At 61.7% G+C, this 57,671-nt stretch carries 41 protein-coding genes, 1 tRNA gene and 2 rRNA genes (1 of these 44 cut by a window edge); 23 read left to right on the forward strand and 21 right to left on the reverse strand.

The window, feature by feature from the left end; all coding sequences use genetic code 11:
* From JVX98_RS07175 to JVX98_RS07185, 3 genes are all read left to right on the forward strand, one after another.
* Positions 1-1,130, forward strand: a 23S ribosomal RNA gene (locus JVX98_RS07175); it begins 1,666 nt to the left of the window's first position.
* A gap of 148 nt (positions 1,131-1,278) precedes the next feature.
* A 5S ribosomal RNA gene (gene rrf, locus JVX98_RS07180) occupies positions 1,279-1,393 on the forward strand.
* A gap of 216 nt (positions 1,394-1,609) precedes the next feature.
* A tRNA-Met gene (locus JVX98_RS07185) sits at positions 1,610-1,686 on the forward strand.
* Between the two features lie 228 nt (positions 1,687-1,914).
* Here JVX98_RS07185 and JVX98_RS07190 read toward each other — a convergent pair.
* The 3 genes from JVX98_RS07190 to JVX98_RS07200 all read right to left on the reverse strand — a co-directional run bounded on the left by JVX98_RS07190 (position 1,915) and on the right by JVX98_RS07200 (position 9,279).
* The gene (locus JVX98_RS07190) at positions 1,915-3,960 is read right to left on the reverse strand and encodes a PAS domain S-box protein (RefSeq protein WP_205236309.1); all 2,046 of its coding nucleotides are present in this window, start codon (positions 3,958-3,960) and stop codon (positions 1,915-1,917) included.
* A gap of 158 nt (positions 3,961-4,118) precedes the next feature.
* Positions 4,119-7,844, reverse strand: a complete 3,726-nt coding sequence (locus JVX98_RS07195; protein WP_205236310.1) for a response regulator — start codon at positions 7,842-7,844, stop codon at positions 4,119-4,121.
* Between the two features lie 169 nt (positions 7,845-8,013).
* Entirely contained in the window at positions 8,014-9,279 is a 1,266-nt protein-coding gene (locus JVX98_RS07200) for an MFS transporter (RefSeq protein ID WP_205236311.1), read from the reverse strand.
* A 95-nt stretch (positions 9,280-9,374) separates the two neighbouring features.
* On the opposite strand from JVX98_RS07200, the gene JVX98_RS07205 reads away from it, so the two are divergent.
* On the forward strand, positions 9,375-9,824 hold the full coding sequence (locus JVX98_RS07205; RefSeq protein WP_205236312.1) for a helix-turn-helix domain-containing protein: 450 nt from the start codon (positions 9,375-9,377) through the stop codon (positions 9,822-9,824).
* Positions 9,825-9,939: 115 nt separating this feature from the next.
* Complete coding sequence (locus JVX98_RS07210; protein WP_205236313.1) at positions 9,940-11,124, forward strand: GGDEF domain-containing protein; 1,185 nt, start codon at positions 9,940-9,942, stop codon at positions 11,122-11,124.
* A 68-nt stretch (positions 11,125-11,192) separates the two neighbouring features.
* Here JVX98_RS07210 and JVX98_RS32240 read toward each other — a convergent pair whose 3' ends face one another.
* Positions 11,193-11,582, reverse strand: a complete 390-nt coding sequence (locus JVX98_RS32240; protein WP_246764823.1) for a hypothetical protein — start codon at positions 11,580-11,582, stop codon at positions 11,193-11,195.
* A 699-nt stretch (positions 11,583-12,281) separates the two neighbouring features.
* Between JVX98_RS32240 and JVX98_RS07220 the strand changes: the two genes are divergently transcribed.
* Complete coding sequence (locus JVX98_RS07220; RefSeq protein ID WP_205237021.1) at positions 12,282-13,466, forward strand: TCR/Tet family MFS transporter; 1,185 nt, start codon at positions 12,282-12,284, stop codon at positions 13,464-13,466.
* Positions 13,467-13,473: 7 nt separating this feature from the next.
* Here JVX98_RS07220 and JVX98_RS07225 read toward each other — a convergent pair whose 3' ends face one another.
* Together JVX98_RS07225 and JVX98_RS07230 are read right to left on the reverse strand one after the other, a co-directional pair.
* Positions 13,474-14,319 (reverse strand): sulfotransferase, encoded by an 846-nt coding sequence (locus JVX98_RS07225; RefSeq protein WP_205236314.1) that lies wholly within the window; start codon positions 14,317-14,319, stop codon positions 13,474-13,476.
* Positions 14,320-14,350: 31 nt separating this feature from the next.
* On the reverse strand, positions 14,351-15,556 hold the full coding sequence (locus JVX98_RS07230) for a glycosyltransferase family 4 protein (protein ID WP_205236315.1): 1,206 nt from the start codon (positions 15,554-15,556) through the stop codon (positions 14,351-14,353).
* Between the two features lie 271 nt (positions 15,557-15,827).
* Here JVX98_RS07230 and JVX98_RS07235 point away from each other — a divergent pair, with 271 nt between their 5' ends.
* Together JVX98_RS07235 and JVX98_RS07240 are read left to right on the forward strand one after the other, a co-directional pair.
* Positions 15,828-17,288, forward strand: coding sequence for a polysaccharide lyase family 1 protein (locus tag JVX98_RS07235; RefSeq protein WP_205236316.1), 1,461 nt, complete (start codon positions 15,828-15,830; stop codon positions 17,286-17,288).
* Between the two features lie 324 nt (positions 17,289-17,612).
* Positions 17,613-19,745 carry an exopolysaccharide transport family protein gene (locus JVX98_RS07240; protein ID WP_205236317.1) on the forward strand — a complete coding sequence of 711 codons (2,133 nt, stop codon included), beginning with the start codon at positions 17,613-17,615 and terminating at the stop codon, positions 19,743-19,745.
* A gap of 349 nt (positions 19,746-20,094) precedes the next feature.
* Here JVX98_RS07240 and JVX98_RS07245 read toward each other — a convergent pair whose 3' ends face one another.
* On the reverse strand, positions 20,095-21,444 hold the full coding sequence (locus tag JVX98_RS07245; protein WP_371826500.1) for a lipopolysaccharide biosynthesis protein: 1,350 nt from the start codon (positions 21,442-21,444) through the stop codon (positions 20,095-20,097).
* A gap of 300 nt (positions 21,445-21,744) precedes the next feature.
* On the opposite strand from JVX98_RS07245, the gene JVX98_RS07250 reads away from it, so the two are divergent.
* From JVX98_RS07250 to JVX98_RS07265, 4 genes are all read left to right on the forward strand, one after another.
* On the forward strand, positions 21,745-23,064 hold the full coding sequence (locus JVX98_RS07250) for a polysaccharide biosynthesis/export family protein (RefSeq protein ID WP_205236319.1): 1,320 nt from the start codon (positions 21,745-21,747) through the stop codon (positions 23,062-23,064).
* Positions 23,065-23,222: 158 nt separating this feature from the next.
* Positions 23,223-23,906 (forward strand): PIG-L deacetylase family protein, encoded by a 684-nt coding sequence (locus JVX98_RS07255; RefSeq protein ID WP_205236320.1) that lies wholly within the window; start codon positions 23,223-23,225, stop codon positions 23,904-23,906.
* Between the two features lie 36 nt (positions 23,907-23,942).
* The gene (locus JVX98_RS07260; RefSeq protein WP_205236321.1) at positions 23,943-25,151 is read left to right on the forward strand and encodes a DegT/DnrJ/EryC1/StrS aminotransferase family protein; all 1,209 of its coding nucleotides are present in this window, start codon (positions 23,943-23,945) and stop codon (positions 25,149-25,151) included.
* A 78-nt stretch (positions 25,152-25,229) separates the two neighbouring features.
* Positions 25,230-25,820: a sugar transferase gene (locus tag JVX98_RS07265; RefSeq protein WP_205236322.1), complete on the forward strand. Its 591-nt coding sequence runs from the start codon at positions 25,230-25,232 to the stop codon at positions 25,818-25,820.
* Here JVX98_RS07265 and JVX98_RS07270 read toward each other — a convergent pair.
* From JVX98_RS07270 to rfbF, 10 genes are all read right to left on the reverse strand, one after another.
* Positions 25,786-27,159: an O-antigen ligase gene (locus tag JVX98_RS07270; RefSeq protein WP_205236323.1), complete on the reverse strand. Its 1,374-nt coding sequence runs from the start codon at positions 27,157-27,159 to the stop codon at positions 25,786-25,788. The two genes, JVX98_RS07265 and JVX98_RS07270, sit on opposite strands and share 35 nt — an antisense overlap.
* A gap of 75 nt (positions 27,160-27,234) precedes the next feature.
* Positions 27,235-28,044, reverse strand: a complete 810-nt coding sequence (gene cysQ / locus JVX98_RS07275) for a 3'(2'),5'-bisphosphate nucleotidase CysQ (RefSeq protein WP_205236324.1) — start codon at positions 28,042-28,044, stop codon at positions 27,235-27,237.
* A gap of 55 nt (positions 28,045-28,099) precedes the next feature.
* Positions 28,100-29,989 carry a sulfate adenylyltransferase subunit CysN gene (gene cysN / locus JVX98_RS07280; RefSeq protein ID WP_205236325.1) on the reverse strand — a complete coding sequence of 630 codons (1,890 nt, stop codon included), beginning with the start codon at positions 29,987-29,989 and terminating at the stop codon, positions 28,100-28,102.
* On the reverse strand, positions 29,989-30,891 hold the full coding sequence (gene cysD / locus JVX98_RS07285) for a sulfate adenylyltransferase subunit CysD (protein ID WP_205236326.1): 903 nt from the start codon (positions 30,889-30,891) through the stop codon (positions 29,989-29,991). The genes cysN and cysD overlap by 1 nt, the downstream gene beginning before the upstream one ends.
* A gap of 157 nt (positions 30,892-31,048) precedes the next feature.
* On the reverse strand, positions 31,049-31,459 hold the full coding sequence (locus JVX98_RS07290) for a GtrA family protein (RefSeq protein ID WP_205236327.1): 411 nt from the start codon (positions 31,457-31,459) through the stop codon (positions 31,049-31,051).
* The gene (locus JVX98_RS07295) at positions 31,431-32,444 is read right to left on the reverse strand and encodes a glycosyltransferase family 2 protein (protein WP_205236328.1); all 1,014 of its coding nucleotides are present in this window, start codon (positions 32,442-32,444) and stop codon (positions 31,431-31,433) included. Before JVX98_RS07295 ends, JVX98_RS07290 begins: the two co-directional genes overlap by 29 nt.
* 16 nt (positions 32,445-32,460) lie before the next feature.
* Positions 32,461-33,438: an NAD(P)-dependent oxidoreductase gene (locus JVX98_RS07300; protein ID WP_205236329.1), complete on the reverse strand. Its 978-nt coding sequence runs from the start codon at positions 33,436-33,438 to the stop codon at positions 32,461-32,463.
* Between the two features lie 90 nt (positions 33,439-33,528).
* Positions 33,529-34,767, reverse strand: coding sequence for a DegT/DnrJ/EryC1/StrS aminotransferase family protein (locus JVX98_RS07305; RefSeq protein WP_205236330.1), 1,239 nt, complete (start codon positions 34,765-34,767; stop codon positions 33,529-33,531).
* Positions 34,757-35,914 carry a CDP-glucose 4,6-dehydratase gene (gene rfbG, locus JVX98_RS07310; RefSeq protein WP_205236331.1) on the reverse strand — a complete coding sequence of 386 codons (1,158 nt, stop codon included), beginning with the start codon at positions 35,912-35,914 and terminating at the stop codon, positions 34,757-34,759. Before rfbG ends, JVX98_RS07305 begins: the two co-directional genes overlap by 11 nt.
* A 3-nt stretch (positions 35,915-35,917) precedes the next feature.
* Positions 35,918-36,742 carry a glucose-1-phosphate cytidylyltransferase gene (gene rfbF, locus JVX98_RS07315; RefSeq protein WP_052201503.1) on the reverse strand — a complete coding sequence of 275 codons (825 nt, stop codon included), beginning with the start codon at positions 36,740-36,742 and terminating at the stop codon, positions 35,918-35,920.
* Positions 36,743-37,076: 334 nt separating this feature from the next.
* Here rfbF and JVX98_RS07320 point away from each other — a divergent pair, with 334 nt between their 5' ends.
* Complete coding sequence (locus JVX98_RS07320) at positions 37,077-38,783, forward strand: glycosyltransferase family 39 protein (RefSeq protein ID WP_205236332.1); 1,707 nt, start codon at positions 37,077-37,079, stop codon at positions 38,781-38,783.
* A 39-nt stretch (positions 38,784-38,822) separates the two neighbouring features.
* Here the strand turns inward: JVX98_RS07320 and JVX98_RS07325 are convergent, their stop codons facing one another.
* The 3 genes from JVX98_RS07325 to JVX98_RS07335 form a co-directional block, all read right to left on the reverse strand.
* Positions 38,823-39,926: a glycosyltransferase family 4 protein gene (locus JVX98_RS07325; RefSeq protein WP_246764876.1), complete on the reverse strand. Its 1,104-nt coding sequence runs from the start codon at positions 39,924-39,926 to the stop codon at positions 38,823-38,825.
* A 72-nt stretch (positions 39,927-39,998) separates the two neighbouring features.
* Entirely contained in the window at positions 39,999-40,658 is a 660-nt protein-coding gene (locus JVX98_RS07330) for a response regulator transcription factor (RefSeq protein ID WP_205236334.1), read from the reverse strand.
* A gap of 129 nt (positions 40,659-40,787) precedes the next feature.
* Positions 40,788-41,873: a glycosyltransferase gene (locus JVX98_RS07335; protein ID WP_043610801.1), complete on the reverse strand. Its 1,086-nt coding sequence runs from the start codon at positions 41,871-41,873 to the stop codon at positions 40,788-40,790.
* A 428-nt stretch (positions 41,874-42,301) separates the two neighbouring features.
* Between JVX98_RS07335 and JVX98_RS07340 the strand changes: the two genes are divergently transcribed.
* From JVX98_RS07340 to JVX98_RS07350, 3 genes are all read left to right on the forward strand, one after another.
* Positions 42,302-43,207 carry a methionyl-tRNA formyltransferase gene (locus JVX98_RS07340; protein ID WP_205236335.1) on the forward strand — a complete coding sequence of 302 codons (906 nt, stop codon included), beginning with the start codon at positions 42,302-42,304 and terminating at the stop codon, positions 43,205-43,207.
* 87 nt (positions 43,208-43,294) lie between these two features.
* Positions 43,295-44,266 (forward strand): ATP-grasp domain-containing protein, encoded by a 972-nt coding sequence (locus JVX98_RS07345; protein WP_205236336.1) that lies wholly within the window; start codon positions 43,295-43,297, stop codon positions 44,264-44,266.
* Positions 44,267-44,270: 4 nt separating this feature from the next.
* Complete coding sequence (locus tag JVX98_RS07350; RefSeq protein ID WP_205236337.1) at positions 44,271-44,969, forward strand: HAD family hydrolase; 699 nt, start codon at positions 44,271-44,273, stop codon at positions 44,967-44,969.
* A 90-nt stretch (positions 44,970-45,059) separates the two neighbouring features.
* On the opposite strand, the gene JVX98_RS07355 is transcribed toward JVX98_RS07350, so the two are convergent.
* Entirely contained in the window at positions 45,060-46,250 is a 1,191-nt protein-coding gene (locus tag JVX98_RS07355) for a calcium-binding protein (RefSeq protein WP_192451393.1), read from the reverse strand.
* Positions 46,251-46,501: 251 nt separating this feature from the next.
* Between JVX98_RS07355 and JVX98_RS07360 the strand changes: the two genes are divergently transcribed.
* The 7 genes from JVX98_RS07360 to JVX98_RS07390 all read left to right on the forward strand — a co-directional run bounded on the left by JVX98_RS07360 (position 46,502) and on the right by JVX98_RS07390 (position 57,471).
* Positions 46,502-48,283, forward strand: coding sequence for a type I secretion system permease/ATPase (locus tag JVX98_RS07360; RefSeq protein ID WP_205236338.1), 1,782 nt, complete (start codon positions 46,502-46,504; stop codon positions 48,281-48,283).
* A gap of 38 nt (positions 48,284-48,321) precedes the next feature.
* Positions 48,322-49,602 (forward strand): HlyD family type I secretion periplasmic adaptor subunit, encoded by a 1,281-nt coding sequence (locus tag JVX98_RS07365; RefSeq protein ID WP_246764824.1) that lies wholly within the window; start codon positions 48,322-48,324, stop codon positions 49,600-49,602.
* A gap of 266 nt (positions 49,603-49,868) precedes the next feature.
* Positions 49,869-50,929, forward strand: a protein-coding gene (locus JVX98_RS07370; RefSeq protein WP_205236340.1) for an IS630 family transposase whose coding sequence is annotated in 2 segments (ribosomal slippage) — positions 49,869-50,361 and positions 50,361-50,929 — 1,062 coding nt in all. Because the reading frame shifts where the segments join, the coding sequence is not laid out codon by codon here.
* A 585-nt stretch (positions 50,930-51,514) separates the two neighbouring features.
* Entirely contained in the window at positions 51,515-53,668 is a 2,154-nt protein-coding gene (locus tag JVX98_RS07375) for a nucleoside-diphosphate sugar epimerase/dehydratase (RefSeq protein ID WP_205237022.1), read from the forward strand.
* A gap of 40 nt (positions 53,669-53,708) precedes the next feature.
* Complete coding sequence (locus tag JVX98_RS07380; protein WP_205236341.1) at positions 53,709-54,932, forward strand: glycosyltransferase family 4 protein; 1,224 nt, start codon at positions 53,709-53,711, stop codon at positions 54,930-54,932.
* Between the two features lie 214 nt (positions 54,933-55,146).
* Complete coding sequence (locus tag JVX98_RS07385) at positions 55,147-56,277, forward strand: glycosyltransferase (RefSeq protein ID WP_205236342.1); 1,131 nt, start codon at positions 55,147-55,149, stop codon at positions 56,275-56,277.
* Positions 56,278-56,619: 342 nt separating this feature from the next.
* Positions 56,620-57,471 carry an ATP-binding protein gene (locus tag JVX98_RS07390; protein ID WP_205236343.1) on the forward strand — a complete coding sequence of 284 codons (852 nt, stop codon included), beginning with the start codon at positions 56,620-56,622 and terminating at the stop codon, positions 57,469-57,471.
* The last annotated feature ends 200 nt before the right edge of the window (positions 57,472-57,671 follow it).

A 57,671-nucleotide genomic window follows, 5' to 3' on the forward strand; every position in this document is an offset into this window, starting at 1 on the left:
GGTGGCACAGACCAGGGGGTAGCGACTGTTTATCAAAAACACAGGGCTCTGCGAAGTCGCAAGACGACGTATAGGGTCTGACGCCTGCCCGGTGCTGGAAGGTTAAGAGGAGGGGTGCAAGCTCTGAATCGAAGCCCCAGTAAACGGCGGCCGTAACTATAACGGTCCTAAGGTAGCGAAATTCCTTGTCGGGTAAGTTCCGACCTGCACGAATGGCGTAACGACTTCCCCGCTGTCTCCAGCATAGACTCAGTGAAATTGAATTCCCCGTGAAGATGCGGGGTTCCTGCGGTCAGACGGAAAGACCCCGTGCACCTTTACTATAGCTTTACACTGGCATTCGTGTCGGCATGTGTAGGATAGGTGGTAGGCTTTGAAGCAGGGACGCCAGTTCTTGTGGAGCCATCCTTGAAATACCACCCTTATCGTCATGGATGTCTAACCGCGGTCCGTTATCCGGATCCGGGACAGTGTATGGTGGGTAGTTTGACTGGGGCGGTCGCCTCCGAAAGAGTAACGGAGGCGCGCGATGGTGGGCTCAGACCGGTCGGAAATCGGTCGTCGAGTGCAATGGCATAAGCCCGCCTGACTGCGAGACTGACAAGTCGAGCAGAGACGAAAGTCGGTCATAGTGATCCGGTGGTCCCGCGTGGAAGGGCCATCGCTCAACGGATAAAAGGTACGCCGGGGATAACAGGCTGATGACCCCCAAGAGTCCATATCGACGGGGTTGTTTGGCACCTCGATGTCGGCTCATCGCATCCTGGGGCTGGAGCAGGTCCCAAGGGTTTGGCTGTTCGCCAATTAAAGCGGTACGTGAGCTGGGTTCAGAACGTCGTGAGACAGTTCGGTCCCTATCTGCCGTGGGTGTAGGAATATTGACAGGATCTGTCCCTAGTACGAGAGGACCGGGATGGACATATCTCTGGTGGACCTGTTGTCCTGCCAAGGGCATAGCAGGGTAGCTATATATGGAATGGATAACCGCTGAAGGCATCTAAGCGGGAAACCAACCTGAAAACGAGTATTCCCTTGAGAACCGTGGAAGACGACCACGTTGATAGGCTGGGTGTGGAAGTGCGGCAACGCATGAAGCTTACCAGTACTAATCGTTCGATTGGCTTGATCGTTCCCATTGCTTGTGTTCATCACAAGGCGATTGCAAAGCATTCGCCGAGATGAACGACGTGTTCAAAACAAAACGAGTTCGCTTAAACCCGAACTCACCAGCTTCTCATCCGGTTTGAGCCCGCAAGCTCAAATCTTGCGCTTTGCCGACCTGGTGGTTCTGGCGGGGTGGCTGCACCCGTTCCCATTCCGAACACGGCCGTGAAACGCCCCAGCGCCGATGGTACTTCGTCTTAAGACGCGGGAGAGTAGGTCGCTGCCAGGTCTGCAAAACGCAAGATAAAACGCCGGAAATCTTCTCGACACACTCTTCGGCCCTGCCGAAACACAAGGGCCGCCAACAAGCGGCCTTTTTGCGTAAGTAAGATCAGACAAACCAACGGGATTTTGCGCACGCAAAACCCGGACCGGTTAAACGGGATTTTGCCTTCGGCAAAACCCGCAATGAGCGGATAAATCCCAAAGGGATTTACCGCGATGGCGCGGGGTGGAGCAGCCCGGTAGCTCGTCAGGCTCATAACCTGAAGGCCGCAGGTTCAAATCCTGCCCCCGCAACCAAATCACACAAAAGCCCCCTGCAGAAATGCCAGGGGGCTTTTTGCGTTTAAACCGCAGGGAAAAGACCCAGACGGGCGCAAGCGGACAGATCAGGCAACGACCAAAGAGCCGATCACACCCGCCAGGATCGCATTCAGCCCAAACGCACGCTCAAGTGGGACATAATGGCCGCAAGCCAAGAGGACGTGCAAAGGGCCATCGATCGCGGCGGCGGCCTGCAAAAGGCCCTCACTCCGGCGGCTGCAGGCGATCCTTGGGGACGATCAGGCGTATGATCAGGCCTTGCGAGTGCCACTGGCGGAGAATTTCGCCGCCGAACTGCCTTTCGATCGTCAGCTTGGCGAGCTTGGTGCCGAAGCCCTCGGTCTCGGTCTGGGTTACCGGAGGCCCGCCCTGTTCGGTCCATTTGAGTTCCAGGGTTTCCCCGCGATCGATGCATTCGATGTCGAGGGAACCGGTGGCGGTCGAGAGGGCGCCGTACTTGGCGGCGTTGGTGGCGAACTCGTGGACGACCAGGGAAAAGCCGGTGATCGCGGCGCGCGGGATGCCAAGATCGCAGCCTCGCGTCGTGACCCGGCGAAGGCCTTGGGGCGTATCGCCGTCATAGGGTGAGAGCAATGTCGAAAGCAGCGCCTGCAGATTGGCTCGGCCTTCGCCTGCACCGTCACGGTCCGGCGTCGGCAGAGTGAGCACGTGCGCGCGCGCCAGCGACCCCAACCGCGCGACGACAGCAGACGCCAGTTCTTCGGCGGATGCGGCGGCCTTGGCGCTCAGCGACACGACGCTGCTCGAGACCATGAACAGGTTCTTCACCCGGTGCGCCATCTCCTGGATCAGCAGATCCTTCTGCTGTTCGGCCTGCCGGCGCTCGCTGATGTCACGGGCGATCTTGGAAGCGCCGACGACCACGCCGGTACTGTCGCGGATCGGTGAAATCCGCAGCGAGATCGGGATCAGCCCGCCATCCTTGCGCTGTCTGACGGTCTCGAAGTGGTCGACGCGCTGACCGGCGCGAACCTTTGCCAGGATCTCCAGTTCTTCGCCGAGGCGATCCTCCGGGATCAGCAGCGTGACCGGGCTGCCGAACGCTTCCTCGACCGTATAGCCATAGAGGCGCTCGGCGCCGACGTTCCAACTGGTGATAATGCCGTCCAGATCCATCGACAGGATCGCATCTTCCGAGGATTCGACGATCGCCGCCAGTTGCTGGGCCGCGCGTTCCGCCTGGCGGCGGATCGCAAGCTCATTTTCGGCTGCCTTGAGCAGATGGGCGTTGTCGATGGCGATCGCGGCATGCGCGGCGATCGAGGTCACCGTCGCCTCGGTCTCGGCCGTAAAGACACCTGGCAGATCATGGCCGAAGAAAAGCCCGCCGTGGACATCACCGGACCGTGAGAGCACCGGAACAGCGAGGTAGCTTACCACCGGCAGGTGACCCTTCGGCATGCCGAAATGCGGCGCGGATTTTCCATAACGCGGGTCGGTTCGGATGTCGTCGGAGCGTACGAGGCCGCTACCGCGAAAGGTCGGATCGAACACGGCGGTGTTGCGCGGCAACTGGAAATTCTCGAACGCCGCGCGCGGTGCGCCCGAGAGGGTGTAGAGCGTGTAGCGCTCGCCGTCCGGGTCGGTGAGATTGTAGAAGAAGGCGCCGAACTTTGCGCCTGTCAGCTCCGTGGCGGCATCGGTCACGGTCTGCACGATGTGATCGAGATCGAGATTGCCGGCGATTGCCTTGGCTATTCGGTCGACCGCCTGCAGCCGGCGCTCGGCGGCCTTGCGCTGGGAAATGTCGAGGATGCTGACATAGGTGCGCTCGCAGCGCGCGCCTTCGAACGTGACGGTGAAGACCACATGCAGCCGCCGGCCGCGCAACGTCTGCACGACGGCCTCGCTGCCGAAGCGCCTCTGACCCTGCCACAGCGTCACCAGTTCTTCGAGAAAGATCGGCGCCGTCTCCGGCAGAAAGACGTTGGAGAGCGACCGCAGCAGCTCGTCCTTCTCGGTGGCCTCGAACAGTTCCACAGTGAAAGGATTGACGTCGACGATACGCACCTGCGCGATCGCTTCAGTCAGCCGCTCGGGGTGCGCCTTCAGATGGGCGCGTAGATCCTCGACACCGTCCGAGCGAAGCCGATCCAAGAGGTCGCAGACCCCGGAAAAGTCCTGCTCCCAGACTGCGACTCCGGCGTTCTCGAAAATCTCGCGAAACCGCGCCTCGCTCTCGCGATAGGGCTGTTCGGGGGCGTTTGCGCCGCTATTGTCGACCAGCATATTGACCGCTCCCACGAACTCGAAGTGGAACCGCATCGGTGATGGCCACACGTTGCGAAAGGCCGCCGCTGCTTGGCGGGGCGTTCTGAAAAACTACCGCAAGCGCGCCGAAATGCAACGGTGTCCGAGGGGAAGAAGGCTCTATCAAGCGTCCTCCCTCAGTGCCGGAAACGCAAGATGGACTTGGGCTCGGCGACGAGCAGCGCCGCGGCCTCGAGCAGTTGTCGAGGGTTGAACGGCTTTGCCAGCAGAGCGGTGTCGGCAAAGCCGGGCGGCAGAGCCTCGCGACCGTAGCCGGATACGAAGACGAAGGGGACCTTCTTGTCGGTCAAGGCTGCGGCGATCGCATCAACCGGCTGGCCGCGCAGATTGGCATCGAGCAGCGCGGCATCCAGCGCCATCTCGTCGATCAGCCGCAACGCATCACCGGGTGTCGCCGCAGGCCCGGCGACCTCAGCATCCTCTTCCTCCAGGATAGCGGCGATTTCGAAGGCGATCAGCGCCTCATCCTCAACCACCAATATGCGCTTTCCCTTGAGCTTCGTCGGCGCAGCCTCGGCACCGGCGGCCGGTCCTTCCGGCAAAGGTTCCTCCGCGTCGGGCTTGGCACTCAGTGGAACATCGGCCTCGAGCGGGAGCCGCACCTCCCATCGCATGCCATCGGCCTCGGTCGTCAGGCGGGCACTTCCCCCGCCGCCCGTCGCAACCTTTTCGATCAGCCGCGTGCCGAAGCCTCGACCAAGCGGGGCTTTGAGCGGCGGTCCGCCCCGTTCGGTCCAGTTGAGACACAGCGCACCGCCGGTCACGCTCCAATCGATCGAGACCGTTCCCTTGTTCAAGGAAAGCGCGCCGTGTTTTGCCGCGTTGGTCCCGAGTTCATGGAGGACCATCGCCATATGCGTTGCCGTCTGCGCATCGAACCGCACGGGCGGCCCTGAGATCGTGACGCGGCGCTCGTCGGCGGTTCCCCACAAGAGCTGATCACGAATGATGTCGTCGAGATCAGCGCCTTCCCAGGCCGTACGGGTCAGCAGCGAGTGCATGCGTGACATCGACTGCAGGCGTCCACTGAAGCTGGCTGCAAAATCCGCGGGGTCCTTGGCTGAACGCAACGTATGCTGGGCGATCGCCTGAACCGAAGCGAGCATGTTCTTGACCCGGTGGCTGAGCTCGCTGAGCAGGCGTTGCTGGGTCTCTTCCGCCCGCTTGCGGTCGGTGATGTCACGCGCCGCGCCGAACCATTCGGCGATGTCCCCTTTGCCATCGAGCATGGGTATCGCACGCGAATGGGTCCAGCCAAGACTGCCGTCGCGGCGGATGACCCGGTGCTCCATTTCGAAGACGGCCTTGCTGTCGATGGCATCGCTGATGCGAGCGAGCATCAGCGTCTGGTCTTCGGCCGGTATGTAGGCTTCGAGCCAGCTGTCGCTCGGCTCGTCGGTGTCGGCGACGAAGTCCTTGCCCTGCAGAAACCGCATCTCGCGCCAGTCAGGACCCATGCGGTAGACGACATCCGAACTCGCGGTGACCAGAGCGCGGAAACGCTCTTCGCTCGCGCGCAGGGTTTCGGCGACCTCGGTGCGATATTGAGAGATCTTCAGGTGCGCCTCGATCCGGGCCAAGAGTTCGCGCGCGCTGAAGGGCTTGATCAAGTAGTCGTCAGCACCCGCCTGCATGCCCTCGATCCGGCTTTCCTCGCCGGCGCGCGCGGAAAGAAGAATGATCGGCACGGAGTTTGTGCGCGTATCCGCGCGCAGGCGCCTGAGCAGTTCGATCCCGTCGAAGCCTGGCACCATGATGTCCGTGACGATCAGGTTCGGTTTTTGCGACGCGACGGCGGCGAGTGCGTCTTCGCCGTTGCCAACGATCTTGAGGTCGTATTGCGCGCCGAGAAGCCGGCGCAGGTAGTCGCGCATGTCGGCATTGTCATCGACGACCAGCAGGGTTCGGCGGCCGCCGTTTCGTGTTTGCGCCGGATGTGGCGCCGGTTCGACCTCGGGGAGCCCCGCATCCGAGGACGGATGATCCGGCAGCCATTGCAGCGCCTCCTCCACGAATGGCACGGCGCCGATCGTGGTCGACGAGCGATCTTCGCCGTTGCCATGGCCATTGCCCTCGCCATTTCGGTGTATTGCGGGCGCGCGGCTGCCTTTGGGGATCGTCACGCGTATGGTCGTGCCTTCGTCGAGGTGACTTTCGGCCGAGACCGTTCCGCCGTGTAGCTTCACCAATTCCTGGACGAGGGCGAGCCCGATGCCTGAGCCCTCCTGGCTGCGACCCCTTGCGCCTTCGACACGATGGAAGCGCTCGAACAGCCGGGGCATCTCGTTGGCCGGAATGCCGATGCCGGTATCACGGACCGTCAGCACGAAATTGTCGTCCCCGGCCGCGAGTTTGACGGCGACGTCGCCCTTGAGAGTGAATTTGAAGGCGTTCGAGAGCAGATTGAGAACAATCTTTTCCCACATCTGCCGATCGACATAGGCCGGTTCCGGCAACGGCGGCGTGTCGACGGTCAGGTTCAGCCCGGCCATTTCCATCGCCGATCGAAAAGCGCTGGCAAGCTCCGCCGTTGCCGTCGCAAGGTTCGTCGGCTCGAAGCGCGCCTGCAGCCGCCCGGCTTCGATTCGCGAGAATTCAAGCAGCGTGTTGACCAGCTTGAGCAGGCGCAGCGAGTTGCGATGGGCAATGAGCAGACGGTCGCGATCGTCGGGGCGCTCGCCGCTGCGGGCCAGCAGGTCCTCAATGTGGCCGAGCATCAGCGTGATCGGCGTGCGGAACTCATGGCTGACATTGGAAAAGAAAACGGTTTTCGCCTTGTCTATTTCCGCTAGTGCCTCGGAACGCTTACGCTCGTCCTCATAGGACTGCGCATTGGCGATGGCGCTGGCCATCTGGGCCCGCATGAGATGCAAGAAGTCGTGGTAGTGCTCGTCGAGCTTCAGGCGAGGATTGATGCCGACCACGAGAAAACCGGCTGCATCGCGGGCATTGGCTGCAGGCAGCGGAAGCACGACTGCCGTGTGCGGCAGGTTGGGATGGTTTTTGCTCGCGGAAGGCGGGAAACGGCGTCCGAGATCATCGACAAGGATGGGGTTCAGTTCGGCACCGAAATGCCAGCCTGCGGAACTGTCCTGTTGCGCCAACTCTACCTTTGCCGGGCATAGCGCTTGGTTCGGTTTAAGGCCAGCCAAGCCAGAAAGCCGGGCTCGTTTGCGGCCGGGCTCCACGAGGTAGAGAAGCGCGAAGGGCACGTCTCGTTCGTGCTTCTTGAATGTTTCCGTTGCGATCGCGCAGGCCTCGTCGGGCGTTCGCGCATCGCCAGAGCGGGAAGCGAGATCCCGAAGGACCACGATACGACGTTCTCCGATTACCTTTTCGGAAATTTCGGTCACGGTGGCGAGCACGCCGCCAATGCCATTTGGTGCGGTTTCGTCCGGCACGGGGCTGTAGGCGATGGTGAAATGGGTTTCTTCCAGGAAGCCGTGCCTGTTGATTTCGAGCTCGATGTCATCGTTCCAGGTGGCTGGACCGCCATTGAAGGGCGTGTCGATCAGCGGCTTCAAGACATGCCAGATCTCGCTCCAGCATTCGCTGACCGGTTTGCCGAGTGCCCAGGGGTGTTTTGCGCCGAGCACCGGGCGATAGGCCTCGTTGTAGATCGAGACATATTGCGGCCCCCACCACAAAAGGAGCGGAAACCGGTTGCGCAGGAGGAAGGGGACCATGATCTTCAGCGTCGGCGACCAATTCTCCATCGGTCCGAGCGGGGTCGGCGACCAGTCAAAGTCGTCGATCAGCGACTGCATCTCGTCGTGAGCTGCCGGCCACGCCTTTTCCTTGGTTGCTAGCTCGTTGACGGACGCGTTTTCGCCGTCTGACATGGCGTTGATCCCCGATAGATGACGCTCAAGCAACGTAAACGCTCGGTTTCGGTAACGGTTCCCTAGCTGTGAGCCGTACGATGTCGGGACGCTTTTGGGACGCGGAGGAGAGCCGTTGGAGAGAAGCATGACCGTCTCCCGCCGAGGGCGGCCATGCGCGGTGGTGAAGCTAGCCGTTCAGCACCGTGCCATCTTGCGGATTTGCAGGTTTCGTCGCCAGCCAGAAGAGCAACGTAACGAGGCTGAGCGCTGCGCCCATCAGACAGACGCCCTGCCATCCGCCATGGGCGTAGGCGACGGTTGAGAGGGACGATCCGAGCCCGCTGCCGAGCGAATAGAACAGCATATAGGCGGCGGTCAGCCGGTTCTGGGCTTCCGGTCGCACGCGATAGATCAGAGCCTGGTTCGTCACGTGCACGGCCTGAAGCCCGAAGTCGAGGATGAGGACGCCGGCAACGAGCCACAGAAGCGAATGGTCCAGAAGCGAAATCGGCAGCCACGCGGCGAGTATCAGCGCGAGCGATATCCCTGTCGTCCGCTGTCCAAATCCGAGATCGGCCCAGTGTCCGGCTCGCGAGGCGGCGAGCGCTCCGGCAATCCCTGCCAACCCAAAGAGGCCGACCTCAGTATGCGAAAGCGAAAAGGGCGGCACGCTCAGCGGCAGGACAAGCGGGGTGAGCAGCGTCGTCACGTTGGCGAAGATCAACATCGCGATGATGCCGCGGACGCGCAGAACCGGCTCCTGGGAAATTAGCATGAAAGTGGAGGAGACAAGGCGGAGATAGCTAAGCTTGCTCGTTTCCCGTTGTTGATGTGGCAGCAGCTTGTAAAGCAGCAGCGCGATCAAGAGGGTAAGCGCGGCAGATACAAAATAAACCGCCCGCCAGCCGGCCAGATCGGTCAGCAATCCCGCGACGGCGCGAGCCGACAAAATGCCGATGACGATGCCGCTGGTGACAAATCCGACCACCCGGCCCCGTTCCGCAGGGTGGGAGAGGCTGGCCGCATAGGCAACCAGCGCCTGCGTGAGCACGGCGAGCATGCCAACTGCGGCAATGGAAACCATCAGCATTTCGACGGTCGCCGAAAAAGCGACGAAGCCAAGGGCGACGACCGAAAGCAGCGACTGAAAGATGATGATCTTACGGCGATCGAAAAGATCTCCGAGGGGAACAAGTAGGATCAGCCCGAGCGCGTAGCCAAGTTGGGTTGCGCCGACGATCAGGCCGGCGCGGGTTTCCGACAGATCGAGATCGGCAGCCATGACGTCGATCAAGGGGTGAGCGAAATAGGCGTTGGCGACGGCGAGGCCGGCGGCGAAGGCAAAGAGTGTCATCATCGGACGCGTCAGCCGCGATGCCGGGCGGGCACTGCCGACCGGGCAGGGGACATCGTTTGCAGCGCCGGCCGGCACCGCAGCAATTTTACCATCCATTGGACGTGTTCCTTGTTTTGGTTTAATAATGAAACCAAGGAATGGATATCATTTTGGTTTCATAATGCAACCAAAATTCCAGATGGAGATTATGCATGGTGGCCCGCAGACGGCTGAAGGAAGACTATTGCCCGAGCGCGCGATCGCTGGATGCGATCGGCGACTGGTGGTCGCTGCTAATCGTGCGCGATGCTTTCGATGACGTCCGCCGCTTCAGCGACTTTCAAAAGAGCCTCGGCATTGCCAAGAACATCCTGACCGAACGCCTGAAAACGCTCGTCGAGCGCGGCATTCTCGAAACGGTTCCGGCCGGCGAGGCGAAGGCCCGGGTCGAGTACCAGTTGACGGCGATGGGCCGCGACCTCTTTCCGGTCATGGTCGCCTTGCGGCAGTTCGGGGAAAAGCATCTGTTTCAGCCGGGTGAGAAGCATTCCCAATTGGTCGAGAAGGAAACGGGCCTTCCGGTCAAGCTCGATATCCGCACACAGGATGGCAAGCCGATCGATGCGGCAGGAACAGTGCTGATCAAGGTTCCCGAGGCGTGACGTCGCTTCAGGCCGGTTCGCGCGCCCGATGCAATGAACCGTTCTAACTTTAGACGAATATTCAGCTTTCTCTGCTAGTCTGCACCGAGTCTTTCCGCAGTTCGGGAAATGGGCGATGGGCGTTGTGACGCTAGACCAGGTAGAAGGCCAGATCGCGCGGGGCTTTCGCTATCTGCATTTTTCGCCGGAGATTGAAGAACTCTTCCGCAAGGACTATGCGGCAGAGCGCGTGCGGCTCGCCACAATCTGGGGCGTGATCGGCATCTTCATCTACGATCTCGTCTATTTCGGCGACCATACCATGTTGCCGGATGTCTTCGCCGGGTTGTTCACCGTTCGCTTCCTGGTGTTCACGCCCTTCGTCATTGCCTGCATCCTGGCGGTGCGCCGCTGGCCGGACGCCCGTCTCTACGACGTCCTGGCGGTGGCGATCGCGGTGCTCGGCGTCACCTTGCCGATGGCGGTGGCCACGCAGAGCACCAGTCCCTACCTTTTCGTCTACCAGAACGGCAATTCCGCCGCCTTCCTGTTCTTCGTCATCGCGCTCCGGCCGCGGTTCTTGGCCGTCGTTTCGGGGCTTGCGCTGATGTGCGCGTCGCATTTCACCACGACGCATCTGACCGGCGCTTTCGACGACGTAACCTATTCCGGCATCATCACCTTCTATCTGACGCTGTCGATCTTCCTGGCGGTGAGCGCCTATTTCCTGGAGCAGAAGGACCGGCAGAATTTTCTCAATCAGCTGAGAGGCAGCCTCCTTTGCCAGCAACTCGAACGCAACGCTGAGCGGGATGAACTGACGGGTCTGTTGAACCGCCGGTCGCTGGCGCGGATCGGCGGCATGCTTTGGAACGAAGCACCGGGCGACACCGCGATTTCGGCGATCTTGCTCGACATCGACCACTTCAAGCGGTTCAACGACGTTCACGGCCATATCGAAGGCGATGCCTGCATCCGTGCCGTCTCGCAGTGCATCCGCTCCACGGTCGACGAGGCTGCCTTCGTCTTCCGTTTCGGCGGGGAAGAGATACTGGTGCTGGCGCCCGGACGGGAGCCCCTGCCGGCTTTGGCGATGGCAGAGCGGATCAGGATGGCGATCGAAGGGCTGCGCCTACCGCATCGCGGACTGACCGATGGCTGCGTGACCGCGAGCCTCGGGGCAGCGACGGCGATCGCCGCGGATACCACGCTCGAGCGGCTGCTGCAGAAGGCAGACGACGCGCTTTACGAAGCCAAGCGCATGGGCAGGAATACGGTCGTGCTGGCCAAGGACGCCGAGCCAGACGCGCAGGTCGCCTAAGCGGCAGTCGAGCCGGGAAAGGTGTGGCCTCCCGGCCTCCAAATAAGCGACAGGTCCGGCGTGCCCTTTCAACAGGGGACGGCGATGACGCGATCGGCCGAGGGGTGGGGGAGGATGTCCATCTGCACCCCGTAGATGCGTTCGAGGGTCGTCTTTTCCATGATCCGGTTCGGCCGGCCGCTGGCGACGAGCCGGCCGGAATGGAGCGCGACGATCTGGTCGCAGAAGCGGCTCGCCATGTTGATGTCGTGCAGCACGAGAATGACAGTCAGCCCGCTGGCGCGTGGCAAGGTGCGAACGAGTGAAAGCACCTCGATCTGGTGGGTGACGTCGAGAGCGGCCGTTGGCTCGTCTGGCAGCGGGCATGCCGCGTTTTGCGCCAGCAGCATCGCGAGCCAGGCGCGCTGGTGTTCGCCGCCGGAAAGTGTGTCCACCAGCCGGTCGGCGAGCGGAAGCATGTCCGTGCGCTCCAGCGCCCGCTCGACGCTTTCGCGGTCGTCAGGTCCGAACCGGCCGAGCGCCCCCGTACCAGGAGTAGCGACTCATGGCCGCCAGTTCCCGAACCGTCATGGCCGGAACGGCGGGGATCTGCTGCGGCAGATAGGTGAGCCGGCGCGCAAACTCGCGGGTTGGCCAGACGTCGAGGAGCCCGCCATCGAACTTCGCCATCCTCCGCCGAACCGGCGCGCGACGACAGATAGCGTGAAAGGCCCGCACGCTCGCGCATGAAGATCAAAGCCAGCTTGTCGTCACGGCTTTTCATCGGATTGAAGTCGCCCCTGCCATCCCCGCACCGGTGCCGGCTCGGGGAATGGGATAGCCGGCCACAGACCGGAGCGCAATAGTGGAGTTTAAATATCATGTTATAGGCGTGTGCGGCGATAGGGATTGCGGCGCGCGGCTATCTGACGTAAATATTGCCCGTCGCGAAAAGCGACCGCTTCCCTTGATCCGCTCAGTGGCGGAGTAAACAGGTGGACGAATTGGCGTCCAGGCGGTCGAGTACATGCCATCCCCGCCTATTTCGGCGCGGATCGGCCAGCGTCTCCCAGAACCAGATATCTGACATTTCGTCAGCCCCTGCTCGCGAGCCATTGGCGCCTGGCGGTGCCGCACGCTCGCGTCTACCGGAGCGTGCCATGACCACACCCCCTACCATGAAGAAACCACTTATCGTCATTTTTGCTGCCATTGTCCTCGATGCCGTCGGAATCGGGCTGATCTTTCCCATTCTGCCGTCGCTGCTGAAGGAAGTTACGCAGACGGACGACGTCGCGCCGCTCATCGGCACCATGACAGCCCTCTATGCAGTGATGCAGTTCGTGTTTGCACCGGTGCTCGGTGCACTCAGCGACCGCATCGGCCGCCGGCCTGTCTTGCTGCTTTCCCTTGGCGGCGCCGCCGTCAACTACCTGTTTCTGGCTTTCGCCTCCAACCTCTGGATGCTTTTCGCAGGTCGCGCGATCGCCGGCCTGACGAGCGCCAACCTGGCGGTGGCGACGGCCTATATCACCGACATCTCGCCGGAGGACAAACGCGCCCGCCGCTTCGGCCTGTTCAATGCCATGTTCGGAATCGGCTTTATCGTCGGCCCGGTGCTGGGCGGCATCCTCGGCGACCATGGCTTGCGGCTGCCCTTCATTGCAGCCGCCGTTCTCAACGCCTGCAATCTGCTGCTGGCGCTCTTCGTCCTGCCGGAATCGCGCATTCCCAGCCGGGAGAGGATCGATCTGGCCGCGCTCAATCCGCTCCGTCCGCTCGGCTGGGCTTTCTCCACCAAGGGCCTGATGCCGATCGTCGTTCTGTTCATCGCCTTGAGCGCGACGGGCGAGGCCTACAGCGCCTGCTGGGCCCTGTGGGGCAGCGATGCCTTTCACTGGAACGGGCTGTGGATCGGTCTTTCGCTTGGCGCCTTCGGGGTCTGCCAGGCCCTCGCCCAGGCATTCCTCCCCGGCCCGGCCGTGAAACGGCTCGGCGAACGCGCGACAATCCTGACAGGCGTTGCCGGCGCGTGCGTCGGCTTGATCGTCATGGCATTTGCGACGGAAGGCTGGATGATCTTCGCCGTCATGCCGATCTTCGTGCTCGGCGGCATCGGCGCGCCGGCCTTGCAGTCCCTTGCGACCCGCCAGGTTGATGAGACCCAGCAGGGCCAGTTTCAGGGCGTGCTGGCGTCAGCGGTGAGCCTGGCGTCGATCGCCAGCCCGCTCGCTTTCTCAAGCTTCTATTTCGTCTTCCGGCAGGAATGGCCAGGCGCCATCTGGCTGTCGGTCGTCGCCCTCTATCTGGTGGCCGTACCGCTCGTTCTGTCGCTACGATTTGGGCGACCCGCCGAGGGCTAGGCCGGCATCAGGCCGCTGGTCGCGCGCTGCCGGCGGCCGCCTGCAGCCAGCCCGAAAGGTCCTGCTTCAGAAGCGCGCCGAGTCTTTCGGTTTCCGGCGCGTAGAATTCGACCAGCCGGTTGCGCAGGTCCGTCGGCAACGGCACATAGTCGAGTTCGCGGGCGACCATCGAGCGCAGGCCTTTCACGATGGGATTGCTGCGGAACGGTGCCGCGATCGGCTTTAGCGGCTGAAGAAATCGGCGCAGCTTCGGCGGCACGACAGGCACCGTCTTGTCCTTGACCTTGTTGACGACCGGATGCAGCGGCGCGGACAGCTGCAGAAAGTCTCTGACCGCGTCGAGATGCGCCTGCGGGTTCTGGCGCATATGCTCATAGAGCAGAACCTGCAGGTTTTCAGCCGGAAACAGATCGAGATAGGCTTCCAGCTGGCGGCAATAGAGACCGCCGACCAGGAAACGTCCGCCCTTTGCCTGGCGTGGATCGAGATACCGGGTGATGTCGGTGCCGACTTCCCCGCGGCGATAGAGCATGCAGTAGTCGGAATAGGCGCGGTCGACGGGATTGCGCAGCTGCGCGATCAGCCGTGCCCGCGGCAGCGCCTTCTTGATGCGGGCCGCCGCTTCCGGCTCGTCGAGATAGGAGTTGGATTTCTCGCCGACGATGGTCTGCTCAGGCTTGGGCTCGAATTGGTCCAGATACCAGGCGTCGCCCTTGTCGAAGTTTCGGCTGAAGAAGTGCAGCTCGGGATCCGGCATGTAGACGGAAGGGTTTTGCTGCAGCGACTGCTGTAGCCAGGTGGTCGCGCTCTTCGCGGCGCCGATGATCAGGAAATCGATATCCGAGAGCTGCATGTCGTTCTCTTTCTTTCCGCTGTCGGTGGGCTCAGTGCGCGGCGTGCGCCGAGATGTCGGAGGGCCGTTTTCCGAGAATTCGCTGATAAATGCTGACGATGCCGTCGACATGGGGCTTGATGCCATAGGCGGCGAGCGTCGAGGTGCGCGCCGTTTCGCTGATGCGTTGCCACTCGCCTCTGTGTTTCAGCAGGCGCTCCATCGGGGCGACGAAAGCCTCTGGGTTTTCTGGCTCGACGAGAAAACCGGTGACGTCGTTCTCGATCGCCTCCGGGTTTCCGCCGTGGTTGGTGGCGACGACCGGGGTGCCGTACATCATGGCCTCGATGAGCGTTCTGCCGAACGGCTCGCTCATGGCCGGCACGAGGAGAATGTCGACGGCGCACATATAGGGCGCGACCGGATGACGAAATCCCATGAGGTGGATCTTGTCGGCGATCCCGAGCGCGCGCGCGCGTTCCGCGGTCTCAAGGTCGAGCCGCGGCCCTGCCTGTTCGGGCGTGCCGAAAAGCAGGCCGGCAATCGGGAAATCCGGATTGCTGCGGTGAAAGGCATGAACCGCCTCGACGAAACGGAGAGGGCGCTTGCGCTCATTGAGAAGTCCGAAGTAGCCGACGAACCGCGTCTCCTCCGGCAGGCCGAGTTCGCGCACCAACGCAAGCCTGCTTTCCTCCCGATCGGGAATCTGGTCCGGATGCCGGAAGGGGCTGTGCAGCACCGAGATACGCCCCTCGAGCGGGAGCAACGGTTTTGCCGGCTGCGCAAATCGTGAGACCGTGACCACGTGCTTGGCAAGAAGCGGTGCAAGCATGTTGACGGCCCGGGCCCGAGGGTCGCCGCGGTGGTGCCACAGGAGTTTCGCGCCGGCCAGGTAGGTCGGAAGCGCCCAGGTCGTATGAATCGCGCCGTCGTTGGTGTGCACGATGTCGATGTTGTGTCGTCTGAGGAGCTTGATGATCTTTACCATCGAGATCGGATAGCGCAGTGCCGAGAAGGATTGCTGCGTGAGAGGCCGATCCCGTTGCGGCGAGAGGATGTCGATATCCTCGATTGTGACGTAGTCGATCTTGTTCTCGTCCAGATATCTGGAGAGCGCCTTGCGCGGATGATGGACGAAGACGATGGGATTGATCCGTTCCCTGTCGAACGACGATATGAGGTTGAGCGCGGAAATATGGCTCCCCCCGATATCATCACCCGAAAATGGAAATCCGACGGTAATTGCTTTTTGAGACACGAAACGAGGTCCCGAAAGTAAACTAAATATGGCGAAACTATAGCACCGTCTTATTGCTACTTCGAGAGGCCAAAAGCGAGAGTTATATACCTATTTCGGGTGATGAAAATAAATCGAATTGACGAACTATAACAAAAGTGGAAAGCTTCGCCCCGAATTGCGCGAAAAATATTCTTTTGATTGACGATATAGGGCGGAATGAATTGCCCTGCACAAGCGTTTTCAAGCTTCTGGAGCGGGGCCTCGCCAAAAGGCTTTGGGAGTAAACTATATGCTGATTGAGATTTTCATGCCGCGCACATCGCCACGTGCGCAGCGGCCGGCCGGTCATTTCGGTTCTCGGCCTATCCAGCAACAGACACGGCGCGCAAAGGCTTTTCAGCATGGTGCGTGCACGCTTGCCCTGCTTTCTGCCTTCTGCGGTGTCGAGGCTTCGGCCGCCGAGCCGCAGATGGTTGCGTTTCCCGGTGCCGAAGGGCACGGGAAGATGGCGCAGGGCGGCCGCGGCGGCCGCATGATCCAGGTGACGAGCCTTGAGGATTCCGGTCCCGGCACGCTGCGCGAATGCATCGAGGCGACCGGGGCCCGAAATTGCGTGTTTCGCGTTTCCGGGATCATCCGGCTCAAATCCTCGCTCGTGATCGGCGAGGATAACAACTCGGTCTCGATCCTCGGACAGACCGCGCCGGGCGGCGGCATTTTGCTGACCATCGACCAGACGAATGACGAGTTGAGGCACACCCCGCTGGTTGCCAAGCAGACGCACGACGTGATCGTCCGGCATCTGCGCATTCGACCGCGGCTGCCGAACTCCGTCAAGAACGTCCATGCGGCGGTGATCGAAAACAGCCAGCGCGTCTATTTCGACCATACGTCGATGTCCTGGGCGACCGACGAGAACGTCAGCACCTATTCCAATACGACGGATATCACCATCGCGAACTCGATCTTTGCCGAGGGGCTGAACAAGCACAGCAAATGCACCCTGCTCGGCGCCGACCCCAGAGTTCCGCAGAACATTACCTTCTGGCGAAACGCCTGCATTTCCAACAACGACCGAAACCCCGACAACAACCACTACGGAAAATCCTGCATCGAGATCATCAACAACGTGTTCTTCAATGCACGGTCCGAATGGGGCGAGGTGTTCTCGCAGTATCCGGGTGGCACGCCGATTTCCTATGTCGGCAACTACTTCAAGGCAGGTCCGAGCACGGTGGAGAAGACCTACGCCATCAAGTGGCAGAATGTCGAAAGCGCCGCCCAGCCGCAGATCTACGAGAGCGGCAACGAGTTGTGGGCGCCGCCCTCCAAGTCGCTTCAGCTGCTTTCGCCGGGAACGGACCAATTCGTGGTGAACCGCCCGCCTTGCCCCTTGGCAGTTAATACGCTCCTTGCCGCCGGTGAGGCATATGAAGAGGTTCGCGGCCAGTCCGGCGCGTTTCCCCGTGACGATCTCGACGTCGCCTGGATCAAGGATATGGGCGCGAAAGGCGAGAGGGGAGCAGGGCGCATGGTGGTTGCGCCGGGCGAGATCCCGGCGATCGAGGAGGCGCACGCCTATGCGGACGAGGACGGTGATGGCATGGCCGACAGCGTGGAGGAAAAATTTGGCGGCGTCGTCGGTGTGAAAGACGCCTGGGAGCCTGCCTCGACCGGTGGGGGCACGCGCTTCGATCAGTTCATGGAATGGCTGTCGCAGGAGCGGATTGCCGGTCGCTACCCGAACTAACGGGTGGCCTACGGTCTCTTTTCTGCAGCGGCCCGCAATTGTCGGAGTGCCCGAGAATGTCCGTCGCAACCATGAGGTCAAATCGTTCTTGGTTCGACGGCAAGCAACTATTGCTCTTCCGGACGCGGTATAATATGGTTTTCTAAATTTGAATGTTATTTCTATGTCAGTATTTTACCTGCGTGGCATTGCCTCTTGCCGCGCGGAGGCTGTGCGAGCGTGCCTTTAGTTCTTTGACATCAGGTATTTCTATCAAATTTATATGTTAGGGCTCTCATGCTGACCATCGATCGCAAAGTCGAAGCGCCTCCAGGGCGAGGCCAAATGCCTGCGGTTCAGTATCGGGAGGCGCGCGTTGCGCCGCGCGGATATGGCATCCGCGATCTGTTCGAGCTTTTCCGCCGGTATCGCGTGGTCTTCTTCTCGCTGCTGGGATTTGCGTTGCTTGCGACGCTGCTGACGGCCGCCCTGCTGCCGCGCTCCTATACGGCAGCTTCGGCCATCGTCTTTGACCGCAACGACGTTCGCCCCTATGAGGCGCAGGTCGAGTTGCGCAAGCTCGAACGCGACCGGTCGGTGATGGAAACCGAGCTGGACGTGATCCGCTCGCGCGTCTTCGTCGGCGTCGTCGTCGATGCGCTCAACCTGGTCAATGACCCCGATTTCAACACCTACCTGCCGGAGACCCGCAGCGAGCACGAGACGTTCCTGCAGTCGTTCTTCGCCAACATCTCCGAGTTCATTTTCGGCGCGCCGAAAGAGAGCACCCAGAAGGAGCGGCTGATCTCCGAAAACGTGCAGCGCAACCGCGCCATTTCGACCCTGCTGAACTCCTATGTCGTCACCCGTACCGGGGAAAGCCTCGCGCTGACGATCCGCGTGGTGCAATCGAACCCCTTGAAGGCGGCCACAATCGCTGACGCGCTCGCCGAGCAATATCTCTCCTGGACGGCGAAAAAGACCGAAGAGGCCACGAACAACACAGTTGCGTATCTGCGCGGCGAGATGGCCAACAGCGCCACGAGAATTGCAGGCATGGAGCGCGATATCGCCGCCTTTGCCCGCGACAGCGACCTGACCTTCGATCCGCAGGACGATGTTCTGAGAGCCCGCATGCTGCAGCTCAACGAGCAATATGTCACCTTGCGCGTCGAAGAGGCGGGCGCGGTTGCGAAGTACAACGAGGCCAAGCAACTGGTGTCTGCCGACGGCAAGGAACTGGCCGGCGGCGCGCTGACCTCGACGCAGCTTGACCAGTTGCGTGGTGAAGAGGCGCGGCTCGAGCGCACGCGCGCGCAGCTCGGCGCTAAGTTCGGCAAGAACCATCCGCTCGTCCTCGACGCCACGAACGAGCTTGAGTCCGTACGCTCTATGATCGGCAACGAGGCCCAGCGCCTCGTGCAGGAGCTGGCCAACAACGCCAAGGTCGCAACGGTGCGAGCCGAAAAATTCCAGGCGGAACTGAGCGCGCTACAGGACAAGGTCCAGGGCCGCAACCTTGCCGAAATCCGTCGGCGTGAACTTGCCCGCGACCTTCAGTCGGAACAGGCGGTCTACGACCAGATCGTGCTCAGGCTCGGTGCGCTCAATCCCGAAAGAGGCGAGTACAAGCCGACCGCCCGGATCGCGTCCTACGCGGAAGTGCCGACGAAGCCGACATTCCCGAACAATACGCTGGTGATCGTCGCCGGCAGCATCGGGGCAGTCCTGCTCGCAGTCGTCGGGGTCATCATTTCGGACTCGCTGGAAAGCAGGCTTTACCTGCCGCGCGACGCCGAGCAACTGCTCAACCGTCCGAACCTTGCCAGTGTCCCCGACATGCGCAAACGGCTGCGGAATTCGTCGGCCTTTTACCACTACATGCTGAACAATCCGGAGTCGCCGGCGGCGACCGCCATGCGCACTTTGTGCATGGCCTGGCTCACGATCGACCATGAGGCGGGCGGCAAGGTAGTAATGTTGTGCTCGCCGGCACTTGGCGACGGCAAGACCACGGTCGCGCTCGGCATGGCGACAATGGCAAAGGTCGACGGGCTGCGCCCGATCGTCATCGACCTCGACATGTCGGCGCAGAGCGCGCCGAACATTGCCGGCGCCAACACCAAGGATACCGCGATCACGGCGCCGCTCGAAGGCAAGGTCGATATCAAGAGCCGGATCGCGACGTCGCCTGCCTATCCCCACCTTGAGTTCATTTCGGTGCGTCCGGGCCTGATGAACCTCGATGTGCTCTGCGCCGAACTGCGCGACAGCTACGATCTCATCATCGTCGACGCACCGGCCGTCGAGGAAAACGAAGGCGTGATCTGGCTCGCATCGCACGTCGATTCCGTCATTCTGGTCTGCCGCTCGGGCGGCACGACGGATCGCCAGCTCGCCAATGTTCAGCAACGGCTGTCGCTGAACCACGCGGTTATTCTCGGCAGCGTCATGAACTACTGTGACCGTTCGGAGTAGGCGCCGCGGTCAAACCGGTCGATGAGGGGCGCTCGCAACTGGCGCGCGCCGATCGCCAAAGCCGGTTCAGCCGGTCTGCTGATCATCCCATCGTCAAATCGCGAAAGCCTTGATGTTCGACAGCCGAGTCTACTGCGCGCCGTTCGAGCACGCGATCGGCCTGGCTTCATAGCTGTAGCAGCATTCGATCTGGTGTGGCGGTAGCGCTACCGCCTGCGTCCGGTGATCGAGGCATCCACCTTGGCAAGGCTCATATTCCCTCGGCTCGGCAAAATTCGTATGAAGTCTGCGCGATACATACTTGCGTCGATAGATGGCCGGACCGGCAACCGAAAGGCCGTGCCGGCCATCAGCGTCTGCTGTCGAGCTTGCGGCGATAGGCGATCGCCATCTGCACGAACCAGACGCCCGACATCACGATATGCGCAACGTTCGCGCCCACGGCGCCGACGCGCGGGATGAGGACGACTGCCGTGAAGAGGAAGAGGGCGCCTCCGAGAAGCGCGCTTTGTAGCAGGATCTTTTCGTGCCCCATGGCGAGCAGGGCCGAATAGAGCGTCCTGCCGCAAAGAAAGATGATAACGGCGACGAACTGCACCATGACGAGAGAGGCGGCCGCCTCGAAGCCCGGCCCGGCCGTCACGCGCAGCACCCATTCGATGGTCAGGTGGGCGCCGATGAGGGCGCAGACGCCGAAGGCGAACAGCAGCCACCCGGTCTGGCTGACGGTCTTTCGGAACTCGTCGATCCCCTCGGTCGCCCAGACGCGCGAAAGATCCGGATAGAGCACGGCCTGGACCTGTTCTCCTGCTTGCTGTGCGATCTTCGCCACCCGCTTGGCGATATGGTAGAGGCCAGCCGATCCGGGGTCGGCGAGGTAACCGACGAGAAGTGTATCGAATTCGAAGGCGCAGGCCTGGATGATCAGCGCCATGTTGGTCCACAGCGAGAAGCTCCAGAAACCGGGGAAGCGGGTTCGGATATCGCCGAGCGGCACCCACATGACGCCGGTCAACCCCTGCTTGCGCAACTCGCGGAAAGCCCAGGCGGTCCTGTTCAGGCTGCTGCAGATCTGCGACGCCATCCACAAAAGCATGAACTCGAACAGCCCCCAGCCGAGATAGACGCCGGCAAGGCACAGGAGCGCCCTGAGGATGCTGGCGGCGACCTGGCCATAGGCGACAATCTTGAAGCGGCCATAGAGCCGCATCACCGCCGTCGGCATGCCGGTCACCTGGAAGGGCAGGACCGCGCAGTACATCAGTACGAAGCGGCTCATCTCTTCGGAAATGCCGAAAAGCGGGCCGGCAAACAACACGATCAGCACCGCCAGCCCCCATCCCGCAAGCGCGGTGGCGAGATCGATCAGCAGCCCGAATTTGAACAATGCCTTCAGGTCGTCGGTCTCGCCGACCTGAAGGGCCTTCGCCCCGTACTTGATCAGCGGTTGCCAGGAGCGGAAGCTGACGAAGCGCTCGATACCGCGCGTATAGGCAAAGGATAGGGCCAGGAGGCCATAGTCGGCAGGACCGAGCGCACGCGCCGTCAGGGCAAAGCCGGCCAGTCCGATGAAGGCACTGGCGAAGTTGCCTGTCAGCAGGTGTGCTATGTTCTTGAGCCGTCCGTGGAGGTCTGCCTCGGCTTGCCAGGCTAAACGATACTTTCTTGTCTTTTTTAGTAGTGATTCCAATAATATCACAAAATTACATCCTGCCTCGAGGTTGCAATTACGTCTGTTTCATGGAAGAATGCTAATATGTGTTTTAGTGTTCTCGCAGGGCGAGAAAAATTTGTTTCCCTGTTTCTGGGAAAATTTGATTACTTATCCATATGCAATTAAAAATTGTGCCGTGGAACCTATTTTGAAGCATATCATAGTGACCCAAAGAAATTACAGAGGTCTCGTAAAATAAATTCATCCATTGTTGGAGTTTAATTTCCGCTTCTCTTGGTGCGGTTGAACCATCGTGAAGTTCGGATCTATTCATTAGAGGGAAGCATGAAGTTTCCGGCTCAAACAATTTTTCGCATCGTCAGTCATATCGCTTTCGTCGCGGCGGCGACGTTGTCGCTGACGGGTCCCCTCCACGCTGCCGGCGCGTCGACTGCCAGTACGCCCAGCGCCACCGCATCGGGCGCTGCGACAACGACCGCCGTACCCACGATTCAAGCGGCGCCGGCCGCCTACCGGGTTTCGGTCGGGGACGTGCTGTCCTTCGACATTTTGGATGACGCCGAGCTGCCGACGTCCCTGACGATCGGCACCGATGGAGCGGCCGCCTTTCCGTTGATCGGCGCGTTCAAGATCGAGGGGCGAACCATTCCCGAGGCGGTCGACGCCTTACGCAACGAGTATCTCTCCCGCCAGTTGCTGACCGATCCGAAGCTGTCGCTTTCCATCGTAACGGTTCGCCCAGTGCTGATCCTTGGCGAGGTGCGGACGCCCGGCTCCTTCGCTTATTATCCGGGGCTGACGGTCGAGCAGGCGGTCGGCCTGGCCGGTGGACCGCAGACGGCGATGAGCAATCCGGCTGACCGCATCATCGCCCAGGCGAAGCTGCGCGGCACGATCGAGGAAACGGATGTCGAGATCGTGCGGGAGGCGGTCTACACCGCCCGGCTTTACGCACAATTGCGCGGTTCCGAGAAGGTCGACCTCAAGGATATTCCGGAAAGCGTCAAGATGTATGTCGATGAAGCTTCCGTCGGTCCCGTGGTCGCGATCGAAGAGAAGATCCTGAAGACGGACCTGCTGTCGACAAAGAACCAGATGGAGATCCTCAACCAGAGCATCATGCAGACGGAGGCGAGCCTGACGATCCTCGACAAGCTCAAGGAGCAGCAGGAGGAGGTCGTCGCGCTCAACGAACAGGTTGAAGCGAGGACGCTCGCGCTCAGGAAACGGGAGCTGAATACGGAATCCGAGCTTTCACGGGTGAAGATGGCGACCTCAAGCGAAAAATCGCGCTTGCTGGAGCTTATCTCCGAGATCGGGCGCTCCAACCGCGAACTCGCCAATCTCAAGCTACAGCTCGAAACCTTGAAGGCAAACCGCGAGAAGGAGATCCTGACCTTGCTCCAGGAGCGCGAGGCCACGCTCAAGAAGCTCGAAACGCAGCGTCAGACGACCAAGGAGCAGATGGTCCTGATGGCTGCTGCGGAGGTCGATTCGAGCAAGCAGGATGAGGTATCGTTTCTCTACAAGATCGACCGGGAGACCGGTCGGGGCGAGACCAAGGGCAGGCAGAGTATCCAGGCGACAAGCCTTACTGCCGTGCTGCCGGGCGATGTCATCTTCGTATCGATCGCCGGCCTGTAGCGCCGGCATGTTCGCGGCTTCGGTCGTGCATAGAAGGAGAGTTGCGTGAGGGGCGAGTTCGCATGTGGGCTGACGTCGGGTTTGGACCGCGGGGATAACCGCCCTTGTCGGGAAACAGTTCTGAGATCGGCGGCGATCGGCGTGTTGGGGGCGGCAAGATGAGCCTGATGGAAACACTCGGACGCACGCTGGTCATCGCACCGCATCCCGACGACGAGGTTCTGGGCGCCGGCGGGACGATGGCGCGGCTGGCGACGCAAGGAAACGACGTCTTCGTGGCGGTGGTCACAGAGGGAAAACCACCGGCCTATGACCGGGCCTCGGTGGAGGCCGTTCAGGCTGAAGCGCACGAGGCGCATCGGATTCTCGGTGTCAAGGAAACGCGCTGGCTGGGTTTTCCCGCCGCAGCCCTCTCCGAAACCTCCCACTCGGCACTCAATGCCGCGCTGTTCGAACTGGTGCGCTCCATCGCGCCGCGGACGCTGCTCGTCCCCTTCGTCGGAGACATGCATATCGACCATCAATTGATCTTCCTGTCGTCAATGGTGGCGGCAAGGCCGCATCAGCCCGGTTATCCCAAGGTGATCCTGGCCTACGAGACGCTGTCGGAGACCAACTGGAACGCGCCCTATGTGACGCCCGGCTTTGCGCCGAACGTGTTTGTCGACATCAGCGACCATATCGACCGAAAGCTTGCGGCGATGAAGGCATTCAAGTCCCAGGTTCGGGCCGCGCCGCACGAGCGCAGCCTCGAGACCTTGAAGGCGCTCGCCACATTGCGCGGCGCAACCGTACTCAAATCGGCCGCCGAGGCCTTCGTGATGGTGCGGCAGGTCATCTGAATTTCCGGAGTTTTCACTCGAGCGAGGGAGCAAGCTGTGGCGACGTGGCCGGTATATGACGAGGAACAGATTGCGGATGTTGCGGCGGTCTTGAGGTCGGGCAAGGTGAATGCCTGGACCGGGCCGCACGTCGCAGCCTTCGAGGAAGCCTACGCCCGCACCCTCGCGCGTAAACACGCCATCGCGCTTGCAAACGGCACGCTTGCGCTGGAGCTGGCGCTTTTCGCGCTCGGTTTGGAACCCGGCGACGAGGTGATCGTGACACCGCGCAGTTTCGTCGCCTCGGCGTCGTGCGTTTCGTTTTGCGGCGGCGTCCCCGTCTTTGCCGATGTCGACGAAAACAGCCAGAACATCAGCGCCGCAACGATCGCACAGAAGATCACCAGCCGGACAAAGGGCATCATCGCGGTCCACCTGGCCGGATTTCCCTGCGATATGCCGGAAATCATGGCCCTCGCCAGACAGAAGGGACTGTGGGTGATCGAGGATTGCGCCCAGGCCCATGGCGCGGAGATCGACGGCAAGCCGGTCGGAAGTTTTGGCGATATCGCGGCATTCTCCTTCTGCCAGGACAAGATCATCACCACCGGCGGCGAGGGTGGCCTGATCGCTCTTGACGACGAGGCACTGTGGAAGAAGGCCTGGAGCCGCAAGGACCACGGCAAATCCTATGATGCGGCATTCCTGCGAGAGCACCCACCGGGTTTCCGTTGGCTGCATGAAACGATTGGCACGAACTGGCGGATGACGTCGCTTTCGGCGGTTCTCGGCTCGCGGCAGCTGGAGCGCCTTCCGGCATGGCACGCGACGAGGTCCCGCAACGCTGCGATCCTCGACGATGTCGCCCAAGAGCTTGCGGCGTTGCGCGTGCCGACGCTGCCGAAGGGATATCACCACGCTTACTACCGCTACTACGCCTTCGTTCGGCCGGAGGCATTGAAGCCCGGACACGACCGCGACTGGATCGTGGCGGCGATGAACGCGGCGGGCGTGCCGTGCTTTACCGGAAGCTGCTCCGAGGTCTACCTCGAGAAGTGTTTCACCGATCTTGGGCTTTCGCCGGCCGAGCGGCTCCCGGTCGCACGCCGGCTGGGTGAAACCAGCATCGCGCTGCTCGTCGATCCGGCGCAGAGCGAAGAGGCGATGACCAAGGCCGCCCGCCTTTTGCATGCCGTCGTCACCGAGGCGTCACTTCCCGCTCTGGGGCAGCACGCGCCGGTGCTTGAAATGGAAGCGCGAGCATAAAGCCGCCCTTTCGGAAACGGCCGCGTCGCCGCGACGCGGCTGCCCGACCATACCCTGACCGGTGCATGGGAGTTGGAGATGAAGCGGTGCTTTGACATCGTCTTTGCCTTGATCGCGGGCCTTCTGAGCCTACCGATCATTATGGTGGTCGGGATTGCGGTCGCCATCTGGCTCGGCCGGCCGGTGTTGTTTTACCAGACCCGGGCGGGGCTCGACCGGCGCCCGTTTCGCATGATGAAGTTTCGGTCGATGTCCGATACGCGGGACGCTGACGGCCGCCTTCTCAGCGACGCCGAGCGCACGGGACGGTTCGGGCTTCTGCTTCGCCGGACGCGCCTGGACGAATTGCCCGAGTTCTGGAACATCCTGATAGGCGATATGAGCCTCATCGGCCCGCGGCCGATCCTCCCGGAGACGATCGAGGCGCTCGGCGAGCGCGGGGTTCGTCGCTGCAGCGTTCGGCCGGGGCTGACCGGCTGGGCCCAGATCAGCGGCAATGCCATTCTTTCGAACGACGACAAGCTCGATCTCGATCTCTGGTACATAACCAACCGATCAGCCTGGGTCGATCTGAAGATCATCGCTGAAACAGTTCTGGTGATGATCTTCGGGGATAGGATCAGCGAACGCCGGCTCAGCGCGGCACGCCAGAGCGTGCCTGAGCGATAAGATCCCTTTGCCGTAATTCGGGTTGTGGCACCGGTTCGGGCTGGGCAAAAGTGTCCGGCGCCGGTTTTGCCGCGCGTGAGAACGCGATGTAGGCGCAGGCAAGGGCGACAGGCAGCACGAGCGGGAATGGCCAGAAACGGCTATAAGCGTGCGGCACGGCATTGGCGACCAACAGCATCATCGAGACGTTGGCGAGGATGCAGCCCGCAAACGGTCGCCCGCCTGGAAGCCGCGCCACGGCCAGCGCCGGGCCGAAGGCCGAAAGCAGCATCACCAGAAGACCGAGCGCCGAGATCAGACCGCCTTCCGTCCACAAAAGCAGATAGAGATTATGAACCGGCTGGTGAATGGCGCTCGCGATCCGGTACTGGTCCGCACCGACGCCGAGCAGCAAGGTGCTGTCGGTCATGTTCATCGCTTCATAGATCAGCTCGACACGATGGTCGAATGTGCCGGCCTGGCCGATATCGCCGCTTTCGAGCGCTCCGAGCACGCGCTTTTGGAACGCGGCTGGAAGATAGTCGCGGGCGGAAGTGAAAACCGCGAGAACCATGCCGGCGAGCAGAACGACGTTGATCATCAGCCGCTTCCAGTTGACGCCAATGACGGCAAATGCGCTCATGCCGAAGACGAGGGCGATGAGGCCGGTGTTGGAGCCGGTCAGCAGGATTCCGTATATCAGGATCAGCAGGGCGAAAACCGCATAGATCCGGTTGATGCGTTTCGTCGTGATCAGCAGAAGCAGGATCGGGACGGCAAGCGCGATCACCGCCGCGCACTCGTTTTCGCGCTCCATCAGACCGCTGAAGCGGCCGTTGCCGCTGACGAAGTTGGTGTTCGTGCGGCCGTCGATATGGATGAGATAGATGCCCTGGAAACACAGGACGAGGATCGAGAACACATAGGTCTTCGCGAGCAGGACGAGCTGATCGAGCGTACGACCGCTGAACAACAGCACGACGAAGAGATAGGCGTAGAGATACTGGGTGACGACCACGATGCCGCGCATCGGGTCCGGGCCTGCGATGCTGCTGACCAGCAGGCCGGAGACCAGCATCGTCAGCCCCAGCCACCACAAGCCGCTGCTGACGCGCCCGAACAGCTGAAAATCGATGTTGCGGTTGAGCAGCGCAAAGCAGAAGCAAAGCAAGGCGAGGAAATCGGCGACGGTGAAGTTGGTATCGCCGTAGCGAAAGTAGTTCATCGAGCAGAAGAAGACGGCGCCGACCAGCAGCAGGAACTCGATCTTTTTGGTGAGCACGATGCCTGGCGCATCGCGGCGCGCGGCTTCGCGACAAGGAGCCAGTCCGGCCGAAAGGGTATGGTTGAACATGTTCATGGCATGCCGTCACCTTCAACCGATACGAGGCTGCTCGCTTGAGCCTCGTTTTCAGGCACTCTAGCCTTTTTCCCTTTAGTCCGCTTCTTTTTCGCGAACCTCTGGTCCGCACTCACGACCCCAGCCGATGAAGCCTGGATTGGCGAAGTCGCAATCATTTGCCTGGCGCCGCTTTCCGTAGCGGAACGGTTGCCCGTCAAGCGTCGTGACGCGTCCGCCGGCAGCGCGCAGCACGGCATCGCCGGCGGCCGTATCCCATTCCATGGTGCGCCCGAAACGGGGATAGACATCGGCGAGCCCCTCGGCGAGCAGGCAGAATTTGAGCGATGAGCCGATCGACGTGCAGTCGCGGATAGCGTTGCGCTCCAGGAAGTCCGCCGTTTCGGCATCGCTGTGCGAACGGCTGGCAACCGCGGTCAGATGTTTGGGCCGTTCCCGGCACCGTATTTCCGTGGTCTCGGTGACGGCAAAGTCGGCCGTCACCTGAAACTTCGCCGCCCGTCCGCCTTCAGCGACATAGCCGACCAGCCGGGCGGGCGCAAAGACGACGCCGGCGACCGGCTCGCCGTCGCTGATCAAGGCGATGTTGACGGTGAAATCGCTTCGTCGGTTGATGAATTCCTTGGTGCCGTCGAGCGGGTCGACGAGGAAGAAGCGCTGGCCCTCGATTTCGGGCACGGCGCCTGCCGCGACGGCTTCCTCGGCCACCACCGGGATGTCGGGGAAGGTCCGTGCCAGAATGGCAAGGATGATCTCTTCCGCACACCGGTCGGCTTCGGTGACCGGCGAACAGTCGGCCTTTTCATCGACGGTGATATCACGCGCGTAAACGTCGAGAATGGCCTTGCCGGCCTCTATCGCTGCTGCCGTGAGCGTATCGATCATCATCACTCTCCGTACTGCCGCAGGCGGCGTCGTCTTTACCGCGCCGGACTGGCGCCTATTGATTGTCGAGATAGGCCTCGATTTCGCCTGCAAGCGCCGTGACTTCGCGGCCCACGGTGTGCAGATGGATTTCCGGCGTCTCCGGGCGCTCGTAAGGCGAGCTGATGCCTGTGAAATTGCTGATCTCGCCGGCGAGCGCCTTCTTGTAGAGCCCCTTGGGATCGCGGCGCGCGCATTCCTCGATCGGGGTATCGACGAAGATCTCGATGAATTCGCCGGGGCCGAACAATTCGCGGGCCATGCGGCGCTCCGAGCGGAACGGCGAGATGAACGACACGAGCACGATCAGGCCCGCCTCCGTCATGAGTTTCGCAACCTCGGCAACCCGCCGAATGTTTTCGACGCGGTCTTCTTCGGTGAAACCGAGATCGCGGTTGAGGCCGTGGCGGACGTTGTCGCCGTCAAGCAGGAACGTGTGCTTGCCCTGGGCGTGCAGCATTTTCTCGACGGTGTTGGCGATCGTCGATTTTCCCGAGCCGGAGAAGCCCGTGAACCACAGCACGCGCGGCGTCTGATGATTGAGTGCGGAACGGGCCTTCTTGTTGATGTCGAGGGCCTGCCAATGAACGTTGAGCGCGCGACGCAGCGGAAAGTCGATCATGCCGGCGCCGACGGTCGCATTGGTGAAGCGGTCGATCAGCACGAAGTTGCCGGTTGTCCGGTTGTCCTTGTAGCTGTCGAAGACGATCGGCGCCTGGGTGGAGAGATTGCAAACGCCGATCTCGTTCATGCGCAACGACTTTGCCGCTTCCTCGGCAAAGGTGTTGACGTCGATCTGGTGCTTGAGGCTGGTAATGGTCGCGCTGACGCTGTCGACTTCCGTGCGCAGGATGTAGCTGCGTCCGGGAAGCATCGCATCCGGGTGGAGCCAGATCACATGCGCCATGAACTGATCGGCGACATGTGGGCGGTCGTCCGGCGGCACGAGCATGTTGCCGCGCGAGATGTCGAGCTCGTCTTCCAGCACAAGCGTGACCGACTGGCCCTCGACTGCGCGCGCAAGCTTGCCGTCATAGGTGACGATTTCCTTGACCCTTGAAAGCTGGCCGGATTTTGCCACCGCGACCGGATCGCCGACAGCGATGCTGCCCGATGCCACCTGGCCGGCAAAGCCGCGGAAGTCGAGATTTGGGCGAAGGACGAGCTGGACCGGGAAACGGAACTCCGCTTCGGCCGCCTCTTCCTCGATCGGCACCGTCTCGAGATGCTCCAGCAATGTCGGGCCGCCATACCAGGGCATGTTCGGCGAACGGCTCGTCATGTTGTCGCCAAAGCGCGCCGAAATCGGGATCGGGGTGATCGTCGAGAAACCGAGGTTCTCCGCAAAGGCCTTGTAGTCGGCGACGATCGTGTCGAAGACCCGGCGGTCAAAACCGACGAGATCGATCTTGTTGACGGCAAGAACAACGTGGCGCACCCCGAGCAGGGACGCGATGAAGGAATGGCGCCGCGTCTGCCGAAGAATGCCCTTGCGGCTGTCGACGAGCACGACGGCAAGCGCCGCCGTGGACGCTGCCGTGACCATGTTGCGGGTATATTCCTCGTGCCCCGGCGCGTCGGCGACGATGAACTTGCGGCGCGAGGTGGCGAAGAAGCGATAGGCAACGTCGATGGTGATGCCCTGTTCCCTTTCGGCCTCCAGGCCGTCGATCAGGAGTGCGAAATCGATGTCGCCGTGGTTTGCGCTGTTGCGTTTCGTCTCGCGCTTGAGTGCCGCGAGCTGGTCGTCGAAGAGCAGCTTGCTGTCGTAAAGCAGCCGGCCGATCAGCGTCGACTTGCCGTCATCCACTGAGCCGCAGGTCATGAAACGCAGAAGCGATTTCTTCTCCTGTTTGGCCAGATATTCGAGCACGCTGTCCGGTGTTGCGGGAATGCTGGCGGTCATCAGAAGTATCCCTCCCGCTTCTTCTTCTCCATCGATGCGGTTTCGTCCGCGTCGATCAGGCGGCCGTGCCTCTCCGACGTGCGGGCGGTCAGCATTTCGCGGACGATGTCCTGCAGCGTCGTGGCGTTGGATTCGATCGCAGCGGTGAGCGGGTAGCAGCCGAGCGTGCGAAACCGCACCAGCCGCTGCTCGACCTTCTCGTCCGCGTGGAGCGGCATGCGTTCGTCATCCACCATGATCAGCATGCCGTCCCGCTCGACGACCGGCCGGCGTGCGGCGAAATAGAGCGGAACGATCGGGATGTTTTCCTTGAGGATGTATTGCCAGATGTCGAGTTCGGTCCAGTTGGACAGGGGAAAGACACGAATGGATTCGGATGGGCCGACACGCGTGTTGTAGCTCTTCCAGAGCTCGGGCCGCTGGTTCTTCGGATCCCAGGCGTGCTGAGCGTTGCGGAACGAGAAGATGCGCTCCTTTGCCCGGCTCTTTTCCTCGTCCCGCCGTGCGCCCCCGAAGGCCGCATCGAAGCCGTATTTGTCGAGCGCCTGGCGCAGCGCGATCGTCTTCATCACATGCGTATGCACGTTGGAGCCGTGGGTGAAGGGGTTGATCTTCTGCTCAACACCGTCGCGATTGATATGAACGAGGAGATCGATGCCGAGTTCGGCCGCAGTGCGGTCGCGAAACTCGATCATCTCGCGGAATTTCCAGGTGGTGTCGACATGCAGGAAGGGGAAGGGCGGCTTGCCGGGATAAAATGCTTTCATCGCGAGATGCAGCATGACGGAGGAGTCCTTGCCCACCGAATAGAGCATGACCGGCTTCGCGAAGGTCGCGGCGACCTCTCTGAAGATGTGGATCGCCTCGGCTTCCAGGCGCTGCAAATGAGTTAAGGACATCATGAGACTACCGATTTGTGGAGTGGTCGCTGGTATGCATATTAGTAATGCGCGTCGAAAGTGTTCCAGCGCCATGTCGTCCGTTAATAATATTTTCTACACAGTTTAATTTTTTGAGTAATATTAACATTGTATGCTTTTTGCTTCTGCAAATGCACGTTCACGTGCTTTCGATTCGAAAGACCCAAAGTCGCGACGCCAGATAATTCCAGACAAAGACGATCGGGACGCTGATCACCTTGGCGACCGGTGCCGGGATCAATAGGGCAAGACCCGCGACGATCACGGTCGATATCAAGAGGCCCGTCAGGGTGGCGGCGACGAACTTCACCGCCTGCACATGGCTGTGGGCGGCGCGGAAGGTCCAGGCGCGATTGAGCATGTAGCTGACCGCGATGCCGCAGGAATAGGAAACGAGGTTGGACGGCGTTGGCGGCGCCCCTGCGAAATAGAACGTGTTGAACAACGCCATGTCGAGCAGGGTCGTCACGGCGCCCACGGCCGCAAAGCGGGCGAGCGTTTCGCCGGCGCGCTGCCGGGACCTAGCGTCTTTTGTTGTCGGCAGCGACATCGCCGCGCCTCCAATCCGGCATCGCCGGCGTCGGGCGCCGGTGTTCGTCATTGTTGATTGAAGCTTCGATGATCGGGGCCGGGCGATGCTTCGATTGCATGAAGATGCGGCCGACATACTCCCCCATGATGCCCAGGAAGATCGCGTTCAAGGTAATGGAGAGCAAAAGCAGCATTGTGGTCGTGGCAAAGCCGGCGGGCCAGTCCTGCCCAAACAGAAGCTTGCCGACGAGGTAGCCGAACAGAAGCAGCAGCGTGGCGGCGCCCATCACCAGGCTCGCCATCGAGGCGAGCCTGAGCGGCGTCAGCGAATGGTTGAGGATGCCATCGACCGCAAGTGACAGCATCGCCCTGAACGGAAACTTGCTTTCGCCGGCCACGCGCGCTTGACGGTCGTATTCGAAGCCGACCTGGGAAAACCCCATGGCGCTGATGAGGCCACGCAGATAGGGAGACGTGTCGTCGACCTTGCGCAGTTCGTCGAGGATGCACCGGTCGACGAGCCTGAATTCGCCGGCGTTGAGCGGCAGATCGTCCTCGCTGAGTGCATTGATACACCAGTAGAAGGCCCGGCGGATATGGGTTGTCAGCCAGCCGTCGGTGAGCGTCCGGCGAATGCCGTAGACCACCTGGTGCCCCCTTAGCCAGAGATCGATCATGCCGGGTATGAGGTGCGGCGGATCCTGCAGATCGCAGTCGATCTGCACCGAGCAATCGCCGGTCGCCGCTTTGTAGGCCACGAGCAGCGAGCGCTGGTAGCCGATGTTGCGGCTGAAGCGGATCACCCGAACGCTCGGATCTTCGCTCGCAATCTCCGACAGGATCTCAAAGGTTCTGTCGGTGGAGTGGTTGTCCGTGAAGATGATCTCGCGGTCGTATTCGGGCAGGCTGCGGAACATGTCGACGATCGCCTCGTGGGCGCGCCGGACATTGGCCTCCTCGTTATAGGCCGGTACCAGGATCGAGATTTTCTGTCTCTTTATCATCTCGTTGTCACCACCCTCAGACGGTCTTGCGCGTAGCATGGCCATCGGTCGAGGCCGGCGGTACGACGGCCCGGTGCCATGCGATGGTGCGGGCCAGCCCTTCCGCAAACGGTATGCGGGCGCTCCAGCCGAACAGATCCTTGGCGCGCCCCGGCGCTGCCCGGAAATCGCGGATGCCGCCTGTCGAGGTGGCCGAACCGTATTCGATGAGGGCGGGGTCGGCGCCGGTTTGTTCGACGATCAGCCGTGCGACCTCGCGCATCGGTGGGGCGATGCCGGTTGCGACATTGACGAGCCGGGTGCTGACCGGCGCATCGGCAATCCGCAGCAGCGCTTCGACGACATCGTCGACATAGAGCAGGTCGCGCCGGTCGCTGGGATGGCGGACGACGCAACGCTGGCCGGCAAGGCAACGCTCGATGAAGGACGGGATCATGAACTCGGTCGATTGCCTCGGGCCAAAGACAAGCGCCAGCCGCGCGGTGATCACCGGAAAGGGCAGGCGTGCCTGCAGCCCCCCGATGAAATGGGTCGCGGCCGTCAGTTCGGCCCCATAGGCGTTCACCGGGATTTCGCGGCTGTCTTCCTCGTAGGGGGCGGGTGTCGCTCCATATTCGGCAAGCGATCCGGTTCGGATGATTTTTCGCGGTGGATGGCGCAGCGTACTTGCCGCGCCGAGCAGGCTGAGCAATGCATTGAGGTGTTCGCGGATGCCGGCCTTGGCGTCGTTGAGTTCCGCCTCTTCCCGCCGGCGTGTACGGGCGGCGAGATGGAAGACGATTTCCGGCTCGACCTCCTGCAGGCAACGCCGCATGGCATCGTCGGACTGAAGGTCGAAATTGTGCCGGATGAACGCACCGTCGACGGCCTCGAGCCGGCTGTCTTCGGAGCCGGGCCGCACCACTACATGCACTTCATGGCGCGCGTCGAGGCAGGTTCGCGTCAGATGCGAACCAATGAAGCCAGCGGCACCGGTGATCAATATTCTCGACATGAGCCTCTTCTCATCTACGCGTGACCGCCGAGGACCGAAGATCCGTCTGACGCGCCTCCCCTTAGCCGGAGAGGCGCGTTTCGTGTTCGCTCAGAAGAACGAGGCCGGCTGATGATCCCGGCGCTTCGTGGCGCCGGAGCTTGCATACCGCTGGGCGAAATCACGGAAGGACTGGTGGATATGGTCCAGGTGCGCCTGCGTCAGGCCGTGGTGGCAGGCAAGCAGAATGCCGCCGCGCATCACGTCGTCTGCGACCGGATAACCGCGTGGCTCGACCTTGCTATGAACGCCGCTCATCGCCGGCTGGCGCAGGATGTTTCCGGTAAATACCGGGCGGGTCTGGATGTCGCGCTGTTCCAGAAAGATCTGCATCTCCCGGCGGGTGAACGGCGCATCGGCGCGCACGGTCATCGGGTAGGCAAGCCATCCGGTTCGCGAAAGCGGCAATTGTTCCGGCAAGACGAACCAGTCCTCGTAGGTCTCGAAGAAGGCGCGCTGCTTGGCGAAGTTGCGCTCGCGTGCGTCTATGTTCTGCTGCAACCGGTCGAGTTGGACGAGCCCGAACGCCGCTCCCATCTCGGACGGTTCGATGTTGAAGCCCAGCACCTCGAACACGAACTTGGCGTCGTAGTCGAAACCGTCGAGATCGATGTTGAACCGGTTCTCGATGGTCTCGGATTCGACAAAGAGCGAGGATGTGCGGCCCCAGGAGCGATAGAGCATCGCCTTGCGCGCCAGTTCTTCGTCGTTGACGCAGACCATGCCGCCGTTGCCCGCCGCGGTGATGACGTGTGAGCCGTAGAAGCTGGTCGTGCTGATATCGGACCGCGCGCCGGTGCTGGTGTCCCTGATCGTCGCGCCCAGCGTGTCGGCGCTGTCTTCGATCACCAGCAGTTTGTGCGCGTCGGCGATGGCGCGAATGCGATCCCAGTCAGGCAAATTCCCGATCAGCGAAGGGATCATCACCGCCTTCGTCTTCCTGGTAATCATCCGCTCGATCGCATCGACTTCGATATTGTAGGTGCCTTCGACGACGTCGACGAATGCCGGGATAAGACCGGCGCGCACGATCGGGGCGACTGTCGTCGCAAAGGTCAATGCGGGCGTGATGACCTCGGACCCCTTCGGGAGGTCGGCGATTTCGATGGCGAGATGGTTCGCGGACGAACCGGAGTTCACCATGATGCCATGCCGTTTCGCAAAGAGCGTCGCGACACGTTCCTGCATCGACCTGACGGCCGCGCCCATCTGTGTCGATGAGCGCAGGACTGCCACGACGGCGTCGATCTCTTCCTGACCGTAAACGGACTGTCCGTAATTAACTCGCATCTTTCCAATCTCCGATGTCGCGCAATGGCAATGGTCTTGCTTCGTGTTCGACTTCCTGTTTCCAGGCGCTGGCGTATTGCTCGATCTGATGCTCCGAGAACGACCGAATGGTTCTCGGATCCTCCCGGTACTTGCGGTACCAGGCGACAGTCATGGCCACGGTGTCGCGCAGGCGCAGCACCGGCTTCCAGCCGAGTTCCGTGCGGGCCTTGGTGCTGTCGAGGCGTAGGATGGTCGACTCCACCGGCGCGTTTACCTGCGGTTCGACGATGTATTTCGGTGGCGCGTCGCCCCATTGGCCGACGACCATGTCGGCAAGCGTTCCGACATTGACGGTCGCTTCCTGGTCGGGGCCGAAATTCCAGCCGCCGGCAAAGCGCGTTCTGCCGTGAAGCAGGTGCGCCGCCAGCATCATGTAACCGCGAAGCGGCTCGAAGACGTGCTGCCATGGCCGGATGCTCGCCGGATTGCGCAGCCGCGCAGGGCTGCCGCCTTCCACCGAGCGGACCAGGTCAGGCACGAGCCTGTCAGCGCCCCAGTCGCCGCCGCCGATGACGTTGCCGGCACGCACGCTGACAAGCTGCGGCCCGTTGGGGTCATTGAAGAACGAGGATCGATAGGCGGCTGCGACGAGTTCGGCGCAGCCTTTCGACGAACTGTAGGGATCGCGCCCGCCCATCGGGTCGTTTTCCCGATAGCCCCAGACCCATTCGCGGTTCTCGTAGCACTTGTCGCTGGTGACGACGATCACGCCCTTCAGGGACTTCATGCGCCTTGCCGCATCGAGCACGATGGCGGTGCCGACGACATTGGTCGCATAGGTGTCGACCGGGCTCTCGAAGGAGGCCCGCACCACGGCCTGCGCGGCCATGTGAATGACGACATCGAAATCCTGTCCGTCGATAGCTCGCGCGACGTCGGCGGCAGAGCGGATGTCGCCCTCGTGGCCGTCGATGACGTCGCCGAGGCCGGTCGCCAGGTAGAAGGACGGTGTCGACGGTGGCAGCGACAGGCCGACCACCGTTGCACCCAGTCGCCTCAGCCAGAGCGAGAGCCAGCCTCCCTTGAAACCGGTGTGTCCCGTGACCAGGATCTTTCGACCACGGAACGCCTCGGCAAGGTCGGCCTCGCTGGTGATCAAAGCCATGTCCTACATCCGTACGTGATGGGTGGACGGTGCGGCTGTCGCGGCGGCCAGGTGATCGCGTTCGAAGTGCAGCCACGGCGGATCTTCGCTTTCGCACAGGCCGTTCAGGTAATCGCGATCGCGGACCGTATCCATCGGATGCCAGAAGCCGTGATGCTTGTAGGCAAACAGTTGACCGTCCCTGGCGAGATTGGTCAGCGGCGACATTTCCAGCGGTTCGGAAAGGCTCGGGATGTAGTCGAGCACGCCGGGTTCAAAGACGAAGAAGCCGCCGTTGATCCAGGTTTCCTTCTTCTGTACCTTCTCGGTGAACTCGACGACCTGGTCGCCTTCGATCTCGAGGTTGCCGAAGCGGGCCGGAGGCTGAACGGCGGTAACCGTCGCAAGGCGCCCGTGCGAGCGGTGAAACGCCAGCAGCGCCTCGATGTCGATGTTTCCGACGCCGTCCGAATAGGTCACCATGAAGGGCTCGTTGTCGAGCCATTCGCGCAGGCGCAGGAGCCGACCGCCGGTCATGGTCGACAGGCCGGTGTCGACGACAGAGACATTCCAGTCGAGCGGATGGTTGGGGTGCAGCACCATCGAGCCGCTTCCGAGCGCGACGGTAAAGTCCGCGGTCGACAGATGGAAGTTATGGAAGAAGCTCTTGATCGACATGCATTTATAGCCGCCGGCAACGACGAAGTCGCGGTGCCCCCAGTGGCTGTAAATATCCATGACGTGAAGAATGATGGGTTTGCCACCAATCTCAACCATCGGCTTAGGAATACGCGTGGTTTCCTCGGCCAGGCGCGAGCCAAGCCCTCCCGCAAAGAGAACGACTTTCATAGCGGTCTCCAAGAAGATATGTTTGGGATAGTGTTGACGTCTCAGGTTTTATTCATGAGCAATCGCGATCCAATGCGCGATTTGAGCGTTTTCAATAACTGATAAAAATGCACGTCAATAAAGGCAGGCGGTTACCTGCGTGCTACGGAATATGTCTGGATAAATCCCAGGGTTTCCGTTATGTTAAGTAACTAATATACAAGAAATACCTTATATTCTGCTGGGCTGCAAGCCTTTTTACGTGTCAGGTTTATCCCTGCACGCTTGTCGGGGTTGTCCCGCTAGGCCGTGCGCCACTGCGCATTACGATCCTGTGTGATCCATTTGAAGTCGTGTGCGACCGCATCGTTCCCGTTGCCAGCCCGTATTTTATACTTCGTCTATTTTTGTTCGGAGTTTTTACATGACCTATCCAGCAAGTGTTTCTTCGGAAAGACCGGGCTCCGTTGAAGGAAAGTCAGTCGGGATTTTCTATCAAGTTGCCGCAGCCCTGTTCTTCCTGTTCGTTTTTTATTTCTTGCTTCTTCGGATCATGAATTTCGAGATGCGGCGAGACGAGCAGCTGTACGTCCCGCCGGCCAGGCTCTTGAACGACCATGCGCTATACGCCGATTTCTTCTACAATCATCCGCCCGCCTCCGCCTGGTACTTCTACGCCATCAGCAAGTTGACGGGGTCGAGCGACCTGCTTCTAAGCGGTCGCCTCGGTGTCTTTCTTGCCTGGATCCTCCTGACTGTTGCTGTCGGCGGCGTGGTGTATGTGTTGACGCGCTCGGCCTGGGCAACGGCCTGCGTCGGCATCCTGTCGCTGGTGAACGAGTTGTTCCTGACACAGACGGGTGTTGGCGCCACCAACAATTTCTTGCCGTGGCCGTTCGCCTTTCTCGGCCTCAGTCTCTTTCTTCTGGCCCTGCGTAATGAACAGCGTCGTTCGTTGATGGTGGCGCTCGCCGGATTTCTGTTGGCCTTGGCCGTGTGCTTCAAGTTGAGCGCCATCGCCTTCATCCCGGCCGTCGCCGTGGCCGCATTCCTTCTGCCGCGCTCGCTGGCGCTGAAGGATCGTATCGTAAAGGTCGCGGCGCCGCTGCTCATCGGTGGACTTGTCGGCGGGGCGCCAATCCTTTTCTACCTCGTCAGGGATCCCCAACTCTTTCTGGCGCACGTGGTGCGCTACCATACCGGTCCGCATCCGCAATACTGGCGGCTGATGAGCGGCGACGGGGAGGGCGGGGCGATGTCGCTCGCCCAGAAACTGGTCATGGCGCAGGACATATGGCTTGCACCGGCCGTGGCCGTTGCGCTTGCCGCACTCATCGCCATCGCGTTCATCGCCTTTTCCCGGCGCACGGACAATGCAGCAGCCGAACCAAGGCTGCGGATGGGGGAGGTGCTGGTCCTTGCCGGCGTGCTCTTCTGCAGCTTCGTGCTGAGCTTCGTTCCGACGCCCGGGTTCCCGCAGTATTTTGCGCCGCCGCTTGTCTGCCTTCCTTTGGCGTTCGGGCTTTTGCTCGAGGCACTTGGCCCGCGCGCGCTCCCCATGGTGCGGCCGATCCTGATGTCGGCCGTGCTTGTCGTCCTTGCGGTCAACGCGCCGCGCCTTGGCCAATACCTCGGCAAGGCGACCCATCCGCAGCAGTGGACGACGATGCGCGTGCATGAGGGAGGTGTGACGATTGCCGAGAGGATGCAGGCTGCCGGCGTCACCGGCAAGGTTGCGACGCTCGCGCCCATCTATCCGCTGGAAGGCGGCCTCGATGTCTATGCCGAGCTGGCGACAGGGCCGTTTGCCTACCGCACCGCCGACATGACGAGCCCCGACCTGGCGAAGTACTACAAAATGACATCGCCATCGACAATCGAAGCGCTGTTCGAGAAAGACCCGCCGGCGGCGTTTCTGCTGGGCTTTGAAGACGAACTGGAAAAGCCGATGCGTGCGTTTGCGGAAAGCCACGGCTACGTGCAGTCCGCCTCACTTGGCTTCAAGGACAGATATGGGATCCCGACCCTCTATCTGAAGCCAGCGACGTCGCCCGGATCGTGATCGGGCGATGCGGCGTCGCCTTCCTAAGGCGGCGCCGTGTCAGGTCGATACGCGCGCTGCCGGGTAAAGCGCCTGGGCCTGATCAGGCCCCGCGATGACATCGTCCCATTGCTGAAGGACAGACTGGATGGCGTAGCGCGCGGCAACCGCGCGCGCGCCCATCGCGCCGATCTGCTGGCGGAGCGTTGCGTCGGCCGCCAGGCGGGCCATGGCGTCTGCCAGCCGGTGCGTGTCCTCCCTGGGGACGAGCATGCCAACGGCTGGCGTGTCGATGATTTCTGACGGTCCCCAGGGGCAATCAAAGGCGATGCTGGCAAGGCCGGCTGACATTGCCTCCAGCAGCACGTTCGGGAACCCTTCGAAGCGCGAACTGAGGACGAAGATATCGCCGGCATTGATCCATTCGACCGGCGATTTCGTCGTGCCGGGCAGCCGAACGCGGTTCGAAAGGCCGAGGCGTCGGACCTGTTCCTCGAGCGCCGGCCGTTCCGGGCCCTCGCCGAAGATGGTCAGCGTCATGTTCGGCGCGCGCCCGGCGACATCGGCAAAGGCGTCTATCAGCAGGTCGAAGCCCTTCTGCCTGTCCAGGCGGCCGACGGCCAGCAGCCGGGTGCTGGTGCCTGACTGTCTGTCACGCACATGCTGAAGCGTGATCGGGTTGGGGATGATCACGGCCTTGGCTTTGAGGACCGGCGGCAGCGAATTGGCCGCTTCCGTCGTCTGCATCACCAGCCGCTCCGCCAGGTGGGCCGCCAGCGGCCGCGCCAATCGCCACAGCCCGTTCATATCTTGCGTGTTGAAGTTGTTTCGTTCGGAAAGCACGAGCCGGAGGCCGAGGCCGCGGCTGGCAAGCACGACCATGATGTTGACCTTCGTCAGAAAGGAGATGACGAGGTCGGGCGACAGGGCGCGCAGGCGCGCGCGCAATCGGGCGATACGCTCGGCCGTCCTGAACACAGGCACCGTCGAGCCGCCGCCGAGCGCTTCGACGCGGACGGACCGGTCGTAGGCGAAATAGGTCTCAGGGGTTTCCGCATTGAGGGCGAGCACGTGCACGTCGTCACCGCGGGCCGAGCGATGGCGCGCGAGGATGTTGACGACCTTTTCTGCGCCGCCGGCACCAAGCCCCGAAAGCACGAACACAATTCGCAATGGCGGCTCCTGTCTCGATTGGGACAGGCGGACAATCCCGCCTGCGCCCGACCCGACCACGGCCTAGACGGCGCTCATCCAGCCGTGGGTCAAGGCGAAATGGACAATCTGTGCCCGCGTGTGGAGCTGCAGCTTCTCCGTCGCACGGGCCTTGTAGGTTTCGATCGATTTGACGCTCACGTTGGCGCGCGCGCCGATTTCCTTGTTGGAGTACCCAAGGGCGACGAGGCGCAGAACGTCCTGCTCGCGACGGGTCAGCCCCGGCACGCCGGCCGTCTTCAACGCGCGCGATCCGGGACTTGGCGCCGCGCGGGTCAGTTCCTGGGCGGTCGGCGGGTCGAGATAGAGCCCGCCATGCGTGACGGAGCGAACGGCAAGCAGCAGGTGCTCGGGCGCGGAGCATTTCTGGATGAAGCCCTTGACGCCGATCTGAAGCGCCTGCTGTGCGTAGGAACGTTCCGGGTAAATGGTCATCACCACAACATAGGCCGTAAGCTGCTGCTTGAGGATTTGTTCGGCGAGCGTAAGGCCGCTCATATCGGGAAGGGCGATATCGATGACCGAAACGTCCGGCCCGGTTTCCTTGATCAGCGCCAGCGCGTCTGCACCTGTTCCCGCCGAGCCGACGCAGACGATATCGCTGGTCGTATCGATCGTCGCGCGGGCGCCGACGATGACGAGGGGATGGTCGTCGATGATGACTGTGCGTATCGGCGTCGTCATGATGCCCGCCTGACTGTCGGCGTCAGGTCCGCCGGCATTCGCGTAGGTCGAGCCCCCTTGTCGTTGTCGTTCATGTGTCGGTCCCCCTCTCCGAATTCTCTTTCCACAGCTTGAGCCGTGCGGTGGCTGCTAGAAGTTCCTCAGGAAATTGGAGTAACGCCGTTCGATGTTGTGCAGCGTGTATTCGCTTTCGATGCGATCGCGGGCGAGATGCGCGTAGCGGGCATATTCCTCCGGCGAAAGGTCGAGCACCTTGCGCATGGCGTCGGCAAAGGCCTCGGGATTGCGCGCAGGCACGACGATCCCGGCATTGCCGGCAACCTCTGCCGCGTCTCCGACGTCCGTTGCCACCACCATTTTCGCGTAGCTCATCGCCTCGGCAACGACGTTCGGAAAGCCCTCGGTTCTGGAGGACAAAGCGAGAATGTCGATGCTGCGGTAGAAATCCTCCATGTCCGCGACTTCGCCTCTGAGGTCGATGGCCTCGCTTGGCAACCCGGCATCGGCAATCAGCCGCACGACTTCGGGATTGTCCCAGGCCAGCCCCCGGCCTGCGGCGAGAAAGCGCGTGTCGGGATGGGTGCGCAACACCGAAGCGGCGGCGCGAAAGAAGGTGGCGTGGTCCTTCTGCGGGTGGAAGCGTGCGACGATGCCGATCCGCCGCGGCGGCGCCTCATGGCCGGCCGCCACCGCCGGGATTTCGAAGCCGTTCGGGATGACAACCGAATTCAGGTTACGGTAGCCGTAGGCACGGTGCATTTCGCGGGCGCGCGACGAATTGTAGATGATGCCGGAGGCCGAACCGGAGAGCACCCGGGCAGCGGCGATCGCCACGTGCGAGCTTCGCGACAGCGAGGCGACGTCATCGAGCGACTGGCGAACATTCCAGATGACCGGCGTCGCGCGGCGCGCAAGTTTGGCAGCGACCGTGCCGACCACCATGGCGTGGTACATCCAGCAGAGCATGACGCTTGGCTTTTCCTGGCGGATGATGTTGGCAAGCCGCATCGTGCCCTGCAGAATGGCCGGGAGCGAGTGCGCGCCAAGCGCCACATATTCGACGCGCGGATTGTCCGCGAGGTCACGGTTTCGCGCCGAGACATCGAGTAGCGATACGACCATGACGCGTTCGTCAGACGACGCCTTGAGCAGGCGCGCGAGCATCGTCTCAGCTCCGGCGCTTGCGCTGAAATTGGTGATCAAATGCAAAATCATACCGTGGATCCGAAGTTGCGCCGCCGTTAGGGCATTCCTCCGCATTCCCTGAGCCTGACGACAGGGCACACTGGCGTGTATCCCGGCGCTGGTCACGAGCATTAAATTCCTGGGCGCGCCATGCACGCCAGGACATCAACTTCCTATTGCCTCGAATTTGGAGGGCACATCGGACGCGATCATTTCTGAAATAGGTTCGTACTCTAAATTGGCCTTCCAGGGCGCACCCTAGAAAAGCAGTGGATTCAAGATACAACGGCAGACACTGTCATGCAATTATTCTCTTGCAGTATAGCCCGGCTCTGAAATAGCATCCCGTCATATCATACTTGAAATACATTTATATCGCCCGGATGGGTTATTTCTTCCCTTGGTTGTGATCCGAGTTGTATATTGCGCTCTGACACATTGTGCATTTGAGAACCAAAATGCGTTTTGCTCTGGTTGGTGCCGTCGAAGGATCCCGGATCGCACTCGATGCCCTGTTGGCGAAGGGGATGCTGCCCTCCCTGGTGGTTACGCTGCCGCCGGAGGCTGCGGATCGCCATTCCGATTTCGCGGACTTGACGACACCGGCGCGCGCGGCAGGCAGCGCGGTCTGCCACACGACCAATGTGAACGGCGAAGACACGCTTGCAGCCATTCGCGCCAGCGACCCGGACCTCGTCCTGGTCCTCGGCTGGTCGCAGATCTGCCGCCAGGCCTTCCGTGCCATCCCGCGGCTGGGCGTGATCGGTTTTCACCCGTCGGCGCTGCCGCGCCTGCGAGGCAGGGGTGTTATCCCCTGGACCATCCTGCTTGACGAAAAGACGACGGGTTCGTCGCTGTTCTGGATCGACGAGGGCACGGATTCCGGCCCCATCATCCTGCAGCGTCTGTTTTCCGTCGCGCCGGAGGAGACGGCGCGCAGTCTCTACGGCAAGCAAGTGCGCAATCTCGCGGAGATGGTGCCGGAGGCTGTTGAGTTGGCGGCAGCGGGCAGGGCGCCGCGTGTCGAGCAGGATCACAGCCTGGCGACCTATTGCGCAAAGCGTGTCGCCGAGGATGGCCTGGTCGATTGGCAGCGGCCGTCGGCGGAAGTGTTGCGTCTGATCAGGGCGGTCGGCGATCCCTATCCTGGCGCCTTTTCGCGTCAGGACGGAAAGGTCGTCCATTTCGATGCGGCGCGGGCCTTCGCGGACTCCTTTCGCTACATCGGCCTTGCCGCGCAAGTACAGACCCATACGGCGGATGGTTTCACAGTCATGTGCGGAGACCGGCAGTGCATCGAGGTAACCGCGTGGCGCACGGCCGACGGCCGGCGCCCGCCGGTGCACAGCAAGTTGGGAGCGTGATCGCGCGGGCATTGGCATCGGGTTCAGTCAGGCGGGACCACGGCGATTGCTTTGCCCCCCGTCCTAACAGTCAAGGAGAAGGCGTGTATGGCGTACCGGTCGTTCAAGATCCTTGTCTCTTCCGCAGGAAGACGTGTTGGCCTGATCGAGTGCTTTCGTCGGGCAGCACGCGCGCTGGACATCGATATCCAGATGCTGGCCTGCGACCTTGATCCTGACATGAGCGCCGCCTGCGCCGTCGCTGACCGGGCCTTCGCGGTCCCTGCCTATAATCACCCGGAGTTCACCGGCCGCCTGGCGGAGATCGCGCGGGCGCATGATGTGCGCCTGCTCGTGCCTACGATCGATCCCGAACTCGTGCCGCTTGCGGCCGCGGCTAGGGATTTCGCCCGTTTCGATTGCCGCGTGCATGTGAGCACTCCGCCTGTCATCGACGTTGTGCGTGACAAACTCGAAACCATGCGCGTGCTCGAAGCGGCCGGAGTGTCGGTCCCGCGAACCGGCATGCTGGAGGAGGTTCGCGGCGAGCTTTCCCGTTGGAACTGGCCGCTGTTCCTCAAGCCCAATGCCGGGAGCGCAAGCCGCTCGATCAGCATGGTGCGCTCAATGGCCGATCTGCCGGAAACGACCGCAGAGCCGATGATCCTGCAGCAATATCTCGACGGCCCTGAGCATACGGTCAATGCGTTCGTCGATGACGGCGGCACCTTGCAGTCGGTCATTTCGCATCGGCGCTTGCGCATAAGGGCAGGCGAAGTCGAAAAGGGCGTCACCGAGCGTCATCCGGTGCATCGGGCGATGGCCGAGGGCATTTTGCGGGCGTTGCCGGACTTGCGTGGCGCATTCTGTTTCCAGGTCATGGACGATCGGCTCACCGGCCCGCGGGTGATCGAAATCAATGCCCGTTTCGGCGGGGGCTATCCGCTCGTGGACCATGCCGGCGCGACCTTTGCCCAATGGCTGCTGGAGGAAGTGGCGGGCTTGTCGAGAACGGCGCACGACGATTGGCGTGAAGGCGTGCTGATGCTGCGATACGATGCGGCGGTCTTCAGGGGATAGGCGGATGGGCGAGCAGGTGCTTGTCTTTGATCTCGACGATACGCTTTATCTGGAGCGGGATTTCGCCTTAAGCGGCTTCAAGGCCGTCGATGCTTGGTTGGCGAACCATCTGGGCGCGGAAGGCTTCGCCGGGCATTGCGAGGCAGTTGCCGCGCGCGGGCACAGCGGGCGCGTTTTCGACACGGCCCTGGTGGCGATGGGCATCGCCGCCGACGAGGCGCTGGTAAGCCAGTTGGTTGCGGTCTATCGCGGACACCAGCCCGAAATCACTCTGGCCGCCGATGCTCGTCGCTATCTGGAGCGTGCGCGCGTCGGCCAAAGGGCGATCATCACCGACGGGCCTGCGGCTACGCAACAGGCCAAGGTCAAAGCGCTGGGGCTGGAGGCCTTGGTGGACCGGGTGATCTTCACTGACCTTTGGGGGAGAGAATTCTGGAAGCCGCACGCACGGGCCTATGAGGCGATCGAGGCCTGGGCCGACGTCATGCCGGGCAATCTCGTCTACATCGCCGACAATCCGCTCAAGGATTTCGTCACGCCGCGCCGGCGCGGATGGCAAACTGTGATGGTGGCGCGCGAAGCGCGGGTCCACCGCACGGCGGCACCGGACGAGGCGCACCAGGCCGACAGGCGGATCAGCGATCTCGATGAACTGGACGACGCCTTGCGATCGCTCGCCGCGAGCGAAGCGGTCTCGCGCTGAGCTTTTCGCCAACTGGACTGCTAACACGGGCAGGAACGGGTGGTAGTGGCGGCCGCGGAGCGCGTATTCAAACCCGCGGCCGCCGGTGTTTTATGCGAAGGTAAAGTCCGCGGCGCTGAAGTTGGCCGCAGACAGAGTACCGTTCGGATCGTCGACGACGATCTGGAAGGCGTGACCAGCCGAATCCTGCGCCTTGAGGATCACGTCGCCACTCGGGTCGTCATAGGCATAGACCGTGCCGGGGCCACCGGTGTTGGCGTAGCGGGTGATGCCGAGCTTTTCGAGAACGATGCGATCGAGACCATCCTGATAGTCCATGATGGTATCCTGACCGACGAGCGCGCCGGCGCCCTTGAGCACGAAGCGGTCGGCGTCGGCGCCGCCCCAGAGGAAGTCTGAGCCGGTGTCGCCGATCAGGGTATCCCTGCCGGCATCGCCGCGGATCGTGTCGTTGCCGTTGCCGCCATAGAACAGATCATCGCCATCGCCGCCATTCAGCGTGTCGTTGCCGTCTTCGCCGCTGATGCTGTCGTTGCCGCCATCACCATAGACGAGGTCGTCGCCTGCGCCGACGCTGATCCTGTCGACGCCGGCACCGCCATGGGCCTCGTCACGACCGCTCTCGGAATCGAGAATGTCGTTGCCGTCGCCGCCGTCGAGATAGTTGTCGCCGTCGCCGCCGTCGACCCGGTCATCGCCGATGCCGCCATAGACGTGGTCATTGCCGGACTGGCCCTTAAGCGCGTCGTTGCCGCCTTCGCCGTAGATGTAGTCGTCGCCGGCGCCGCCGCCGACGGCCTGCGTCGTCAATTTGCCGGTCGCCGGGTTGATGCGGTTGACGAAGCCGTCATTGCCGTCGCCGGCATAGATGATGTCATTGCCGGCACCACCGTCGATGTATTCTTCGCCGGCGCCGCCGTAAAAGGTATCGTTGCCGGCGCCGCCGAGCATGGTGTCGTGGCCATCGCCGCCGTCGAGGATGTCGTCGCCGTCCTCGCCGTCGAAGATGTCGTTGCCCAGGCCACCGACGAAGTGGTCGTTGCCGAGGCCGCCATCGAAGGAGTCGTTGCCGACGCCGCCTTCAGCATAATCGTCGCCTGGACCGGCCTTGAAGAAGTCGTTGCCGTCGCCACCGTACATGCGGTCGTTGCCGTCGCCACCGTCGAGATAGTCGTCTCCGGCATAGCCCCAAAGGCTGTCGTCGCCGCCATATCCATAAATTGTGTCAGCTACGTTCGTGCCATAAAGCGTGTCAGCTACGGGTCTTCCCTTAACGATCATGTTTCCATCCTTTATTAGTGGGGCAGAATACGCGCCGTTGCTTTTACCGACCGCCGCGCAAAGACAGCAAGCGACCGGAGCGTGTGAAAACTGTGATCTGTCGCGTTGAATGGTGGGGGCTTAAAATAGCATCTATAAGCAACCGCTACAACAGATGTATAGTAACTGCTCAACCCCCGGCACGTTGACATCGGGGAACACTTCCATCGATACGGCCCCACTCAAATTCCTGGAAACGGTGTCGTTGCAGCATGGTAGACAACAGAATCACAAGCGGCAGTTTACGCTCTGCGTTCCGGCGCAGCGTTATCGATCTCGGCTTGTTCTCGACGGTCGTGAATGTGCTGGCGCTGACATCGCCTCTGTTTCTGATCCAGGTTTATGATCGGGTTTTGCCCTCTTCCAGCATCGAAACGCTCGTCTATCTGACGATTATCGCGTTCCTTGCCTTCGCATTCCTCGGCCTGCTCGATGTGATTCGGGCGATCTACGCCGTGCGCATGGCGGCCAAGCTCGACAGCGAGCTCGGGGCGGCGGCCTTTGCAAACGTGGTCGCGGCAACGGGCCGGGAACCGGGCGACATTCAGCCCTTGCGCGATCTTGCGACAGTCAGAGGCTTCATCGCTTCACGCGGCACGCCGGTCCTCTTCGATCTGCCGTTCTCGCCGGTGTTCGCGGCACTGCTTTATCTCCTGCATCCAATGCTCTTCCTGATGACGACGATTGGCGCGATCGTGATCCTTCTCCTGGTTTTCCTCAATCAGTACATGAACAAGAAGGCGTCGCAGTTCGCGCAGGAGCGGATTACCAGCGCCAATCTGACGGCGCAGATGTTCAGCCGCAGTGCCGAGACGGTGCGTGCGATGGGCATGACGAACAATGTCAGCGAGGTCTGGGGCCGCCAGTTTGCCGCTGCGACTGCGGCAGCCGACGGAAATCTCGTCGTCAACGCCATCTTCGGCGGCATATCGCGATCGATCAGAATGATCCTGCAGATGGCGATCCTCGCTGTCGGCGCGACCCTTGTTTTGAAGGGGCAGATGACCGCTGGCATGATCTTCGCGTCCTCGATCCTGTCGGGCCGCGCGCTGCAGCCGCTCGATCAGCTGGTCGGGATCTGGAAGCAGGCGATGGAAGCGCGCAGCGCCTGGTCGCGGTTCGAAAAGGTGATCGAGGCCGGCAATGCCGATGGCCGCAAGCTTCTGCTGCCAAACCCCGCAGGCAATATCGCTGTGCGCGATCTGCTCTATGTTTCGCCGGACGCGGGAGCCGACCCCGAGCCGATCCTCAAACGGCTGAACTTCACGATCGCTGCCGGCGAAAGCGTTGCTGTGGTCGGACCGAGCCGGGCGGGTAAATCGACGCTTGCGCGGCTTTTGACCGGCGCCGTTGCCCCGACCGCGGGTTCGATCACCATCGACGGTGCGGACCTGAGAACCTGGGACGCGGCGCAGCTCGGCAGCCTCATTGGCTATCTCGCACAGGACGTGCAGCTTCTGCCCGGCACGATCGCCGCCAATATCTCGCGCTTCGAGCCGGGTGCGGCGGACGAGACGGTGGTTGCGGCCGCGCGCGCGGCACATGCCAATGATCTCATCCTGGCGCAAACGAAGGGCTATCAGACGCCGATCGGGCCCGGTTCCAACAATCTCTCCGGCGGTGAGCGGCAGCGCATCGGGCTTGCGCGCGCCTTCTACGGCTCTCCGCGTCTTCTCGTTCTCGACGAGCCGAACGCCAACCTCGACAGTGAGGGGGAAGCGGCACTCGGACGGGCGCTCAGAGACGCGAAGGAGCGCGGCGTCACGGTCGTCATCGTCACGCACCGCATTTCGATCGCAACGACATGTGACCGGATCCTGGTGATGAAGAATGGCAGGATCGATGACTTCGGCCCAACGGATGAGGTGGCGCGGCGCGCGCAGTCCGAGCGGGCGAACCGGGCAGCGAAGGCAGCCGCTGCCAAGCGGCCGTCGAACCTCCCGCCGGCAGACATCTCCGCCTTCCTGCCTGGCAGAACCGGGGACCGGCCATGACGGCGGCGGGTGCTCGGCGTTCCTGGCGGGAGGCGATCGTGACCGATACCGGGTTTGTCGCCCGGCTCGGCTATGGCACGCTTGCTCTTATCCTTGTCGGCTTCGGCTATTGGGCGGCGACGGCGCCGCTCTCCGGCGCTGCCGTCGCTTCCGGTACGATCACGGCCACGGGCCGCAATGTCCTCGTGCAGCATCTGGAAGGCGGGATCGTCAGCGAAATCGCGGTACGTGAAGGGGATGCCGTCGCCAGGGGGCAGACGCTCGTGGTCCTCGACGACACCGTGGCCCGCACCCAGCTCAACCGCCTTGCCAAGCAATGGGTGGCACTGAAGGCGCGGGAGGCGCGTCTTGCCGCCGAGCGGGACGGGAAGCGGGATCTGACGATCGCGATCGGCAATGCGCCGGCCACGATGTCGGCCGCAAGCCGAGACCTGACGGAAGAGCAGGTCAAGGAGTTTCAGACCCGGCTTGCCCGTTTCACCTCCGAAACCGTCATCCTGCAGCAGCGCGTCGAAAGCCTGAACGATGGGCTCGATGGTCTGGCCGCGCAGAAGGCGGCAGTCGAGAAGCAGACGCAGATCGTGCGCAGCGAAGCCGAGCGCAAGTTCAATCTCCTGGAAAAGGGGTTGACGAACCGCACGGAGTACACGCAGCTTCTCCGCGTCGAAGCGGACCTGCTCGGCCAGGTCGGCATGCTGCAGGCGGAAGCTTCGTCGAGCCGCACGCAGGTGGCGGAAGCGCGTGAGCAGATCGAACGGCTGAAGACCCAGCGCGTCGAGCAGGCGGTGACCGCGATGAACGAGGTGAAGACCGGGCTCGCCGACGTCGAAGAACAGGTCGAGGCCGCACGCCGGGTGCTCGAGCGCACCGTCGTCAAGGCGCCGGTGGATGGCGTTGTCGTCGCCTCGGTCTACAATGCCGTCGGCAGTGTCGTCGGTCCCGGCGAAAAGATCATGGAGATCCTGCCGACAGGGGACCTGGTTGTCGATGCGCGTATTCATCCGCAGGACATCGACGTCGTCCATGTCGGTCAGCCGGCGAGGGTCCGGCTCTCGGCGCTCAATACCAGCCTGACGCCGGAGGTTTCAGCGACGGTTGCCCATGTCTCGGCCGACCGCCTGACCGATCCGGCGACGCGCGAGCCCTATTACCGGGCCGTGCTGCGCCTGGATACGCCGCTGCCGGCCGGCGTTCGCATGGAGCAACTGCATCCGGGGATGCCGATCGACGCCTTCATCGAACTCGGCGACCGCACCTTCCTTGAGTATTTGATCCGGCCGATTTCCGACTCCTATCGACGTGCCTTTGCCGGGGAATGAGCCCACAAGGTCTTTCCAGCGCAAGATTGCGCTGAACCGGCGTCTCGGCTGATACGCGGGGAGCTCCTTTGGCATGGTCCGCCTCCGGTGGTCTGGGGGCTGTCGGCGTCGCTCGCCCTTCACCAGAGAGCGGTTCCGGGATGCGTGCTGGGGAGTGTTGAAGCGCCTTCTCCAATCGCACTAATACGCCGCCTCGCTGACCTCGACTCTTTGGCCTTCCCAAAGCGCGGTGAATCTGAATCTCTGGTGCAAACCGGAGGTCTGCGATGCGATCAGGGATTTCATTACGTGACGATTTTGATGGAGAAGGTCTGCGGCGGCTGGCGCGGCAGACGAAGGACGCAACCCAGGCGCGACGTCTGTTGGCACTCGCGTCGATCTACGATGGAGGCTCGCGTTCCGATGCCGCCCGCCTCGGCAACGTCACGCTTCAAATTGTTCGGGACTGGGTCATGCGGTTCAACGAACGCGGTCCTCAAGGCCTGATCAATGGCAAGGCTCCCGGCCCGCAGTCGCGGTTGAACGATCAGCAGCGCGCGGCCCTGGCGCAGACCATCGAGCGTGGGCCGACACCCTATCTCGATGGCGTTGTTCGCTGGCGTCTGTGCGACTTGGCTCAATGGCTTTGGGAAGAGTTTCGCGTGTCGGTGAGCGAGCAAACGTTGAGCCGCGAAGTACGGGCCATGGGCTATCGCAAGCTGGCTGCCCGGCCCAAACATCACGCTCAAGACCCTCAAGCCATTGAGGATTTTAAAAAAGTTTCCCCGCTGCAGTGGCACAGATTGCCGCCGGAGCAGCCCGAGGAAAACGGATAGAGATTTGGTTCGAGGATGAGGCCCGTATCGGGCAAAAGAACAAGATCACGCGCCGTTGGGCCAGGCGCGGAACACGGCCTTCAGCGCCGCACGACCAGCGCACAAGGTCGGCCTACATCTTCGGCGCAATCTGCCCGAAACTCGGCAAGGCGGCGGCGCTGGTCATGCCATGGTGCGACACCTACGCAATGACCCAGCATCTGGCCGAAATCGCCCGGCACGTCGATCACGACGCGCACGCTATCCTCATCATGGATCAGGCAGGCTGGCACATGTCCAACAATCTCGTCGTGCCCGGAAACATCACCATCCTGCCATTGCCGCCGAAGTCGCCGGAGCTCAACCCGGTCGAAAACCTCTGGCACTTCATGCGCGACAACTGGCTCTCAAACCGCGTCTTCAAATCCTACGACGACATCGTCGATCATTGCAACGATGCTTGGCGAAAGCTCGAAAGCCAGCCCTGGCGCATCATGTCTATCGGCCGCAGAGAATGGGCCAATGAGTTTTGATCAGTGAGGGGCCGTATAAGATTTGTCGGATGTATATTTTCGGATTTACTGCAAAATTTTCGTTCATTAATTTTGTAAATGAAAATTCTATCCTTTTTGTACGTAAAAGTGCGTGAAGTTGTTTTCGGAACTTAGATTTTATTTCGATATTTCGAGTGGTGCATTCTGCTCCCGGAGGAGCGGAGTGGTCGCTGGTTAATCCTAAAGGGCTATGGATTAATTTGCAGTAATACTATTGAGTTCTAAGATAATTAGGTAAATATCTTCCGATAAAACGAAAAGATAATTTACACGCAGTTTTCGGCGTGCGAGAGTTTGGGCGAAGTTGGCGTATTTTATTGCGAAGACCAAAGCTTGTATCCGTGCATAGATAAAATAAATTTCAGGTAACTTTGTATGATCTGATCTGTATCAGAATTGTATTCCAAACAAATTCAACGAGACATGACGTCTCAAGGCGCATCATTCGTCCGTCCGTTCTCGGCGCGGCGGTTGAATGGCGTTCTATGGATCGAAGGGTGTCGCATGCATCGCAACGAGGCCGCTGCCCAGCCCACGCAAGCCGTCGCCCCGTCTCCGCCGTCCATGGCGAGATACTGGGCAAGGTTCCTCACAATATTCACCTGGTTTGCCGCTGTCGGACGCGCACTTTTGCGCTTGGCGGCAAGAACGGCCGTATCCTCGGTCAAGCAGGTTCGTCGATCGCGTGTGCTCTATGCGATGGACATAGCGTCTGCAGCTTTGGCGCTCGTGGCCGCCTTTTTCCTGCGTTACGGTTTCGACGCGATGTCGACCCGTCCGGAGTTGATCTGGGCGCTGGTATCGACCGGGCCGCTATATCTTCTTGCCTGTGCGCTCGCTTTTCCGGTCGCCGGATTGTACGCCCGCGATTGGCGCTACTGCTCCGTTTCGGATCTGCGTTCGATCCTGCAGGCCGTCTTGATCAGTTCGGCGGCGCTGGTTTTGATGTCGTTCTTTGCGAACCGCCTGCAGGATATGCCGCGAAGCGTCGTGCCGCTCGAGGCGCTGCTTTTGACCGCATTCCTGTCGGCTTCGCGGCTGAGCTTCCGGCTTGACGAACTGGCGTTGCGCCCGAGCCGGCGCCAGCCGGTCGCCGAGGACAATGCCGAGCAGATCCCGACCTTGCTCGTCGGCAGCGGCCATGCGGCAGACCTCTATCTGAGAGCGCTCCGCCGAGATCCGCATTGCAGCCATAAGCCGGTCGGCTGCCTGGAAGTGACGCCGGAGCATACGGATATGACCTTGCGCGGCATTCCGATCCTCGGCGCGCTCAGCGATTTCGATAGTGTGGTCTGTGCGCTTGCAGAGAGTGGGCAGCTGCCGCGCCATGTCGTCTTTACCGAAGCGCTTTCGGCGTTCGGCGAGGGGGCGGAGGATGTGATGCGGCGCGCCGAAGCGCGTGGCATGACCGTATCGCGCCTGACGCAGATCACCGAACTCAAGAGCGCCAAGCAGGAAAGCCGTTTCGAGCTGCGCTCGATCGAGCTGACGGATCTTCTGGAGCGCCCGCAGGCAGCCCTCGACAACGAGGCAATTCTGCGCCTCATCCGCGGCCGTCGCGTCCTGATCACCGGCGCCGGTGGTTCGATCGGCAGCGAGCTTACCTTGCAGGTGGCAGCGCGCGAACCGGCCGAGCTCATCCTGGTCGAGAACTGCGAGTACAATCTCTATGCGATCGATATGGAACTCGGAGAGCGCTATCCGGCCGTCAAGCGGACCGCAAACCTTTGCAACGTCCGCCGGGCCAATCGCGTCAACGACGTCTTTGCCAAGTATCGGCCGGAACTCGTCTTCCATGCTGCCGCACTCAAGCACGTGCCGATGGTGGAGCTTAACCCTTGCGAGGGCGTGCTGACCAATGTGATCGGCACGATGAACGTCGCGAACGCCGCCCGCCGCTTCAAGGTGCAGGCGATGGTGCAGGTGTCGACCGATAAGGTCGTCAACCCGACCAGCGTGATGGGCGGGACCAAGCGGCTGGCCGAACTCTATTGCCAGGCGCTCGACCTTCATTGCCTGAAGAAGGGGTCTGGCCCGCGCTTCATGACCGTTCGCTTCGGCAACGTGCTTGGTTCGAGCGGCTCGCTGATCCCGTTGTTCAAGCGGCAGATCGCGAAGGGTGGCCCGCTGACGGTGACGGATCCGCGCATGACACGCTTCTTCATGACCATTCGCGAAGCCGTCGAACTGACGCTGCAGGCTTCGGCCTACGGTCTGGAAGGCGAAATCGGCAAGGGTGAGATTTTCGTTCTCGATATGAATGAGCCGATCAAGATCATCGACATCGCCAAGCGGATGATCCGGCTTGCCGGTCTTACGCCCGGCAAGGACATCGACATCGAGATCATCGGCCTGAGGCCCGGCGAAAAGCTCTATGAGGAGCTGTTCGATAGCGGCGAGCAACGCATCAGCTCTCCCATTCCGGGCGTGCTCGGCGCGATCCCGAATGCCGTACCCCTGACGACACTCAAGGAGATGTTCGCGCGCCTGAAGCTTTTTGCCGAACTCGGCGATCAGGCGATGGTTTTTGCGATCATGAACAGCCTTATTCCCGGCTTCGACAAGCATCCGGCCGAAGGTACGGCTGGGGCGCCCTCGTCGGATGACGGGGAGGAAGGGGCCGCCGACGCCGATGTCGCGCATCTGACTGACGATGTCCTGCAAGCAGCGCTGTCGAGCCTTAGGCGGGGGCCGCCTTCGACGCCGATGCCGATGTGATCTGTGCGATCTTTCGAACGCTTGTATGGAGCGCGGCCTGATGTTGATTGACGCGAGCGACTATTCTCCGGTCAGGCAGCCGCCACAGCGAGCGGCTGTCGCCGCAGGATCGGCGGTTGCCGGCGTGGTGCCGAAACAGCGGATCGCGGTGCTTTCGAGCTACAGCCGTTCGCTCACCAATTTTCGGCTGGAGCTGCTGCGGCGCCTGGTCGAGGCCGGCCATTCGGTTCTGGCCGTCGGGCCGGAAGAGGACGAGGACGTCATCCGTCAGCTTGCCGAGATCGGTGTGGAGTTCGTCCGCTCGCCGATGGCACGCACGGGGCTCAATCCCCTGACGGATCTGACGACGCTCTGGTCCTATTGGCGGCTCTTTCGTTCACGGCAGATCGATGTCGTGATCCCCTATACGATGAAGCCGATCGTCTATGGCGGCATTGCCGCCCGCCTGGCCGGCGTCAAGCGACGGTATTTTCTCGTGACCGGCCTTGGCCATGTCTACTCGGATGCCGCAAGCAAGCGGTGGATCGGGCGCCGCATCAAGCAGCTGAGCGTGCTGCTCTATCGGCTGGCGCTCAAGGGGGCTGGCGGGGTCTTTGCCTATAACCGTGCGGATTCCGCCGACATCGAGAGCTGCAGGCTGATCTCCGATCAGCGCGAGCTGACGCTGGTCCCGGGCTCTGGCGTGGATCTCGACCACTATGCTTTTTCGAGCCCGCCCAGCGGTCGCCCGGTCTTTCTGCTCGTCGCGCGCCTGCTGAAGGACAAGGGGATCGGCGAATATGTCGAGGCCGCGCGCCTCGTCCGCCAACAATTTCCGGAGGCCGAATTTCGTCTTTTGGGGCAGTTCGATCCCAGTCCGGCGGCGATCTCGGCTGAGACCATCGACGGATGGGTCAAGGACGGCAGCCTGAACTATCTCGGCGAAACCACGGATGTGCGCCCGCATCTCACCGATTGCAGCGTCTTCGTCCTGCCGTCCTATTATCGCGAGGGCATACCGCGCAGCATTCTCGAGGCGATGTCGACGGGGCGCGCGGTGGTCACCACCGATCTGCCGGGCTGCGACGAGACGGTGGTCGATGGGCTCAATGGCTACCTGGTGGAGCCGCGCAACGCCAAGCAACTGGCTGAAGCCATGTGCCGCTTCCTGAGAGCGCCTTCGCTGATCGCGGACATGGGGCTCAGGTCACGTGAACTCGCCCAATCAAAGTTCGATGTGCATGCCGTGAACAAGCTGCTTCTTGAGCGCATGGCCTTGATCTGATGGGCACATTTCACCTTTTTCAGAATAGTCGCGAGTGTTCTCCAAGAAAAGAACAACCGCGACGATGCTTTTCTAGAAACCTTTCGGTTGCGCGTGTTTCTAGCGCTTCAATGAGAAACTCATAATTTTCGATGTATACATTACTAATAGTTGTTGAATTGACGGTTGCTATGCATAATCGCCTTCGAGGGATATTCGAGGCGATTGTCTTACGATGGCAGGCAGCGTCGTTCACATCATCAACGACCTTAACGGAAACGGCGGTGCCGAGCGCCTGGTCGTGGAAATGGCGCAGCGACAGACGCGGTTTTCGGCAACGGTAATCGTGTGGAAGGGAGCCAATAACGAGCTCCTGGAAGACACGGCCTTCGCTGCCGTGACGATCATCGCGGTCAAGCTGTCGAGCCCCCGTTCGATTGCCAAAGCATGGCGCGCGATGCGGGCGGCGGACGTCGTGCACGTCCACCTGTTTCCGTCCCTCTATTTTTGCGCGCTCCTGCCCTTTCGGAAAATCTACACCGAGCACAACACCTGGAACCGCCGAAGGGCGAGGCGGTGGCTGCGCGGTATCGAGCGCTGGGTCTATGGCCGTTACGACTGTGTTGCGGCGATCAGCACACCTGTCCGCGACCACTTGTCCGAATGGCTGGCGCCTATGGCCGCGAAAATCCACATCGTCGAAAACGGCGTCAGCCTGGACCGGTTTGCGTCGGCGCGCGACCGCAAGCCGAGACAGGATGGCCTCTTCTACATCGGCATGGTTGGAAGCTTCACCGAGAAGAAGGACCAGGAAACCATCGTGCGCGCCCTCCAGCGGCTTCCGGACAATGTCCATGCGGTCTTTGCCGGTGTGGGGGATCGCCGTCCGATCGTCGAAGAACTCGCCGGCGCTCTGGGCGTGCGCGAGCGCGTCCACTTTTCAGGCTTGGTCCGGGATATCCCGGCGTTCCTCGGTCGCCTTGATCTCTATGTGCAATCCTCCCACTGGGAAGGCTTCGGCGTGGCGGTTGTCGAGGCGATGGCGTCGGACCTGCCAGTCCTGGTCAGCGATGTCGGAGGGCTGGCCGTCGTCGTTGACAACGACGACTACCGCTTCCCGGCGAAAAACCACGGGCAGCTTGCCGACCGCATTCGAGAACTTGCCAGCGATGAGGAGAAATATCGCAATGCAACAGCCTATGCGCGCCGCCGTGCGCAGGGCTTTTCGATCGACCGGACCGTCTCGTGCTACGAGGATCTTTACGATCTGATCAAGCCCGGTCCGCCGACATTGACGACGGCCGGCGCAGATACCGGCGCCTCTCGGTTCCGCCGTTCCTCGCACCCGTCACAGGATCTGCCCTGAGTAGTCGCGGCGTTCTGTCGGGGGATGTGGAGAAAGCAGGAGGCGACACGATCGGGCCACCGGGATCGTGGCGTGACGCAGTGGCTCATTCGAAAGCAACTGCTGAAATGTAACTTGGAATCTCCGGGGGAGTTGGTATTATCCCTGCATTGTTTTTGAATATACTGAAATTAACTGTTGTCGTTTTCATGTTTTGGGAGCCGATGTCGGCCAGTTTACCCTCAGGATCGTTGTAGCGGGCGCTGAGCCCCTGTCTGGAAAGGCAGGCGGCAAAGTAATCGGTCGCTGCCAGATGCCCTCTGGGTTCGAGAGCCGCAGGCAATTTTTACAGGTTGTCCGACCATGGTGATGAGCGCCCGGCAATTTTATTCTGGAGATGACGGCTCGACGGACTGGGTCCGGGAGTCGGAGTTCTTCGCGAGGCTGAAGATGCGAAACGGCACTTTCAAGCTCACACAGCCGTCGCGCTTTCGCGAGCTGGAAACCGCATTCAGGCCCTTGCTTTCGCAGCGGGCAGGGCAGTTGCGGGAGGTGCTCGATGTCGGCGTTTCCACCGGCGTGACGACGGTCGAGCTTTTGCGATACCTGGAGGCCTGCGGGGCCAAACCGAAGATCACCGCCACCGATCTCTTCATCGACGCGCACATCGTCGAGGTGGCGCCGGGGGTTCGCGTTCTTGCCGATCCGGAAGGCTGGCCGCTTCAGTATGATGTCGCCGGTCTTGCGATCCGGCCCTGGATCCGACGGCTCGACTATGTCTCCCTTGCCTTCATCCCGCGCCAACTGGCGAAATCCATGCTGCAGCCGCGCCTGCGCGCGCTGATCCGCAGCGGAAGGAGCGAGCCGGTCCAGATGATCACGCGGTCGTTGTCGCGCGATGATTCCATCGCATTCGTCGAGGATGACATCATGCGGCGCTCGCCGGACTTCGCCGGCCGCTTCGATCTCGTCAGAGCCGCGAACATTCTCAACAGGAGTTACTTCTCCAACGCGCAGATCCGCTTGGCCGTGTCCAACATTCGATCCTATCTGAGCGGCGCCGGAAGCCTGCTGATCGTGACCCGGACGAACGAGAAGGGCGAAAACGGGGGAACGCTTTTCGAGGTCGGCGCCGACGGCCGGTTCACGGTCCTGATGCGCGTCGGCTCAGGATCCGAAGTGGAAGACCTGATCCTTGGTTGCCCCGCGCCCTAAGGCACTGGGCGGTTCAACCGGTCTCGCCTGGGAAACGCCTCGGCTTTGTCGCTTTCCCAAGCGACGACATCTCAGCGAAACGGTAAACCTGGTGGCCGAAGCCTTGACGCCGCCCGGGCGACAAGGAAGATTGCAACCCAGACGGAAGGTCCGGTCGCGGACGCACTGGCCGAGTGCCGGTCGCGCTCCACGGTCGGCTC

Origin of the sequence: Ensifer sp. PDNC004 (assembly GCF_016919405.1) — a bacterium.
Lineage (GTDB): Bacteria > Pseudomonadota > Alphaproteobacteria > Rhizobiales > Rhizobiaceae > Ensifer.

Excerpts from the sequence above, each read along its gene's own strand:
- JVX98_RS07340 (WP_205236335.1), top strand. The coding sequence starts at position 42,302 with ATGCGTTTTGCTCTGGTTGGTGCCGTCGAAGGATCCCGGATCGCACTC.
- JVX98_RS07360 (WP_205236338.1), top strand. The coding sequence starts at position 46,502 with ATGGTAGACAACAGAATCACAAGCGGCAGTTTACGCTCTGCGTTCCGG.
- JVX98_RS07300 (WP_205236329.1), bottom strand. The coding sequence starts at position 33,438 with ATGTCGAGAATATTGATCACCGGTGCCGCTGGCTTCATTGGTTCGCAT.
- JVX98_RS07295 (WP_205236328.1), bottom strand. The coding sequence starts at position 32,444 with ATGATAAAGAGACAGAAAATCTCGATCCTGGTACCGGCCTATAACGAG.
- JVX98_RS07205 (WP_205236312.1), top strand. The coding sequence starts at position 9,375 with ATGGTGGCCCGCAGACGGCTGAAGGAAGACTATTGCCCGAGCGCGCGA.
- cysN (WP_205236325.1), bottom strand. The coding sequence starts at position 29,989 with ATGACCGCCAGCATTCCCGCAACACCGGACAGCGTGCTCGAATATCTG.
- JVX98_RS07255 (WP_205236320.1), top strand. The coding sequence starts at position 23,223 with ATGAGCCTGATGGAAACACTCGGACGCACGCTGGTCATCGCACCGCAT.
- JVX98_RS07235 (WP_205236316.1), top strand. The coding sequence starts at position 15,828 with ATGCTGATTGAGATTTTCATGCCGCGCACATCGCCACGTGCGCAGCGG.
- JVX98_RS07290 (WP_205236327.1), bottom strand. The coding sequence starts at position 31,459 with ATGTCGCTGCCGACAACAAAAGACGCTAGGTCCCGGCAGCGCGCCGGC.
- JVX98_RS07250 (WP_205236319.1), top strand. The coding sequence starts at position 21,745 with ATGAAGTTTCCGGCTCAAACAATTTTTCGCATCGTCAGTCATATCGCT.
- JVX98_RS07305 (WP_205236330.1), bottom strand. The coding sequence starts at position 34,767 with ATGCGAGTTAATTACGGACAGTCCGTTTACGGTCAGGAAGAGATCGAC.
- JVX98_RS07225 (WP_205236314.1), bottom strand. The coding sequence starts at position 14,319 with ATGCAGCTCTCGGATATCGATTTCCTGATCATCGGCGCCGCGAAGAGC.
- JVX98_RS07380 (WP_205236341.1), top strand. The coding sequence starts at position 53,709 with ATGTTGATTGACGCGAGCGACTATTCTCCGGTCAGGCAGCCGCCACAG.
- JVX98_RS32240 (WP_246764823.1), bottom strand. The coding sequence starts at position 11,582 with ATGCTTCCGCTCGCCGACCGGCTGGTGGACACACTTTCCGGCGGCGAA.
- JVX98_RS07375 (WP_205237022.1), top strand. The coding sequence starts at position 51,515 with ATGGCGAGATACTGGGCAAGGTTCCTCACAATATTCACCTGGTTTGCC.
- rfbG (WP_205236331.1), bottom strand. The coding sequence starts at position 35,914 with ATGGCTTTGATCACCAGCGAGGCCGACCTTGCCGAGGCGTTCCGTGGT.
- JVX98_RS07330 (WP_205236334.1), bottom strand. The coding sequence starts at position 40,658 with ATGACGACGCCGATACGCACAGTCATCATCGACGACCATCCCCTCGTC.
- JVX98_RS07350 (WP_205236337.1), top strand. The coding sequence starts at position 44,271 with ATGGGCGAGCAGGTGCTTGTCTTTGATCTCGACGATACGCTTTATCTG.
- JVX98_RS07385 (WP_205236342.1), top strand. The coding sequence starts at position 55,147 with ATGGCAGGCAGCGTCGTTCACATCATCAACGACCTTAACGGAAACGGC.
- JVX98_RS07345 (WP_205236336.1), top strand. The coding sequence starts at position 43,295 with ATGGCGTACCGGTCGTTCAAGATCCTTGTCTCTTCCGCAGGAAGACGT.
- JVX98_RS07210 (WP_205236313.1), top strand. The coding sequence starts at position 9,940 with ATGGGCGTTGTGACGCTAGACCAGGTAGAAGGCCAGATCGCGCGGGGC.
- rfbF (WP_052201503.1), bottom strand. The coding sequence starts at position 36,742 with ATGAAAGTCGTTCTCTTTGCGGGAGGGCTTGGCTCGCGCCTGGCCGAG.
- JVX98_RS07220 (WP_205237021.1), top strand. The coding sequence starts at position 12,282 with ATGAAGAAACCACTTATCGTCATTTTTGCTGCCATTGTCCTCGATGCC.
- JVX98_RS07335 (WP_043610801.1), bottom strand. The coding sequence starts at position 41,873 with ATGATTTTGCATTTGATCACCAATTTCAGCGCAAGCGCCGGAGCTGAG.
- JVX98_RS07190 (WP_205236309.1), bottom strand. The coding sequence starts at position 3,960 with ATGCTGGTCGACAATAGCGGCGCAAACGCCCCCGAACAGCCCTATCGC.
- JVX98_RS07390 (WP_205236343.1), top strand. The coding sequence starts at position 56,620 with ATGGTGATGAGCGCCCGGCAATTTTATTCTGGAGATGACGGCTCGACG.
- cysD (WP_205236326.1), bottom strand. The coding sequence starts at position 30,891 with ATGATGTCCTTAACTCATTTGCAGCGCCTGGAAGCCGAGGCGATCCAC.
- JVX98_RS07265 (WP_205236322.1), top strand. The coding sequence starts at position 25,230 with ATGAAGCGGTGCTTTGACATCGTCTTTGCCTTGATCGCGGGCCTTCTG.
- cysQ (WP_205236324.1), bottom strand. The coding sequence starts at position 28,044 with ATGATCGATACGCTCACGGCAGCAGCGATAGAGGCCGGCAAGGCCATT.
- JVX98_RS07270 (WP_205236323.1), bottom strand. The coding sequence starts at position 27,159 with ATGAACATGTTCAACCATACCCTTTCGGCCGGACTGGCTCCTTGTCGC.
- JVX98_RS07195 (WP_205236310.1), bottom strand. The coding sequence starts at position 7,844 with ATGTCAGACGGCGAAAACGCGTCCGTCAACGAGCTAGCAACCAAGGAA.
- JVX98_RS07240 (WP_205236317.1), top strand. The coding sequence starts at position 17,613 with ATGCCTGCGGTTCAGTATCGGGAGGCGCGCGTTGCGCCGCGCGGATAT.
- JVX98_RS07200 (WP_205236311.1), bottom strand. The coding sequence starts at position 9,279 with ATGGATGGTAAAATTGCTGCGGTGCCGGCCGGCGCTGCAAACGATGTC.
- JVX98_RS07355 (WP_192451393.1), bottom strand. The coding sequence starts at position 46,250 with ATGATCGTTAAGGGAAGACCCGTAGCTGACACGCTTTATGGCACGAAC.